The organism is Bacillus sp. JKS001846, from assembly GCF_900176455.1.
In the GTDB taxonomy this organism is placed as follows: Bacteria; Bacillota; Bacilli; order Bacillales; family Bacillaceae_G; genus Bacillus_A; species Bacillus_A cereus.
In genome coordinates, this window is record NZ_FWYG01000001.1 from 2039441 (window position 1) to 2097111 (window position 57671).

A 57671-nucleotide genomic window follows, 5' to 3' on the forward strand; every position below is an offset into this window, starting at 1 on the left:
GCGTTTAGTGAATCCGCAATTAAATGATTTACCACCATTTTTAAGTCCAGAACCAGGACTTCAGTCTGGTGCAATGATTATGCAATATGCTGCAGCGTCACTAGTTTCTGAAAATAAAACGTTGGCACATCCGGCGAGTGTAGATTCAATTCCGTCTTCTGCTAACCAAGAAGATCATGTAAGTATGGGAACAATTGCTTCACGCCATGCACATCAGATTATTCAAAATGCAAGACGTGTTCTTTCTATTGAGATGATTTGTGCGATGCAAGCAGCAGAATATCGCGGAATTGAAAACATGAGTACAGTGACGAAGAGCTTCTACCATCAAGGTCGTCAGCAGGTGCCATCTATTAAAAATGACCGTATATTCTCAACAGATATTGAAAATATTGCGCATTGGTTAAAAACGAATTATTCGATAAAAGAAAGATTAGATGTAAACGCAGCACTATAAAATGAGAAAAGGGAGAGATTGAAATGGAAAAAGTACAACAAACAATTCGCGCGCCAAGAGGTACAGAGTTACAAACGAAAGGGTGGGTGCAAGAAGCTGCACTTCGTATGTTAATGAACAATTTAGATCCTGAAGTTGCTGAAAAACCAGAAGAATTAGTTGTATATGGCGGAATTGGCCGTGCAGCTCGTAACTGGGAAAGTTATCAGGCGATTGTAGATTCATTAAAAACGTTAGAAAGCGATGAAACGTTACTTGTTCAATCAGGAAAGCCAGTTGCCATTTTTAAATCACATGAAGATGCACCTCGCGTTTTGTTAGCGAACTCAAACTTAGTACCGAAATGGGCAAACTGGGATCACTTCCGAGAACTAGAGAAAAAAGGTCTTATGATGTACGGACAAATGACAGCTGGTAGCTGGATTTACATTGGAACGCAAGGGATTCTACAAGGAACATATGAAACATTTGGTGAAGCAGCTCGTCAACATTTCGATGGTTCATTAAAAGGTACATTAACACTTACTGCTGGTTTAGGTGGTATGGGTGGTGCACAACCTCTTGCTGTAACGATGAACGGCGGTGTTGTCATTGCTATTGATGTTGATAAGCGCAGCATCGATCGTCGTATTGAAAAGAGATACTGTGATATGTATACAGAATCATTAGAAGAAGCGTTAACGGTTGCGAACGAGTATAAAGAGAAGAAAGAACCGATTTCTATTGGTTTATTAGGAAATGCGGCAGAAATTTTACCAGAACTAGTGAAGCGCAATATTACACCAGACTTAGTTACAGATCAAACATCTGCTCATGATCCATTAAACGGTTATATTCCAGTAGGCTACACGTTAGAAGAAGCAGCGAAACTTCGTGAAGAAGATCCAGAACGCTACGTACAATTATCAAAAGAAAGTATGACAAAACATGTGGAAGCAATGCTTGCTATGCAAGAAAAAGGCGCAATTACATTTGATTACGGAAATAACATTCGCCAAGTTGCTTTCGATGAAGGTTTGAAAAATGCATTCGATTTCCCAGGATTCGTTCCAGCATTTATCCGTCCATTATTCTGCGAAGGAAAAGGACCATTCCGCTGGGTAGCACTTTCTGGTGATCCAGAAGATATTTATAAAACAGACGAAGTAATTTTACGTGAGTTCGCTGATAATGAACATTTATGTAACTGGATTCGTATGGCACGTCAACAAGTTGAATTCCAAGGGCTTCCATCACGTATTTGTTGGCTTGGTTACGGTGAGCGAGCGAAATTTGGTCGCATCATTAATGAAATGGTTGCAAATGGTGAATTATCAGCACCAATCGTTATCGGTCGTGACCATTTAGATTGTGGATCAGTAGCATCTCCAAATCGTGAAACAGAAGCGATGAAAGATGGTAGTGATGCAGTAGCTGACTGGCCAATTTTAAATGCATTAATTAATAGTGTAAACGGTGCAAGCTGGGTATCTGTTCACCACGGTGGTGGCGTTGGTATGGGTTATTCACTTCATGCGGGAATGGTTATCGTTGCAGATGGAACAGAAGCAGCAGCAAAACGAATTGAGCGCGTATTAACTTCTGACCCTGGTATGGGTGTTGTTCGTCACGTGGATGCAGGGTATGACTTAGCTGTGGAAACTGCGAAAGAAAAAGGCGTTAACATTCCGATGATGAAATAAGGAGGAGAAAACATGCTGGACACTTTACTAATAAATATCGGTCAATTACTAACAATGGATCAAGAAGATGGCTTGTTAAGACGGGAAGCGATGAACACGCTTCCTGTTATCGAAAACGGTGCGGTTGGAATTGAAAATGGTGTAATTACTTTCGTTGGAACAGCGGAAGAAGCGAAAGGATTACAAGCGAGAGAAGTTATTGATTGCGGCGGGAAAATGGTTTCTCCTGGTCTCGTTGACCCGCATACTCATCTTGTATTTGGTGGATCTCGTGAAAATGAAATCGCACTAAAACTACAAGGAGTTCCGTACTTAGAAATTTTAGAACAAGGCGGAGGCATACTTTCAACTGTAAATGCAACGAAACAGGCGTCGAAAGAAGAACTTGTTCAAAAAGCGAAATTCCATTTAGACCGTATGCTATCTTTCGGAGTTACTACTGTAGAAGCGAAGAGTGGTTACGGATTAGATGATGAGACGGAATGGAAACAATTAGAGGCAACAGCACAATTACAAAAAGAGCATCCGATCGATTTAGTTTCAACATTTTTAGGTGCTCATGCAGTTCCGAAAGAGTATAAAGGTAGATCGAAAGAATTTTTACAATGGATGTTAGACCTACTACCAGAAATGAAAGAGAAGCAATTAGCGGAGTTCGTTGATATTTTCTGTGAAACAGGTGTGTTCTCTGTAGAAGAATCAAAAGAATTTTTATTAAAAGCGAAAGAGCTTGGCTTTGATGTGAAAATTCATGCAGATGAAATCGACCCTCTTGGTGGTGCGGAAGCAGCGGCAGAAATCGGTGCAGCATCAGCGGACCATTTAGTTGGTGCTTCTGATAAAGGAATTGAAATGCTTGCAAATTCTAATACAGTAGCAACTTTATTACCAGGAACAACTTTCTATTTAAATAAAGAAAGCTTTGCTCGTGGACGTAAAATGATTGATGAAGGTGTTGCAGTTGCGTTAGCTACAGACTTTAACCCAGGTAGCTGTCCAACTGAAAATATTCAGCTTATTATGAGCATTGCGATGCTAAAATTGAAAATGACACCAGAAGAAGTTTGGAATGCCGTAACGGTTAACTCATCATATGCCATTAACCGTGGTGATGTAGCTGGGAAAATTAGAGTTGGTCGTAAGGCAGATTTAGTTTTATGGGATGCTTACAATTATGCTTACGTACCGTATCATTACGGCGTAAGTCATGTGAATACAGTATGGAAGAATGGTAATATTGCATATACAAGAGGTGAACAATCGTGGAGCACGGCCACTATTTAAAGAAAAATGCAAAGTTTATTGATCGTGAAGTGACGAAATGGAGTGAGATGATTAAAGATTGGGAGGAAGGTGTGGAAATATTCGGTGCTGCCTTAATTGGAGCACCCCTTTCTAAACCGTCTATTAGTCATTCAGGAGCGAGTTTTGCGCCAAAAACAATTCGTGCGATGTTAGATGCATATAGCACATATGCAATTACAGAAGAACACGATATGAAGGAAAGTGTCTTATATGATTGCGGCGATATTACGATGCATGTGACGGATATAAAAGAAAGTCATAAACGAATTGCGAAAACAGTTGGGCATGTAACGAAAGTAAACCCGAACATGATACCAATCGTTCTTGGCGGTGACCACTCGATTAGTTTTCCGAGTATAACAGGTTTTGCAAACAGTAAAGGGAAGGTCGGAATTATTCAATTTGATGCTCATCATGATTTACGTAATTTAGATGATGGAGGCCCGTCAAATGGTACACCATTCCGTAGTTTACTAGAAAATGATGTCATTACTGGAAAACAACTTGTTCAAATTGGAATTCGTAATTTTTCTAATGCACGTGCGTACCATGAATATGCAATAGAGCATGGTGTAACAGTGTATACAATGAAAGACGTACGAGAGCGAGAAATAAAAGATATTATCACGGAAAGTATTGAAGTATTAAGAAATCAAGGTGTGACTTCTATTTATATTTCTCTTGATATGGATGTGCTAGACCAAGCGTTTGCACCAGGTTGTCCAGCAATTGGGCCTGGTGGGATGGATAGTACGACTTTACTAGATGCGATTGAATTCCTTGGTAAAGAATCGCTCGTTCAAGGGATGGATATAGTAGAGATTGATCCAACTCTTGATTTCAGAGATATGACGAGTAGAGTAGCAGCGCAAGTGATTATGAGTTTTCTTTTAGCGAGGGAAACAGTTAGCAAACAGGTTAGTATATAGACGGAAAAGTAGATATTTATTTATGCCTTATCAAAAACACATCACTACTTAAATGTAGTGATGTGTTTTTGTGTTAAAGGAGAATGAATGTGTGTGGAACCGTTAATGGAATTGCGATTTTTATAGTGTATTGTGTAAATTTAATTTCTTGCTTCTGAAGTATTGACTCGTAAAATAATTTTATGATAAAATAAAAATTTTGCTAAAAAACTAAAAGTATGTTAAGCTTGAGAAGGTTACCATATATGGAGGTGGATTATTTGTTTCAAATTGGTGATAATATTGTTTATCCAATGCAGGGAGCAGGTATAATTAAAGCCATAGAAGAGAAGGAAATCTCAGGAGAAAAACAACAGTATTATGTTATAAAAATGTCGGCTAGTAATATGGAACTAATGATTCCAGCAGGGAGAATATTGAATTCGAATATACGACCAGTTACGGATATAACCGCATTAGCACACATAATGGATATTTTTCAACATGGGGAATCAGATAGATTACTTACGTGGAAACAAAGGTATAAATTGAACACTGATAAAATAAAGACGGGTAAAATGCAAGAAGGTGCTGAAGTTGTGCGTGATTTAATGCGTATACAGAAAGAAAAAGCACTTAATGCAAGCGAAAAGAAGATGTTAGATAACGCATATGAATTTTTGATTAGTGAACTGGGATTAATTGAAGGTATCACAGAAAATCAGATAAAAAGCTTTTGTTAAGGTTCATTACAAATAATGTATTATATCCCAAAAAAGATCTTGAATTTTTTGGGAACATAATTATAGAAAATTTATCATTTCAAAGACATTCAACTCTTTCAAACCACTTTTAGAGCATTACCTCTATTGTTATTACTACAATCAAATCCATTTTTATTTTTTAATTTCATTTATGAATGTTCGAAGTTTAATTGAATACTTCGATAAAATAGTTACTTGATTTTTGCAATCCTGATTCACACTGGCACGGACGAGGAGCCGTAAGGATGAAAGAGAGGTAGGGCTTTCATTGTTTTAGGTATATAAGTTATTATTTTTAGAAGAATACTGAACCATTTTCACTTCTATTGATAAGGTGTTTTTTATTAAAGAGATAAACGAATTGACAGCCATATATGGTCAACAAAAAAGGTTTCCTCCTAAGGAAACCTTTTTAATATTATTTATAGCATTTTATTTTTTGGATATTCGAATTTTTTATTGTAAAGTCGTAAAAATTGACGTTACTATCTAAAAGTAAGTATGATGCGATTATAGTAAGATTTTTTAGGGGGAAGAAAAATGACAAGTTCAAGTAATAAAGCAGCGAGTATTTATGAAGGAACAAATGTAAATGCTGGGGGATTTTTTGAAAACGTTGAAGAAACAAAGTTGTTTGATCCAATTCAAGTTGGAACTTGGTCTCTTCGTAATCGTATAGCGATGGCACCGATGACAAGATGCTTTGCAGATAATGAGACTGGAGCAGTTGGTGCTGATGTAGTGGAGTACTACAGAAAACGTGCTGCGGATGGAATAGGACTAATTATTACAGAAGGAATTGTCATTAGTCCGAGAGCAAAAGGAAACCCAGGAGTACCAGGTATTTATACACAAGAACAAATCGATTCTTGGAAACCTGTTACAGAGGCAGTACATAAAGAAGGCGGGACGATTATTGCTCAAATATGGCATGTTGGGCGTATGAGTCATCATGAAATAATTGGTGGTCAAATGCCACAAGCACCATCGGCTATCGCTGCAGAGGGAAATGTTCCACGCTTTCGTAAACCGTTTGATACGCCAGAAGCAATGACGTTAGAAGAAATACAAGAAGTGATCGGTCAATACGCACAAGCTGCGAAAAATGCGATCGAAGCTGGATTTGATGGAGTAGAAATTCACGGTGCACACGGATATTTAATCGATCAATTTACGTATGAGTTTGCGAATAAGCGAACAGATAAATATGGCGGTGATTTAAAACAAAGGTTAACGTTTATGAAAGAAGTAACGGCGGCTGTAATAGAAGCTGTTGGAGCTAATAAAACACTTCTTCGTTTCTCTGCTTTCAAAGGTGATAATCCTACTTATATGTGGGAAAACCCTGAGTTTGCAATTGAAACGTTCATAAATATGTTTAAAGAGGTTGGGTTAACGATGATCCATCCTTCAACGATGAATTATACGCAAGAGATTGCTGATGGAAAGAATTTTCATCAACTAGTAAGAAAATATTGGGATGGTACGATTGTTGGGGTTGGTAATTTAAATCCGAAAGAGGCTGAAGAAGCGTTGCAAGAAGGAACGATTGATGTAGCGGCATTCGGAAGACCGTTAATTGCTAATCCAGACTTTGTTCATCGAATTAAACACGCTGAAAGTTTAGTTGAATATGACGCGAAAGAGCATCTTGCTACGTTAGTATGAATAAAGATAAAAGGAGAGCACATCGAGTGTTCTCCTTTTATTATGGAATTTCATAGGGGGAAGCGGGATGAGTGAAACGCTACTCGTTATTATTAGTATATTACTATTTTTAATGTTGCTTTTAATCGTCTTTTTTATCATTACATTTTTTATAAAAAAACGAACACACCATTCTATTTTAAAATTACATCCGTACTTAGGAAGAATGCGCTACTTACTGGAAAAGATAGGGCCTGAATTTCGACAATATTGGTTTGATCATGATACGGATGGAAAGCCTTTCTCACGTTATGATTTTCAAAGTGTTATGTTTTTAGCGAAATATCGCTCTGAAATACTTGGTTTTGGATCAAAACGAGATTTTGAAGCTTCTGGATATTATATTGCTAATACATTATTTCCGATATTAACTGAGGAATTAAGTGTGAATCTCACGCAAGAGCGGGAAGGTAAAAAGTACGTGATTCATAAAGAAGGGTTATTTTCAAGAAGAGAAAAATTGACAGCGGATACAACGAATCTTTGGCTGTACGAAGAAGATGATGCAATTATAGTCGGTGAGAACCGTAAATATCCGTGGAAGCTACATGGCATGTTTGGTGCATCTGCGACTTCTTACGGTGCGATTGGAGAAAATTATATTTTAGCGAGTGGTTTTGGAGCAAAAATGGCAGGCGGATCGTGGATTAATACGGGTGAAGGTGGCGTTATTCCAGAACATTTACATACAGGAGCGAATATCGTTGCGCAAATTGGTCCAGGGTTATTTGGATACCGTGATGAAGACGGTAATTTTTCAATGGGAAAATTCATGGAGAAAGCGAAAGAAAGTAATATTAGAGCATTCGAATTGAAATTTGGGCAAGGTGCTAAAATACGTGGTGGTCATTTAGAGGGACAAAAAGTAAATGAGAAAATTGCTTTTGTTCGCAACGTCCGAAAGGGAGAGACGATTAATTCACCGAATCGATTTTCATTTTTAAAGAATGCAGCGGATACACTTTGTTTTATTCAACAGTTGCAAGAAAACAGCGGTAAACCAGTTGGAATGAAAATTGTAATTGGTCAGCAGGAGCCTTTGGAAGATTTAATAAAAACAATGAAAGAACTAAACATTTACCCAGATTTTATTACAATCGACGGTTCAGAAGGCGGGTCAGGGGCAACGTATAAATCGATGGCAGATTGTATGGGACTGCCGCTTATTCCAGCATTACTTACATTTATTGATACAGCAAACCATTATGGTGTCCGTAACAAGTTTAAAGTATTTGCATCGGGTAAATTAATCACACCAGATAAAGTGGCGATTGCTTTAGCGATTGGGGCGGATGCTGTAAGTTCAGCCCGTGGGTTTATGATGGCAAGTGGCTGTATTATGGCCCTTCAATGTAATTCTGGTCAATGTCCATCTGGTGTAGCCACGACGAATCCGCATTATCAAAAAGCGTTAGATCCGTATGAGAAGAAGTGGCGAGTCATGAATTATATTATTAGTATGAGATATAGTTTATTTTCATTAGCGGCAGCGGCGGGAGTGAAGAGCCCGCGCCATTTAACTAGAGAGCATATTGTGTTTAAAGACGAGGTGGGGAGAGTAGTTCCTCTTTCGGAATTGTTTCCTATAGTAAATCAAACCTAAAAGTATATTTGATGTGTAAGATTTTTTAGAGGAATAATTATATTTTTGGAAAAATTAGGAGTATAATAGGGGAGTATTTTTGAAAATGACTATTTTTAGGGAGAGATTCACTTGCAGCAAGGTTCGTACAGTATTACAATTTTTTTACTCGTCATAGGGCTCGTTATATTTAGACGCATGCGCTCTATGAATCGACCAATTAATAATAAAGGAAGACGACTACTATTGCCATTATTCTTCTTATTACCAGGTTTTTCTTTATACGCAGCACCGATACAACTTGCTGGTTGGCAAATTGGTATAGCTGCTGGGATCGGACTGTTATTGTCAATTCCACTTATTATTTTAAGTGGGTATGAAGTCAGAGAAGATGGTCAAATTTATGCAAAAAAAAGTATCGCTTTTATTGCTACATTTTTAGTTATCGTTCTTTTACGTGCTTATTTTAGAAGACATTTACAAGGTCTAGATCCAAAGTCAATCGGCATTCTTTTCTACACTCTTGCGGTTTGTTATATAGTACCTTGGCGTATTGGATGCTATATGAAATTTCGTAAAGTATATGTAGAGAAAGCAAAATTTGAGACGTCAATAAGCTAAAAGTCATACATTTGTATGGCTTTTAGTTTTTAAAATTTATCGGGTAAAGGAATGAAAATAAGGTGTGAAAAAACACTCTTTAATTTTCTGAATATTATTACTTTAATCCCTTGAAAAATCATTGTAATCCACTGGGATAAAGGCGTTTATAAAGGTTTTCACATGTAATGAAAAGTGCTCGTTCACTTGAAAGAACAAAAAATGTTTGTTAAGGTAGGGAACCATAAGTGAAAACAAGAAAAATGAAAGTAAGGACTTATTGACAATAAAAAATAAGTAACTTATAATAAATCTTGAGTTCGAGATAAATAATGTTCATAATGAAAATTTATTATGGTTATAAATCGAACAAATATTTTTTGTGAATTATCTTGAATTCGAGATAATTCAATAGGTTAGACGCCGATACGTAATTTTTTGATTAATATCTCGAATTCGAGATAAAATTATAATGACGGATTTTACTTTGTAGCATGGACAAAATGAATAATGAATTTAAATGTAAAAGAATTTTTATAATGAAATAAAAAAGGAGTGGAAGAAATGGAAAAGAAAACAATGGGAATCCATCATATTACAGCGATTGTAGGGCATCCACAAGAAAATGTAGACTTTTATGCTGGTGTATTGGGGTTACGTTTAGTGAAACAAACAGTGAATTTTGATGATCCAGGTACGTACCATCTTTATTTTGGAAATGAAGGAGGAAAGCCTGGAACAATTATTACGTTTTTCCCATGGGCAGGTGCTCGTCAAGGTATTATTGGAGATGGTCAAGTAGGAATTACGTCTTACGTTGTACCAAAAGGTGCAATGGAGTTTTGGGAAAATAGATTAGAAAAATTCGATGTTTCGTATACAAAAATGACTCGTTTTGGAGAGCAGTATTTAGAATTTGATGATCCGCATGGTTTGCATATAGAATTAGTTGAAAGAGAAAAAGGCGAATTAAATAATTGGAGTTTTGGAGAAGTTACACCAGAAGTAGCAATTAAAGGGTTTGGAGGTGCTGTTCTTTTATCTACACAGCCTCAAAAAACAGCTGAATTGTTAGAACATATTATGGGTCTTGAGAAAATTGGAGAAGAGGGTGAATTTGTTCGATTCCGTTCTTCTGCTGACATTGGAAATATTATTGATTTGAAATTATCAACAATCGGTCGTGGCCAAATGGGCGTTGGCACAGTTCATCATATTGCCTGGAGAGCGAGTGACGATGCTGATCAGCTAGACTGGAAAGAGCATGTGTCGCGTTTTGGATATCACGTAACTCCTGTACAAGATCGAAATTATTTTAACGCGATTTATTTTAGAGAACATGGTGAAATCTTATTTGAAATTGCAACAGATCCTCCTGGTTTCGCTCATGATGAATCGTTAGAGACGATGGGTGAGGAATTAAAGTTACCGGAACAATATGAACAACATAGAAAACAGATTGAACAAACGCTTTTACCATTTGAAGTGAGAAATTTAGATTAAAGTGATTGAAGGGGGAAAAGGATTATGATGAAACATGTTTTTCAAAAAGGAAAAGATACGTCGAAACCAGTGTTGTTATTACTTCATGGCACAGGTGGTAATGAATTAGATTTACTACCACTTGCAGAAATAGTTGATCCGGAAGCGTCGGTATTAAGCGTTAGGGGAAATGTGTTAGAGAATGAGATGCCGCGTTTCTTCCGCCGATTAGCAGAGGGCATTTTTGATGAAGAGGATTTAATTTTCCGTACGAAGGAATTAAATGAATTTTTAGATGAAGCGGCTAAAGAATATAAATTCGATAGAAATAACATTGTAGCTATCGGTTATTCGAATGGGGCAAATATCGCAGCAAGCTTATTATTCCATTACGAAAATGCATTGAAAGGTGCTGTGCTTCATCACCCAATGGTACCAAGAAGAGGAATGCAATTAGCAAATTTAGCAGGGAAATCTGTGTTTATTGCTGCTGGGACAAATGACCCAATTTGTTCATCAGCAGAGTCAGAGGAATTGAAGATACTATTAGAAAATGCAAACGCGAATGTAACAATGCATTGGGAAAATCGAGGGCATCAATTAACGATGGGTGAAGTAGAAAAAGCAAAAGAGTGGTATGACAAAGTATTTTAAAAAAGAAGCATCTGCTAACCATTAGCAGATGCTTCTTTTTTATTTAAGACTGGATTGCAAGATGAGATGAAGAAAGTGGTAGCTCAATATCAACAATTGTACCTTTATTTAATTCGCTTGAAATGTGTAATTTACCATGATGTTCTTCAATTATTTTGTAACACATCATTAATCCTAGTCCTGTGCCTTTTTCTTTTAAACTATAAAAAGGTTCGCCTAGACGGGAGATACGATCTTCTGGAATGCCACAACCTTCATCGATAATTCGTATTAAGATGAAATTATCCTCTAATGGTTTTGTTTGGATGAAAATATTTCCGCCATTTGGCATCGCTTCTATCGCATTTTTTAATATGTTTATAAAAACTTGTTTTAATTGGTTACCGTCACATTGAATATCATATACGTAATCAAAATGATCCATGATGATATGAACGCTATGCATAATTGCAGTCGGTAAAATAAATGTAACTACCTCTTCAATTAAAGTTTGTATGTTACAAGTTTGGATAGATAATACTTGTGGCTTAGACATCGCCATAAATTGACTCGTGATGGATTCCATTTGTGAAATCTCACTTAACATAACATCGATATACCATTTTTGCTCCTCATTTATTTCAGGGAGGAGCAATGTTAGAAAACCCTTTAGGGAAGTGAGTGGATTTCGAATTTCATGGGCAATTCCAGCTGTCAGTTGTCCGACTACTGCGAGCTTCTCAGATTTGCGTAGTAACTTTTCAGTTTCTTTTAGCTCAGTAACATCTCTCCCCATCACGATAAGACCTTTGCGAGAACCATCAGGATGATAAAGCGGAACTTTTGATATACTTAAGATTAAATCGAAATCATCTCTATGTATAATAAATTCCTCGCCATGAAGAATTTGTCTTTGTTGCCATGCTAGTTCATCGACTTCTTCACAATGTAAAAAAGCTTCTCGGTATGCTTCATTATATTGAATGAGTTCGCTATCTTTTTTCCCGTGGTAAGGTACATGATGGAAGTTGAAGCAAGAAAGTGCGTAGTCATTTGCCTCAAGCCAGCGCCCTTCATGATCTTTAAATATAACAAACGCAGGCATGGAGTTTACTAATGTACGTAATCTCTTCTCACTTTCTTTTAACATATTCTCAATTCTTTCTGATTTTTCAAGTGGCTTCATAATAGCGTATACGCCAGTAAGACGATTTTGAACAAAAATAGGAACTAGTTTTGTCACAACATCTAATAAGAATCCATTTTTATGATAAATAGATAAGATATACTCTTGTTGATTATCCGCTTCAGTATTCTTTATATTTTGTAATACTTGCTCAGAAATATGTGCTCCTAAAATAGAGGTAATATTTTTCTGTTCTAATTCTAAAGAAGTGTAACCTAATATTCTTTCGGCAGAAGGATTTATATGTAGAATAACTCCTTCTAAATTTAAGGAAATAATACTATCAGGATTATGTTCGAACAGAGATGCGTACATTTCTGTTAATGAACGATCTTGTATATGGTTTCGCAAACGTCTAGAAATGTTCGGATGACGTTTTTTTTGAGTTGGTGAATATTTTTTACGACTCATAATAGTTCCTCCGTACAAATAGCATCTAAAAAGATTTGTCTATTCATAACTATAATATAGATGTGATGTGTATTTCTATAAAAAATGGAAGTTATAGAATAAATTTTATTTTTTTATTTTTTTTGCAAAGTGAATGCAGGATGGTAATAAGGGGAGCTTATATTGTTTTATAACCCTTTTGTAAGTTACAGACGGCTGTTTTCCGTATAACATTAGGGTAGAGGAGGGGGAGAGAAAATGAAAAATTATATTCAAGGGATTGATCACGTGCAAGTAGCTGCACCTGTAGAGTGTGAAGAAGAGGCGCGTGATTTTTATGGGAATAAAATTGGTATGGTAGAAATTCCAAAGCCAGAAGAGTTGAAAAAACGAGGTGGATGTTGGTTTAAATGTGGAAATCAAGAAATCCATATTGGTGTCGAGCGGAACTTTACACCAGCTAAAAAGGCTCATCCAGCTTTTTATGTGAATGAAATTAATGAATTTAAGCAAACACTTATAGAGCAAGGTGTAAAAGTGATTGATGATTATGCACGGCCAGATGTAATTCGATTTTACGTATCAGACCCGTTTGGAAACAGAATTGAATTTATGCAAAATAAAGACTAGGTGTATTCCCACCTAGTCTTTAACTTCTTCTGAAAAGTCCTAACACTTCTACAGTTTCTGTAATATTAACGAATGCATTCGGGTCAATTTCAGAAATTGTAAGTTTCATACTTGCTAATTCTTCACGAGAAACGACCGTCATAAGTACACGCTTTTTCTCGCTTGAATAAGCGCCTTCGCCATCAAGTAACGTTATTCCACGTACAACAGTTGAAAGAAGCTGTTTTTTCATTTTTTCTGCTTCATTTGTTACAATCATAAGTGTAACTTTACGATGTTTTGTATGAACAGCATCAATTACTTTACCAGTTACATAAATTGAAAGTAAGCTTGTAAGTGCAACATCCCAGGTGAAGAAGAATCCTGCGATTATTACAACGACTGCATTTAAAATAATAAGGAATCCGCCAAGTTTAATGTCTCGCTTGCGGGATAAAAGCATACCGATAATATCAAATCCACCAGTGGATCCATTACAGTTAAAAACAAGACCAATACCAGCTCCGGCGATGACACCCCCGAAGATAGAAGATAACAATGGATCTGTTGCTACGACTTTTACTGGAACGTAGTATAATGCAACAGATAATACAACTACAGAGACAACTGTGTTAAAAATTACTTTTTTTCCAAGGCCTATGTACCCTAAAATAAGGATAGGTAAGTTTAATACAAAGTTAATAATGCCTGTGTTTACAGGGGTTACAATCCCTAAAATAATAGCAATTCCGCCAATTCCACTACTTAAAATTTTGTGGGGGATAAGGAAAAGATTAAAGGCAACCGCAATAATAATAGAACCGATAATAACACCAAGGAATCTGACCATTTCTTTCCCGTCCTTCACTGAAAAATTCATATTATTTCAAGATTATATATGATATTGAAAGTTTTGGGTAAAAACAGTTTATTTCGGTAAATTAGATTAATCGAAAGAATTTGAGTATTTTATCATTTGAAAGGGGATACAGTTGTGAAGATAAAAACATATCAACAGAAAAGCCCGTTGAAGCAAGAATGTGAGGATTCTTATTTTTGTAATAAAGATAAAAAGATTTATGGTGTATGTGACGGTGCAACACCACTTGTCCCGTTTTGTGATGAAAATGGACATAATGGAGCATACATCGCTTCGCATTTATTTGCAAATTATTTTACTGCATTACGAGAGAATCATAGTTTACAATTTGCAGTTGCCAAAGCAAATGAAGCATTACAAAGCAAAATGTTAGAATATGAAGTAGACACGAGAAAAAAAGAGCATTTGTGGTGCACATGTATCGCGGCAGTTCAAATAGTTGGTGAGAAAATTGAATATGCGCAGCTTGGGGACTGTATGATTGTCGCAACTTTTCAAAATGGAACGATGCAAGTATTAACGAAAGACACAGTTGAAGGAATTAGTAAACGAGCAAAAAGGAAGAGGGAAGAAGATCGTAAGAAAGGTTTATCTGTGCCGGAAGAACCTGTTTTTCAAGATGTTCGAGAACAATTAAAGTACAATCGTTATCTTGCAAATATGCCAAATGGTTACTCAGTTGCAAATGGAATGAAAGAAGCGATACATTATTTACAACATGGTGAATTACATATAGATGAAGTGAGTGGAATTTTTATTTGTTCAGACGGGTTATTCCACCCAGATTGGTCATTAGAACAAACTGTTGCATATATAAGAAAGAATAGTATAAACGAATATGTAGCAATCATTGAAAAGCTGGAAGGGGAAAAGAGAATAAAACCAGATGATAAAACGATTATTATGATTGATTTTTAAGAGGAGGCAGTTCAAATGGAAATTAAATATGTCAATCTAACATTTCAAGATGAATTAGTTCCTTTAGGAAAAGTAAATCAACTGATTATCCACCATACAGCTGAAGATGGATGGGACGTGTATAAAACACATGAATTTCATCAAACTGTAAGAGGGTGGAGCGGGATTGGTTACAACTATTTTATCGAAAAGGACGGAACTGTAGTGGAAGGGCGAGGTTTACATATTGGAGCGCACGCGAAAGACCATAACCGTCATACAATTGGAATATGTATGACGGGAAATTTCGATAAATACGATCCAACTTCTGCGCAAGTGAATGCATTATATTCTTTATGTAAAATGTTTATGAAGCAATTTGCTATAAAGAAAGAAAATATACTAGGTCATAGAGAGTTAGAAGGAGTTACAAAAAGCTGTCCTGGTAATCGTTTTTCTATGGTAGAGTTAAGGAAGATATTATCTTAAATATAGAGGAGTAACAACGATGATGAATATAAAAATACCAAATGATAAAAAAGAAGAGCTTGTAGCGCAAATTCAGCAATTTTTCGTTGAAGAAGATTTAGATGAAATTGGACGTTTCCAAGCAGAGCGTTTAATAGAAGAAATGGTTAAATTAGTTGGACCATTTGCATACAATCAAGCAATTGGAGATGCAAGAAAGCTTGTAAGTGAGAAATTAACGAATATCGAAGAAGATTTATACGTGTTAGAGAAGAATGAAGGAAAATAAAAAAAGAGCCCATCGGCTCTTTTTTTATTTGATTGATAGCAAAAAAAACATAGGGAAAACACGGAAAAGACATTGAAAATACACCTTTTATTTTTAGAATATTCTTAGTTTTAAAATACTTCAGAAAGGAAGATTGTAATGAGATTAACGCCAAGAGAAATTGATAAACTGCTAGTAGTTGTTGCGGCTGATTTAGCTTATCGACGAAAGGAGAGGGGGCTTAAGTTAAACTATCCAGAAAGTATCGCTATTATTACGTATGAAATTTTGGAAGGAGCAAGAGATGGTAAAAATGTAGCGGAATTAATGGAACTTGGAAAAAACATTTTAAGTGCTGAAGATGTTATGGATGGTATTGCAGACATGATATCAGATATTCAAGTTGAGGCAACTTTTCCTGATGGAACAAAATTAGTAACTATTCATCAGCCAATTCATTAAAGGAAGTGAATGTTATGATTCCAGGGCAATATATCCTTGCGAAAGAAGACATAGTATGTAATGGAAATAAAAAAGCAATGAAAGTCAAAGTGATAAATCAGGGAGATAGACCCATTCAAATTGGATCTCATTACCACTTTTATGAAGTGAATGAGGCGTTAAAATTCAATCGCAGTGTAGCAATTGGACAACATTTAAATATTCCAGCAGGTACAGCGGTAAGATTTGAGCCTGGAGATGAAAAAACGATTGAACTAGTTCCATATTCAGGGGAACAAGAAGTATATGGATTTAAAAATAAAGTGGATGGCGATATTCAATCTTACACAAAAAGAGGGAGATAGCATGAGTTTTAAGATGTCACGTAAACAATATGCTGATTTATATGGTCCAACTACAGGAGATTCTATTCGTTTAGCGGATACACAATTATTCGCACATGTTGATCGAAATGCCACTGTATATGGTGATGAAGCTGTCTTTGGTGGAGGAAAATCAATTAGGGATGGTATGGGACAAAATTCACAACTTACAAGAGAACAGGGGGTTGTGGATGTTGTTATTACGAATGCAATTATTATTGATTATACGGGAGTATATAAAGCGGATATTGGTATAAAAGATGGGAAGATTTCAGCAATTGGTAAGAGTGGTAATCCTTCAGTTATGGATAATATTGATATCATCATTGGAACATCAACGGAAGTAATTTCTGGTGAGCGGAAAATCGTTACAGCTGGAGGTATTGATACACATGTGCATTTCATATCCCCACAACAAATTGATACGGCATTGGCTTCAGGTATAACAACTTTAATTGGTGGGGGAACAGGACCGGCAGAAGGGACTAAGGCAACTACAATAACACCTGGATCTTGGAATTTAAGAAAAATGCTAGAAGCAGCAGAAGCTTTTCCTATAAATCTTGGATTTTTAGGGAAAGGAAATAGTTCAAGTTTACCTGCCCTGGAAGAACAAATATTTGCAGGGGCTATCGGATTGAAAATCCATGAAGATTGGGGAGCAACTTCGTCAGCAATTAATCACTCGTTACAGATTGCTGATAAATATGATATTCAAGTCGCTATTCATACGGATACGTTAAACGAATGTGGTTTTGTGGAAGAAACGATAAAAGCTATTGATAATCGTGTTATTCATACGTACCACACTGAAGGAGCTGGAGGTGGGCATGCACCAGATATTATAAAGATTGCTGCGCTGAATAATATTTTACCATCATCAACGAACCCGACCTTGCCATATACAGTGAATACGCTGGATGAACATTTAGATATGCTCATGGTATGTCATCATTTAAAAGCGAATATTCCAGAAGATGTAATGTTTGCAGATTCAAGGATTCGAAAAGAAACAATCGCGGCAGAGGATATTTTGCAAGATTTAGGGGTTTTCAGCATGATTAGCTCTGACTCACAGGCGATGGGAAGGGTTGGAGAGGTTATTATTCGCAATTGGCAAACCGCCGATAAAATGAAAAAGCAGATTGGTAGTTTAGAGGGAGATAAAGAATATAACGATAATAATAGAATTCAACGTTATATAGCTAAGTATACAATTAATCCAGCTATTACACATGGGATTTCAGAATACGTGGGCTCTATTGAAATAGGAAAGTATGCAGACCTTGTAATATGGGATCCACAATTTTTCGGTGTTAAGCCAGATATGGTTTTGAAAAACGGAATGGTAGTGATGGCATTAATGGGAGACGAGAATGCTTCAATTCCTACCCCACAACCATATTATGAAAAAAAGATGTTTGGTGCATATGGAAAAGCAGTACAGTCAAGTTCGATTACATTTGTATCGAAAGTAGCTTATGAGAATAATATTAAAGAAAAATTGGGTTTAAATAAAGTTGTATTACCTGTTAAAAATACGAGAGAGATTTCGAAGCAAGATATGAAGTTAAATAATGCAACACCAGAAATTGAAGTAGATCCGCAGACATATGAAGTTAAAGTTGATGGACAAGTAATCACGTGTGAAGCAGTAGATGTACTACCTATGGCTCAAAGATATTTTTTATTTTGATATAACGGGGGAGATAAAATGATTATTGAAAAAATTAATAACAACGTATGCAATATGAATGATTTCTCAAACACAAAAAAGCATCTTGATAAGATATTAATTTCTAGTGAGCTTTTACTGAAGAGAGTTCAGAAATTATATTCAGAATCTGGTTTTGAAATTGGGGTGTCTTTAGATAGTGGAGAAACATTAAAGAACGGTGATATTTTATATGAAGATGAAAATCGAATTGTGTATATTGAAGTATTACCAGAAGAGGTAATTGTAATTACTCCAAAATCAATAAAAGAAATGGGGATTATTGCTCATAACTTAGGGAATAGACATTTACCAGCACAATTCGATGAAGGGTGCATGATTTTGGCGAACGACTACTTAGTAGAAGATTTACTTAAAAAGGAAGGTGTTCCTTATCAAAAAGAAAATAGAGTATTACCAAAACCGTTCAAGCATGCTTCGCACAAACATATTTAACCTACTTAACCTACTCCAAATTAGTGATTCGAACTTCCCAACAGGAAGTTTTAGTCACTCTTTTGGATTAGAAACATTTATTCAAGAGGGACAAGTTACAAATAAAGACGGGTTTTTCAAATGGGTTAATCGATATGTAAAAGTCCAATTAACATACACGGACGGCTTAATTTGCAAATATACTTACGAAGCCATTAAGAATAATGAGGGAGAACAAATTACATTTTTAGATGATTTAATAACAGCACAAACATTGCCTTTTGAATGTAGAAAAGCAAATAGAATGATTAGTAAAAGTACTTCTAAATTATTGTGTGAATTGTTCTCGTTTGTAAATTTAAATATATATAAAGAAAATATTATGGGTAATAAATTACAAGGTCATCCGAGTATTGTATACGGAATATTAGGGGCGGAATTGAAAATGACAATAGAAGAAACGCTCTTAGTTTTCTTATACTCAAGTGTTGGAAGTATAATTCAAAACGGTGTGAGAGCCATTCCTCTTGGACAAACAGATGGTCAAAAACTATTACAAGAATGCCATGAATTAATCTGCGAATCTATTGATAGAATTCAAATACTTTCATTAGAAGATTTTGGATTGAATGATCCTGAATTCGAAATAAATCAAATGCAACATGAAGATGTAAATGTAAGGGTCTTCATGTCATAGGGAGGAAGAATAAAATGATAAAGCCTATTAAAATTGGTATCGGTGGTCCGGTAGGTGCTGGGAAAACCATGTTAGTTGAAAAGTTAACAAAACATCTAAATACAGATTATGAAATTGCAGCAATTACAAACGATATTTATACGAAAGAAGATGCAAAGATTTTATTGAAAACAGGTGTTTTATCAGAAGATAGAATTATTGGTGTAGAGACAGGGGGGTGCCCGCATACAGCAATTCGAGAGGACGCTTCTATGAATTTTGAAGCAATTGAAGAACTCATGATTAGACATAATAATTTAGATATTATTTTTATTGAAAGCGGGGGTGATAATTTAGCTGCCACATTTAGTCCGGAGCTAGTGGATTTTTCAATTTATATTATTGATGTGGCACAGGGAGAAAAGATTCCGCGTAAAGGTGGACAAGGAATGATCAAATCTGATGTATTTGTAATTAATAAAACGGATTTGGCACCTTATGTAGGAGCTAATCTTGGAGTTATGGAGCAGGATACGAAAAATTACCGACATAATAAACCATACTTTTTTACAAATTTGAAGGATGAGGAAGGTTTACAAGAATTAATAAATTGGATGAGACAGAACATTATGTTAGAAGGACTGAAAAAATGAAATCCCCTACAGGTGTCTTAAACATTGATATGATGGAAAAGAGACATAAAACCGTACCTATTAAGGTTTATCATAAAGATGCCTTAAAAGTAACGCAGCCAATATATTTGGATGAGTATGGTAGAGCATATTACTATATTATGAATTCTGGTGGAGGCTATTTAAAAGGAGATTTCTATTCTATAAATATAAATGTTGGTAAAGATGCGAAAACATATATAACAAGCCAATCAGCAACGAAAGTTTACAAGACTCCAAATAGTTATGCTTTGCAAGAATTGAATTTTTATATTGGTGAGAATGCTGTTATGGAGTATTTACCAGACCCGTTAATTATGTACAAGGATGCAGCATATAAGCAAAAAACAAATATATATATGCAAAATAATTCTACATTGATTTTATGCGATTCAGTTACGCCTGGTTGGTCGCCAAATATGGAGAAGTTCACATACCAATATTTTGATTCGTTAACAAAAATATATATGGAAAATAAACTTGTAGTATACGATCATTTATTGCTAAACCCTTTCAAAGAGTCGTTAGATCAAATGGGAATATTAAATCAATATTCCCATTATGGTACTTTCATAGTTATTAATGAGAACATTACAAATGATTTAATTGCAACATTGAAAACATCACTTTCTAACACTAACAATATGAAAATTGGAATATCTTCTACACCATGTAAAGGCTTTGTCATTCGCATACTTAGTCATAATACTGAGGATATGGAGTCTATATTTTTTCAGTGTCATCGTTTTGTTAGAGAGAATTGTCTACATGAAGAATTAACATCCTATCGAAAATATTAAGTAGGAGAAGGGGATACTATGACTAATGTGGGATTATTGTTTGTCGGTGCAGTTCTATTTATGAATTCACTAGCAGCTTTTAAACTTATTGATAGCAAAAGTGTAGGATACTTTAATTTATTTGTAGGGGCATTACAAACTTTGACACCATTATATTTATTATTTACAGGAAGTCAATCCGATGAGTGGACTATCCTATCTAATGGAACTATTTTTTTATTTGGTTTTACTTATTTATATGTTGGTCTTACGAATATATTAAAACTTGATTCTTCAGGTGTAGGTTACTATTCTCTTTGGGTTGCTATCATTGCAACGGTTATGGGAATTGTGAATCAATTACATGAGAGTGGTAGTTTGCAAAGTACAATAATTTGGTTCTTTTGGGCATTCCTTTGGTTTTTATTTTTCCTACAAGATGGATTGAAAAAGAAGATTCATATTTATGTAGGTATTGTTTGCTTCATTGAATCTTGGATTACTGCAACAGTACCAGCTCTGTTAACACTTACAAATCATACCGACGTGTTAAATAATTTTGTAATTATTTTAGCGACTATTATAACGATTTTAGTTTTTATTATGGCACTTTTCTTTTTCAAGAGTATTCAATTTAAAGTAGAAAGGGTTAGTAACTATGTGGAAAAGTGAACTGAAAAAGGCAACCAACTTTTTTGTTATTATTATATTTCTTCATGTGCTTGGAATTTTATTATTATTACCGGCGCTATATAAAGGTAATAGCATAATCGGAATGGCTATTATTGCATATTCTTTAGGGTTGCGTCATGCGTTTGATAGTGATCATATTGTCGCAATTGATAATACTGTTCGGAAATTAATTGAAAAAGGTAAAAACTCACAGGGGGTGGGATTTTACTTCTCATTAGGACACTCTACGGTAGTATTTGCGATGATTGTATTAATTGCTTTAATTGGAAAAACGGCAAAACATGGAATGGAGAGCTTTTCAACTATAGGCGGTATTATCGGTACAATCGTTTCTAGTACATTCCTTATCATTATTGGTCTTACCAATCTGTTGTACCTTATTAAAGTGTTGAGAAGCCACGAGGACAAACAGCCAGAAAATTTAGGGTTTATATATCGTTTCACACAGCGCTTATTTACGTTTATTGATAGTCAGAAGCAATTGTATATAATCGGTTTTTTATTTGGACTTGGTTTTGATACAGCGAGTGAAATTGGATTAATTGCTCTTTCTACAGTAACTGCAACAAGTCAATCTATTCCACTTGTAAGTATATTTGCTTTCCCCGTTTTGTTTGCTGCCGGAATGTCATTGATGGATACATTAGATAGTACATTCATGAATACGAATTATAAGTGGGCAATGGAAAATAGTCGAATAAGAAATTCATATAATGTATTAATTACCTCAATATCTGTTATTACGGCTTTTTTAATAGGGGGATATCAACTATTATCTTTGCTTATTGAAAGCTATAATTTACAGGGCCCGTTTTGGAATCTCATACAAGTAGTTAATTTTGATTATCTGGGTATATGTCTTGTTGCATTCTTTATTATTTCTCTTATTGTTTTTGTTGTATGGAATAGAAATGCCTTTAAAGAACCGCTTACAAAGAGCATAGAGAAATAAAAATATATCATATGTCATTTGGTTCATTATGTATATAAAGTAAAATAAAAAACACGTTAGATGAAAATTCATCCAACGTGTTTTTTATTATTTATGTTCCTTATATTCATGTACTTTTTCTTTCACATTACCAACTGTATCTTTAGCAGTGCCTTTCACCTTATCCCATTTTCCTTCAGCTTGTAATTTCTTATTGTCAGTTACTTTCCCAACAGCTTCTTTTACTTCGCCTTTTACCTTATCAATGGCACCTTCTACTTTTTCTTTTAAACCGTGTTCATGCTTAGTCATACATTTCTCCTCCTTGTAGTTTGATTAGAATTCTCTTTTCATAGTGCAAGTTGAATGATGTACCTAGTAATAGCGTAACAAATCTAGTTGGAATATTCAAATGATTAATAGGATAGAAAAGGAATTGTCATAAAATGTTTAAAAATGTAACGGAAGGAGAAATAAAGTAAATTATAATATGTCTCTTGCGGTCCATATTGATTTTGTATAAGCAATTTTCATGTGGGCACGTTCCATGTTATTTTGACTGCCGCTACCGAACCTTGCTTGTCCAACTATTAAAGTACAATTGGATTCAATAGCTGTCTTAATTCGTTTTTGAATTAATGCAGTATGACAGCCTTTACGCTGAAATTCTGGCAAAGTAGCAGAAGCAGCTAATGATGCGACACCCTTATTTATATACAGGACACCAATACCAGCAGGGATATTTTGAACTTCAGCTATGAAAAAATGCCATCCTGGTTCATTGTAAAGAATTTCATTATTTTGGCGCACGCTATCTTTTGTAAAGGATGGCATATTAAATCCACATACATAAATGTCTGCAAAAATATCAAACTCATTTTCTTTTAGTTTTCGTATTGTAATATTAGAAGGAAGAAGTGATGAACCCTCTCTCGGTATACTATACAAAGCGGTATGGAAGCTAGATTGATAAAACCCTTTTTGAGATAAGTATTGAAATAATTCAGTTGTACCTTGTGCTGGGGTAATTTCAAAACGACAAGGGATTTGTAGTGATTCATAATAAGAAATGATTGCATCAATCGCATCTGCATTTGTAATACCTTTTACCGTATTAAAAGCAGGACCAGCAATTATTTTTGATGAAAAGGCAGTGGCGCTACCGAATTTTTTCATTTGCACTTGCATGGGGTTTCCGCTTATTGTTTGTAGTCTCTCTAATCTAGAAGAGAGCATATCAATTTCTGCATTTTCAATTTCTGTTGCCATATCGAGTGTCATAACAGTAGTCATAAAATTCCTCCGTTAATAAATATATTTCATAGTACATATACGATTTTTGTTTTGAGATTCCTGTTGAAATGTGAGAGAATAAGAGGTTTTTTGGAAGGGAAATGGAAGTGAACTGTCGAAGGGAGTAGAAACAGATTAAAGGTGGTGCTCTCATGAAACAAAAAGCCGTGCAGACATGCTCTAATTGTGGTTCTCAAAATATAGGAGAAGGTGAGTTTGTCGGATATGCACAAATACGGAAAAAGGAAACGATGTTCACATCTTCGCCGGTGGATGCTTATATTTGTACAGATTGTGGGAATATCCTTTTACTAAAGGTAAGGAATTATGAAAGGTTTAAACAGAAACCGTTATGATTATTGAGAAGTGGTCATATCCAACTTTGTATACGAAACGACTTATGTTAAGGAAAATGAATATGAGTGATAGTTTACATATATATGAGTATGCTACAGATAAAGAGATGACAACTTTTACTGTATGGGATGCTCATCGATTGTTATGTGACACATATAACTATATAGAAGAAATTGTGGGTCAGTACAATGGAGGGCAAGTAGCACCTCTTGGAATTGTATTAAAAGAGGAGAAGAAACTTATAGGCACGTGTGGATTTATTAAATATGATTTGGTCACACATACAGCAGAAATTGCATACGCCTTATCTCGAAAATATTGGGGAAGAGGATTAGCTACGGAGGCTGCATTAGCTTTTTTCTACTATGGTTTTCATGAGTTGCATCTTAATAGTATTGAAGCGGGATGTGATTCAGAAAATGAAGCATCTGAAAAATTAATGAAACGTTTGAATATGGAGTACGAGTGCACGATTCAAAAGGATATGTTCATTAAAGGTAAGTATCGTGACACGAAAAGATATTGTATATCTCGAGAAAGATATATGGATAAATGAAATATTTCATATAAAAAACTCCTTTAAATGAATAAAGGAGTTTTTTTATTTTTTATAACAATAATTACCTTTAATTGTTATAATTGGTTGTTAAGGGGTCTTGGTTTATTAACGCCATAATCATAGAAGGAAAATAGCTAAATCGTCTATAAAACCACTAAATAACACAATCGCAACCGTAAGTTGACAAAGTGCAACCCCGGGAAGATAGAGATAAGGGCAATGTCTACATACAATTTAGGTAAGAAAACAAAGGGGGGCACACATATGGGATTTGGTGAAAAGCTTTTTAAATTAAGAAAGGAAAAGGGCCTTTCTCAAGAAGCATTAGCTGAAAAATTAAACACAACAAGGCAAGCGGTTAGTAAATGGGAAAACGGTCAAGGTTTTCCTGAAACTGAAAAGTTAATAATGATTGGAAATGTTTTTGAGGTATCACTCGACTATTTATTAAAAGAAACTGCAGAGCAAAGTAATGAAAATGTGGATGGCTATTACGTAAGTCAGGAAATGGCAGAAGGGTATATAGTGTACGGACAAAAGATTTCAAAATATATAGCGTTAGGGTTTAGTTTGCTTATTTTGTCTACAATACCGTATCTATTATTTAAAGAAAATGCAACAATGTCGACATTTCTTGTCATTATCATTGCTGTTCTTGGAATTGGAGCAATGATGGCACCTGTAACGATAGAAGAGAGTCGATACAATGTATTGAAAAAGGAAGAACTACTATTTGATCAAAACTTTCTAAAAGAATTGACAAAAAGATATGTGATTATTAAGAAGAAGTATGCTGCGGTAATGATCGTTGGATTTTGTTTTATAGCAGCAGGCGCGATCCCGTTTTTGTTTGAGAAAAAGCATATCACTTCAGGGGAATTAGTTCAGTATTATCCGTACTGTGTTGTACTTATTGCTATCGGAGTTTATCTTTTTGTTCGTGTGTTAGGAGTATGGGAGATATATCGAATTTTAGTAGAAAATAAGGAATACAGTAATCGTTTTATTTTTAAACTGAAAAAGAAAGTAAGAAAAAAGGTAGATAGTTTATAAAAGATAAAAAACATGTTTCGAATCAATGTATTCAAAACATGTTTTTTCTGAATTATTTCCAAAGAAATAATTCAGAAAAAACAGAAAAATGTCGTAACCATTTGCGGAATTCTGTTATAATAAACGAAAAATGAAAACGCTTTAAAGGGGGATATAACCAATATGATGATGAATGTACCGCTAACAATTAGTTCTATGATGGAAAGAGCAGAGAAACTGTTTTCGAAGAAAGAAATTGTTTCACGGACACATGATACAGTTACAACGTTAACGTATAAGCAGTTAGGGGAAAGGACGAGAAGACTTTCCAGTGCGTTGAAAAAGCTTGGAATTAAAGAAGGTGAACGTGTAGGAACGTTAGCGTGGAACCATCATCGACATGTAGAAGCGTATTTTGCTATTCCAGGTATTGCTTCTGTTTTGCACACGATTAATATTCGTTTATCTCCTCAACATATTTCATACATTATTCAGCACGCAGAAGACCGAATTCTACTTATAGATGAAGATCTCATACCGCTCGTTGAAAATATTCAATCACAATTATCAACTGTACAGGCTTACATTATTATGACTGATAAAGATGAACTTCCAAATACTATGCTGGAGCCTGTATATCATTATGAAAAGCTATTAGAAGAAGGCGATCCCAATTTCCAATTTGTAAAAGATATTGATGAAAATACACCTGCTGGTATGTGTTATACGTCAGCGACTACAGGAAACCCAAAAGGTGTTGTATATACGCATCGTAGTACTGTATTGCATTGTATGGCACTCGGTTTAGCTGATACAGCTGCTTTATCGGAAAGTGACGCAGCAATGGCAATCGTCCCGATGTTTCATGTGAACGCTTGGGGACTTCCTTTTGCCGCTACTTGGTTTGGATCAAAACAAGTTCTTCCTGGACCGATGTTTACCCCAAAAATTTTATTAGAGATGATTCAATCAGAAAAAGTGACGTTAGCTGCGGGTGTGCCGACAATTTGGCTCGGCGTATTACAAGAGTTAGAAAATAATAGTTACGATTTATCTAGTATGACGAGAATACTATGCGGAGGTGCAGCTGCGCCGAAAAGCGTTATTAAAGCATTTGAACAGAAACATAATGTTCCATTCATACATGCATATGGTATGACTGAAACGAGCCCACTCGTAACACTTGCACGTTTAAAAAGTTATGAAACAGAATTATCGTATGAAGAGCAATTAGAAATTAGATCAAAACAAGGGTATCTTGTCCCTGGTGTAGAGATGAAAGTAGTCGGTACAAATGGTGAAGTGAAGTGGGATGGTACGGAGATGGGAGAACTATGTTTACGAGCGCCATGGATCGCTGAAAGCTATTATAACGATAATCGTACTGTCGAAGGTTTTCGTGATGGTTGGTTATATACAGGAGATGTCGTTACGGTTGATGAGGAAGGCTGCGTGAAAATTGTTGACCGTACGAAGGATGTTATTAAAAGCGGGGGAGAATGGATTTCTTCGGTCGATCTTGAAAATGCTTTAATGGCACATGATGCTATATTTGAAGCGGCCGTCGTTGCGATTCCTCACCCTCAGTGGCAAGAACGACCAATTGCCTGCGTCGTTCAAAAGAAAAATAGTACGGTTACAAAAGAAGAAATATATGAGTTTTTAAAACCACAGTTTGCGAAGTGGTGGTTACCAGATGATATTGTATTTATGGAAGAAATACCGAAAACATCTGTTGGGAAGTTTTTGAAACAGGCGCTTCGGAAAGAACTGGAGCATTTGCATAGAGAGAAATAAGTAAATTCTTATTTGTAAACTTAAATGAAATAAAAGTTGACAAAAGAAGGGTGGAAAGATAATATAATTTTCGTGATATGTTACCTAAAAACACTTTTAAGTTTACAAACAGGAGAAGAAAATATGCATACAAAAAAATTAGTTTTCGTCGCTTTATTTAGTTCTATTATGGGAGTGTTAGGGTTAATACCTCCGATTGCTCTTTCTATTACACCAGTTCCGATTACATTGCAATCACTCGGTGTTATGCTTGCGGGTGGATTGTTAGGGTCACGCCTTGGTGCATTAAGTCAGCTTATTTTCTTACTTATTGTAGGAGTTGGAGCACCATTACTTGCTGGTGGACGCGGTGGCCTTGGTGTATTTGTTGGGCCAAGTGCAGGATATTTACTTGGTTACATCATTGGAGCGTTTGTTATTGGTTATTTAATTGAGCGTTTACGTGAAGTTTCTATTATAAAAGTATTATGTATTAATATAATTGGTGGTATTTTCGTAGTTTATGTATTTGGTATTACTGTACAAGCGTTTTTAATGGATGTTTCTGTATGGGAGACAATGAAAGTGAGTGCTGTGTTTTTACCAGGGGATTGTATAAAAGCAATTATCGCGGCGATTCTCGTAACAAAATTACATCGTTCATTGAAACATATTATTACGCCCGCTTTAAAGAATGGAAAATATACAAATGCGGGATGATAAAGGGAAGAAACACGTTAATTCCGTGTTTCTTTTTATTATTTTTGTAAAGAAAGGACATCTCATATGGGTATTACAAAAGAATACAAAAAGCATGCCTCTTTACAACCAAATAAAATAGCGATAAAGGAAAATGATAGAGTTTTAACATATAAAGAGTGGTTCGAATCAGTTTGTAAAGTAGCAAACTGGTTGCACGCAACAGAATCAAAGAATAAAACAATAGCAATCCTATTAGAAAATCGTATAGAGTTTTTACAACTATTTGCTGGTGCCGCTATGGCCGGGTGGGTTTGTGTTCCGTTAGATATAAAGTGGAAACAAGATGAGCTCAGAGAAAGAATTGAAATCAGTAATCCGGATATGATTGTGACAGAAAGATATAAGGTAAATGATTTATCGCATGAAGAAGGAAGAGTAATTGAAATTGATGAGTGGAAAAGAATGATAGAGAAATATCTTCCTACACATTCCACTGTAGAAAGTTTACGAAATGCTCCCTTTTATATGGGATTTACATCAGGATCAACTGGAAAAGCAAAAGCATTTTTACGTGCACAGCAATCGTGGATTCATAGTTTTGATTGTAATGTACATGACTTTCATATGAAAACGGAGGATTCAATTTTAATAGCTGGGACGCTCGTTCATTCTCTTTTCTTATACGGGGCAATAAGTGCATTATATGTAGGACAAACGGTGCACATTATGAGAAAGTTCATTCCGAATCAAGTATTAGATAAGTTAGAAACTGAAAATATATCGGTTATGTATACAGTTCCGACAATGCTTGAATCTTTATATAAAGAAAATAGATTAATAGAAAATAAAATGAAAATTATTTCATCAGGAGCGAAATGGGAAGCTGAAGCGAAAGAAAAAATAAAGAATATATTTCCTTATGCGAAAAGATATGAATTTTATGGTGCATCAGAGTTAAGTTTTGTAACAGCACTAGTCGATGCAGAAAGCGAAAGAAGGCCAAATTCAGTAGGAAAACCTTGTCACAATGTGCAAGTTCGAATATGTAATGAAGCAGGCGAAGAAGTACAAAAAGGCGAGATAGGAACTGTTTATGTGAAAAGTGATCAGTTTTTTATGGGATACATAATAGATGGGGGTTTAACACGGGAGTTGAATGCAGATGGCTGGATGACAGTGCGAGATGTAGGCTATGAAGATGAAGAAGGCTTTATATATATTGTTGGTAGAGAGAAGAATATGATTTTATTTGGAGGAATCAATATTTATCCAGAAGAAATAGAAAGTGTATTACATGAACACCCAGCTGTTGATGAAATAGTTGTAATTGGTGTGAAAGATAGTTACTGGGGTGAAAAGCCCGTCGCGATCGTAAAAGGAAGTGCTACGAAACAACAATTAAAGAGTTTTTGCTTACAACGATTATCCTCGTTTAAAATACCGAAAGAATGGCATTTTGTAGATGGAATACCTTATACAAATAGTGGGAAAATCGCTCGTATGGAAGCAAAAAGTATGATTGAAAACCGGGAGAAAACATATGAATAAGGCAGTTATTGTAGAGGCGAAAAGAACACCTATCGGTAAGAAGGATGGGATATTAAAAGAGTATGAAGTTCAGCAATTAGCAACGCCGCTTCTTACGTTTTTAAGTAAAGGAATTAAGAGAGAGATAGACGATGTTATATTAGGAAATGTTGTTGGGCCAGGAGGGAATGTTGCAAGATTATCTGCTTTAGAGGCAGGACTTGGCTATCATATTCCTGGTGTAACGATTGATCGGCAATGTGGTGCTGGTTTAGAAGCAATTCGAACTGCGTGTCATCTCATTCAAGGCGGGGCAGGTAATTGCTATATCGCCGGAGGAGTAGAGAGTACAAGTACGTCACCTTTTCAAAAAAGAGCAAGATTTTCACCTGAAACAATTGGTGATCCTGACATGGGAGTAGCTGCTGAATATGTTGCGGAGCGTTATAACATAACGAGAGAAATGCAAGACGAGTACGCTTGTCTTAGTTATAAGCGGACACTGCAAGCGTTAGAAAAAGGATATATACATGATGAAATATTTTCTTTTAATGGATTATTAGATGAATCTATAAAGCCAGAAATGAATTATGAACGAATCATTAAAAGAACAAAGCCCGCATTTTTACAAAATGGAACAGTGACGGCAGGTAATTCATGTGGTGTAAATGATGGGGCATGTGCTGTTCTTGTAATGGAAGAGGGACAAGCCCTAAAGTTCGGTTATAAACCTGTCCTTCGTTTCGTTCGTAGTACTGTAGTGGGAGTGGATCCCAATCTTCCAGGGACTGGTCCGATATTTGCGGTGAACAGATTATTAAACGAAATGAATGTAAAAGTAGAGGACATCGATTATTTTGAAATAAATGAAGCATTCGCCTCAAAAGTTGTTGCTTGCGCAAAAGAGTTACAAATTCCGTATGAAAAATTAAATGTAAATGGTGGGGCAATTGCGCTCGGTCATCCGTACGGTGCATCTGGGGCTATGCTTGTAACACGTTTGTTTTATCAGGCTCAAAGAGAGTCTATGAAATATGGAATTGCTACATTAGGAATTGGAGGCGGGATAGGGATTGCGCTATTATTTGAGAAAGTAGAAGACTAGTGAGGTAACTAGTTTTCTACTTTTTGAGGAACATAAACATTGCTGCCAGGCTTCGCTTTCATTTCGTTCCAAGCAGCAATCGCATCAGCTTTTGCTTTTCCTTTATTATTTGGATCTTCGAAAAAGTCCCGAGTAAAGCGATTGTATTCAAATTGCGCGCTGATCGTTGTTTTATAAGTAGGATCTTTTTTCGTTCGTTTTCTTCATACCAAAATGTTATCGCGTCTTCATATGTTTTTCCAACATTCTCTTTAAAAAACTTTTGAAGAGCTACTGTAAAGCGGAAGTTTGTTCCGATTTTTTCTTTGAAAAAAGCACGAACATCTTCGCTACAGCGGTGATTTTTAGTAATAATCGTTTGAAGAGAAAGGTCTTTATAAGAGAGGGGAGCTTTGCTCACTTTTGGCACAGAGCTGTTTTTTAAGACTTTCCCCGTAGTTAAATAATGTGAGATACGCTCGGTTATTTCGGTCTTAGAGCCACTAGCTGGCAAACCATGCTCGCGACAAAATGTTTGCAGTTCTGCTTTTAACCAATAATAGTTTTGAAAATCTTCAAGTGATATAGATTTTGTTAAAGGTGGACGCATGAATATAACAACTTCTTTCTTCCATAATTTTCTTTAATTATAAAACGTATGTTCTCTTTGTGGAAGGATTAATTTGTAAATATAACAGGAAGAGGAGATTACATATGGAAAATGTAATGCAAGTTCGTGTTACGGGAATTTTAATTGAAGATGAAAAAGTATTGCTAGTAAAGCAAAAAGTGGCTAATCGCGATTGGTCTTTACCTGGAGGAAGGGTAGAGAATGGTGAAACGTTAGAAGAAGCGATGATTCGAGAAATGAGAGAAGAAACGGGATTAGAAGTTAAAATTAAGAAGCTACTCTATGTTTGTGATAAACCAGATGCTAGTCCATCTTTGTTACATATTACGTTTCTGCTTGAAAGGATTGAAGGTGAAATTACACTACCTTCTAACGAGTTCGATCATAATCCGATTCATGATGTGCAAATGGTACCGATTAACGAATTAAGTTATTATGGTTTTTCGGAAACTTTTATCAATCTTATAAGTGGCGGTTTTGCAAATGCAGGAAGTTATCAAGGGTTGAAACAACATATAGGCCTGTAAATATAGTTGAAGGATAGCCGTTAGCTATCCTTCATAAACATGTTTTACACTGCTGACTGTAAAGAAGAGACAAGCTGATTTAAAAACTCGTCCCCGTTCATCACCGCTTTTCCGCCGCCGCGTGCACTCTTTTTATTTCCGCCACCTTTTCCTTCAATTGCAGGAAGAGCATCTTTTAAAAGAGCATTCATATCGAGCGTTACTGTTTTTCCGCAAGCGAGAATACATTGTAGTTTGTCATCATTTTCGATGACGAAATACGTAATTGCATGCTCTTGTTGTTCTGTAATGATAGCTGATAGTTTTGCAATTTCTTGCATAGAACGATCTGTAAATGCTTTAGAAATAAGTAACCCAGCATGTATTTCGGTGGGCTGTTGCAGTAATTCATTTGCCTCTGCAAATAATAATTTTTCATTCATTGTTTGTATTGTTTTTTCGTTTTCCTTTTGAGAGGTAAGAAGCTGTGCTACTTTTGCTGGGATATCAGTTTCGCTACTGTTTAATTGTTTGGAAACATCTTTCATAATTTGTTGCTGTTGCCCCATTAATTTAAGTGTACGCCAACCAGCGATAAAGGTTAAGCGTATACCACCTTTATTGCGCTCCCATCCTAGTACTTGAATAGGACCAACTTCACCAGTGCATTTCGGATGGGTTCCACCACAGCCATTGTAGTCGTAATTTTCGATAATAACAACACGTATATTCTCTGTCATAGTTGGTTCTTTACGAAGAGGTAATGTTTTTGCTTCTTCTAAGTTCATCCACTCTATACGGATTGGGTGGTTTTCAAAAACGATTTTATTGGCAATTTGTACTGCCTTTTCAACCGTTTCTGCATGCAGATTTTCTGTTTCTAAATCAATTGTTATCGTTTCTTTTCCAAGATGGAATCCAATCGTAGGTATGTTGAAATAGTCCCAAAAAACAGCAGATAAAATGTGCTGAGCTGCATGTTGCTGCATATGATCAAACCGGCGCTCCCAATTGATTTTACCTTCTACGTCTTCTGTGTGTAATTGTTCTGCAATGAAGTGGCGGATTTCTTCGTCGACTTCTTCAACATCAAGTACAGCAATACCATTTAAAGTTCCAGTGTCATGTGGTTGTCCGCCACCAGTCGGATAAAATGCGGTTTCGTTTAAAACAACGTATAAGTTACCGTCTTTATCATAATCTTGCTTTATAATTTTAGTAGTAAATTCTTGCTTATAAGCGTCAGTGTAATATAATTTGTGCTCCAATTTTCTTTCTCCTCTCGCATTAACTAGTTTCATTGTAAAGCAATTGAAATTAGTTTCCTAATATTTCAGAAGAAAGAAACTATTTTTAGAATTTTCTTGCTATAATAAGAAGAAAATGCGGGGGTGGAATAAATATGTTATATGAAAATGGCGTAGATAAACTGCTTAGTTTAAGCAAAAATATTTCTGAATTGTATCGAGAATTAAATGAAATGACCCGGATTTTAACGGATTGTAATCGAGAAAGTGTGAAGTTTGATCGGTTATATGTAAAAGAGTTACTTTGGAAGAAAGAAGATGTAATAGAGAAATATGACCAGCTACTTGTACAACTTTGTATTAACGAATGCTTTGATCTAAAAAGTGTCATTACAGGCGAATATAAGTATACATATGAAGAAGTGGAGAACATCGTTTTACAATTTAATGAGAAGTATAATGTTGCAATATTAATTAAAGATGTTTGTAAAGAATTACAGTTTACATATGGCATAGATATGGATATAACGAGAACAGCGCGGGTATCAACAGCGCAAGTATAAAAAGGGAAAAGAAAGCAGATCCTTTGCTTTCTTTTTTTATGTAAGAACAGGGAGAGTAGGTTTTTAAGATGAAGGGGAAGTTGCAAAATATTCATCCGTTAGGAATGACAATTATAATAGGGACTTTATTTGCGAGGTTCGCCACGTCAATGAGTATTCCTTTTTTAGCGATTTATTTAACGACTGTGAAAGGTGTATCAGCTGGAATGACAGGTGCTATTATCGGAACGAGTGCACTTGTTGGAGTGTTTGCTAGTTTTATCGGAGGGAATTTATCAGATCGATTCGGTCGAAATATGATTATAATATGGTCCATGATCGTTTGGGTCTTTGTATTCATTGGTTTTTCACTTGCAGATCATGTTTTAAGTTTCTTTTTATTAAATGCTTTGAATGGATTATGTAGGTCATTTTTTGAGCCAACATCAAGAGCGTTATTATCAGATTTAACGAAACCTGAGTATCGTTTACTCGTATATAATTTGCGTTACGGTGCAATCAATGTTGGAGTAGCGATTGGCCCACTTGTCGGGTTACAGATTGGAAGCGCAAAATCAACAATTCCGTTTTTAGTAGCAGCTGGAGTATACATTTTATATACAGCTATATTAGCGTTCCAATTTAAGAAGTATCCGATTGAAAAAAAGAAAGTAAATACAGAAAAGCCTGTCACAATGTTAAAGGCAATTCGTATTGTGCGAAAGGATGTCGTATTTTTAGTTGCACTAGTTGGTATTATTTTGAGTAATTGTGGTTTTTCTCATTTAACGACAACAGTATCTCAATATTTTGCAAATGCACATATATTTCAGGATGGAGTGAAATTATTTTCATATATGCTAGCTTTAAATGCGATTGTTGTAGTCGTAATTCAATACCCTGTTATTCAAATTTGTAAAAAGTATACACCGTTAGTATCCATTATGGTGGGGGCTTTATTTGTGAGTGGGGGATTATTTGGCTTTGGAATAGTAGAATCCATGCTAGGTGCTGCCGTTTGTACAATTATTTTTACAATTGGAGAAGTCTTAATGTTTTCGATGACGGATGTATTTATTGATGATATTGCTGTTGCGTATCTAAAAGGAACATACTTCGGTGCGATGGGCTTTTCGGGAATTGGAGCAGTAATAGGTCCGTGGTTTGGAGGAGTACTTCTCGATTACTACGGGTACCAAAATGGGTTTGCAGTATTTTCAGCATTAGCTATATTCTCAACTGTGGCATTTCCTGTGCTTTTAGTTACAAAAGGTTTATTGAAAAAAAGATATGATAGAAATTCTAATATAGAAATACATGCGAAATAACATAAGCCCCAGTACCAACTGGGGCTTATGTTTGTATTATATTAACTCTTAATTTGAAAAAAGAACTTTCTTTTCATGTTTATCAGCAACTTCATTTTTGGAAATATGAATGGCCAAAAAACCATTCTCTAAGCAGGCTAGCATCTTCTTATAAATAACATTAGCGGGTAAAGGGATAGTTCGCTGCAAAGAAATGTTTTTATGAAGTATGCAAATGGTTAGGCCTGTCTCCATCTTTTTAATGACTACATTTTGTTCATTGGCATTTGGTACATCTGTTTCCAAAATGTATTCTTGTTCAGTTTCGCAAAGGTCAATATGAATTTGATTTGGGAAACTAAAGTTACTACAAGAGTCAGAACAAAACTGATCCATCCATTCTTCGAAACCATCAACATGAAAAAGACAATCCTTCTTTTTCTTGCCCATGTAAGACACCCTCCGTAAAATCTCAATTCATACTATGTTATGCATGAATGAATTAGGGGTGAAGAATAAATGGAAAAATATAAACATTGTATGTGGAAAAGATAGCTAGTGTGCACTTTTTGTTTTACATATCATGATGCGCATGATGTTTTTGGCGTGAATGGTTACGGTTTTTTACTTTATGAGATCCGCTTAATGGTTCAGGTTGTCCTTTTTTTTCTTTCGCTTCACGATTGTTTTTTCCCATTGTATGTGACACCTCCTCTTCCTTTTTAGAATGAGAGAAGTTTGCAAATTTATACGAGAATGTTTTTAGAAAAAAAGGTAAAGATAATTGGGACTAACTATTACAGAAAGGGGATTATATAATGCCATATCATAAAGATAAACAACAAGCGTTTCAAGCAGCGCAGCAAGGCGTTACACAAGCAGAAAATGCATTTAACAACATTGTGAAAAATGATCCAAACTACGGTCATGATTTAAAAGAATTACGCCAAGAGGTTCAGGAAGCATATGAACAAATTCAAAATGCACTAGAGGTAGCTTCAGAAACACAACGTCCACAACTTGAGCAATATGAAAATAATCTCCAAAATATAATGCGAAATGTAGATCAATTAGAAAAGTAAATTAGGTTGTTGTGTATTTGACAACCTCTTACTTTAATGAACATTATGCGAAAACAGAAAATTTTTCTATTCGTTTTTTCTTTATTATGCGCAGTACATATATTTCAAGTTGAAAAAGTGGAAGCGAAAATGTTGCTCAGAAAAGAGCTAGAACCAACTGGCTATGTAACGTGGGAAGTACCTAATAATGAAAAAATTATTGCCATTACATTTGATGATGGACCAGATCCAACGTATACACCACAAGTTTTACATTTATTACGTCAATATAAGGCTGAAGCGACATTTTTTATGATTGGATTTCGAGTTCAGCGCAATCCATATTTAGTGAAACAAGTGTTAAAAGAGGGACATGAGATTGGAAATCATACGATGAATCATTTATATGCAAATAGTTCATCAGATGAAAAATTAAAAAAAGATATTTTGGATGGAAAGAAATTTTTCGAAAAATGGGTGAAAGAACCGTTGCTATTCCGTCCTCCTGGTGGATATATTAACGATGCTGTATTTAAAACAGCAAAAGAAGCAGGTTATCAAACCGTTCTATGGTCGTGGCATCAAGACCCACGTGATTGGGCAAATCCAGGGGTGGAATCTATCGTAAATCATGTAGTGAAAAATGCTAAAAGTGGCGATATTGTATTGTTACATGATGGAGGAAATGATCGTAGTCAAACGGTAGCAGCACTAGCAAAAATTTTACCTGAGCTAAAAAAACAAGGCTATCGATTTGTAACGGTTTCAGAATTGTTACGTTATAAACATTAGAAAAAATCCCAAAAGGTGAATGTTCCTTTTGGGATTTTTCGTTACTGGTTCTTTTTGCGTTTCTTATTATTTTGTCTTTCTGCAGGAGTTAAGTTTTCATTTGCAAACTCTTCGTTATAACCAGTACCTTGTCCTTGTGCGGACGCTGCATTCATTCCTGAAATAGTATGATTTGCTTTTCTTTTACCCATTTTATTTCACCTCTATAACATTTTTTTGTATGTTGAATGATGAGCAGTTCATAGTGTGTATGAACTATAAGTAAAGCGCTAATAGAGCACTTTACTTTATGGTAATAGTATTCATAAGGAGCATGAACACTATTCAAATTTAGAAACATAAAGAAAACTTATGATAATCTATAAGTTTCTTATTATTTACTTATTTAGAAAGTTGTAATAAGATATTATCGTAAGGTATTGAAAAGTTTGTCTACATTTTATATTCAGACAACTTAGTCACGTTTAACAGGGGGGAAACATAATGGTCAAACATAATCCATTTCAATCACGTGCAACTTTTGAAGTAGATGGAAAAACGTATCATTATTATGATTTGAAAGCGCTTGAAAATGCAGGGGTTGGCAACGTATCTCAATTACCATATTCCGTGAAAGTTTTACTTGAATCAGTACTTCGTCAAGTAGACGGACGTGTAATTACAGAAGAGCATGTTACAAATTTAGCGAAATGGGGAACGAAAGATGTGCAAGATATCGATGTTCCATTTAAACCATCTCGTGTAATTTTACAAGATTTCACTGGTGTACCAGCTGTTGTTGATTTGGCTTCGCTTCGTAAAGCAATGGCAGACATGGGTGGAGATCCTGATAAAATCAATCCAGAAATTACTGTAGACCTTGTAATTGATCACTCTGTACAGGTTGATAGAGCGGGTACGGCAGACGCGCTTGCATTCAACATGGACTTAGAGTTTAAACGTAATGAAGAACGTTATAAATTTTTAAGCTGGGCACAAAAATCATTTGATAACTATCGTGCAGTTCCACCAGCTACAGGTATTGTACACCAAGTAAACCTTGAATATTTAGCACCAGTTGTTCATGCTGTGAAAAATGCTGAAGGTGACTTAGTTGCATACCCAGATTCATTAGTTGGAACAGACTCACATACAACAATGATTAATGGTATCGGCGTTCTTGGATGGGGTGTTGGTGGTATTGAAGCAGAAGCAGGAATGCTTGGACAGCCTTCATACTTCCCAGTACCTGAAGTAATCGGTGTGAAATTAACAGGTACACTTCCAAGTGGTACTACAGCAACTGACGTTGCCTTAAAAGTAACGCAAGTATTACGTCAAAAAGGTGTAGTTGGTAAATTCGTTGAGTTCTTCGGTAATGGACTAAAGAGCATGCCTTTAGCTGACCGTGCAACAATTTCAAATATGGCACCAGAATACGGCGCAACTTGTGGATTCTTCCCAATCGATGATATTTCATTAGAATACTTACGTTTAACAGGTAGAGATGAAGAACAAATTCGCGTTGTTGAAGAATACTGTAAAGCGAACGGTTTATTCTATACAGCAGACAGTAAAGATCCAATCTACACTGATCTTGTAGAAATTGATTTAAATACAATCGAATCTAACCTTTCTGGACCGAAACGCCCACAAGATTTAATTCCACTTTCAGATATGAAAGATGCGTTCCACAAAGCTGTTTTAGCACCAGTTGGAACACAAGGACTTGGATTTAATGAGCAAGAGTTCGATAAAGAAGTGAAGGTTACATTAGAAGATAAAGAAGTAACGATGAAAACAGGTGCAATTGCAATCGCTGCAATTACAAGCTGTACAAATACATCAAACCCATACGTATTAATTGGAGCAGGTCTAGTTGCGAAGAAAGCAATTGAAAAAGGACTTGTAGTACCTGAGTATGTAAAAACATCATTAGCACCAGGATCTAAAGTTGTTACTGAGTACTTAGATAAGTCTGGTTTAACAACATATTTAGATCAATTAGGTTTCCAAACAGTTGGTTACGGTTGTACGACTTGTATCGGTAACTCTGGTCCATTAGCGCCAGAATTAGAAGAAGCAATCGCAGCAAACGACTTACTAGTAACATCTGTTTTATCTGGTAACCGTAACTTTGAAGGGCGTATCCACCCACTTGTAAAAGCAAACTACTTAGCATCACCACCACTAGTTGTGGCATATGCACTTGCAGGTACTGTTGATATTGACCTGAAAAATGATGAAATCGGTAAAGATGCAAATGGCAATGCTGTTTACTTCAACGATATTTGGCCATCAGCTAAAGAAATTGAAGATGTAGTTCAAAGTGTTGTTACATCTGAACTGTTCAAGAAAGAATATGCACAAGTATTTAACAGCAATGAGCGTTGGAATGAAATCCAAACTTCAAATGAAGCGTTATATACTTGGGATAATGATTCAACATACATTCAAAACCCACCATTCTTTGAAGGATTATCTAAAGAGCCAGGTGAAGTTGAAACATTATCAGGCCTACGCGTAGTTGGTAAATTTGGTGACTCTGTAACGACAGACCACATTTCACCAGCAGGTTCAATCGGTAAGCATACACCAGCTGGACGCTACTTATTAGAAAACGGCGTACAACCAGTTGACTTCAATTCTTACGGTTCTCGTCGTGGTAACCATGAAGTTATGATGCGTGGTACATTCGCGAACATCCGTATTAAAAACCAAATCGCACCAGGAACAGAAGGCGGATATACAACATATTGGCCAACAGGTGAAGTAACGTCTATCTATGATGCTGCTATGAAATATAAAGAAGATGGCACAGGCCTTCTAGTTGTTGCTGGTAAAGATTACGGTATGGGAAGTTCTCGTGACTGGGCTGCGAAAGGAACAAACTTACTAGGTATTAAAGCAGTAATTGCAGAAAGCTTTGAGCGTATTCACCGCAGTAACTTAGTGTTAATGGGTGTACTACCACTTCAATTTAAAGATGGCGAAAGTGCTGAAACGTTAGGTCTTGTTGGTAACGAGTCATTTGAAATTCAAATCGACAAAACAGTTAGACCACGCGATCTTGTGAAAGTAGTTGCAACTGATGCAGATGGCAATGAAAAACAATTTGAAGTAGTAGCTCGTTTCGATAGTGAAGTAGAAATTGACTACTACCGTCACGGTGGTATTCTGCAAATGGTTCTTCGTGAGAAAATTGAAGAGTCTAAAGTGTCGAACTAAATAATTGAAATGAATAATAAGGAAGCTAACAATAGTTAGCTTCCTTATTTTATGGAAAGGGATGAAACCATATGGTTTCATCCCTTTCTTTTTTACTACGAAAAATGGAGGAAACGTCATGAAAGAATATAAAAGAATTTTGTTACCGTTACAGAAAGAAAAAATATTAGTAATAGCAGCTGTATGTAGTGGGATAATTGCTGCCATTTTAAATTTATCTCGCCCAATTTTCATGGGATTAATTGTAGACAATCTTATTCAAAGGGAGCTAAAAGGTGCGTATGTATATATAGCTTTGTTTGCGGGTAGTCACTTTTTAATGTGGGCGAACAATCTTTTATTTGATTATATAAGTTCAAAAGCGAGTCAACGTATATTACAAACGAAACGTATAGAATTATTGAGTCACTATTTCTCATTACCGTTTGAAGAGAGTGAGAAGATTAAGCAAGGAGAGTTAGAAACTTTGGTCGTGTCTGATATTCCGAACTGGGTCAGATTATATGGCTCTATATTAATAGACTATATACACGCTATTGCCCAATTTATTGGAGCTTTCATAGCACTACAACATATAGATATACAGTTTATATTGTGGGTAACTCCGTTTTTATTTTTAAGTACAATTGTTCCAATACTGATGGGAGAAAAGGTAAGAGATATTGCAAGCGTTTCTCAAAAAAATCACTCAAGTGTTGTAGAGATGGTGTCACAGTTTGTAAAGGGGATACAAGATTTGCGGAGTTTACAAAAAGAAAAATGGGCAATTCGCTTATTTAAAGAAGTAACGGCACAATCGTATAAATCAGAAGTAAAGAAGACGATGATGCAACATTGCATTGGAGTAGTTGGAACGGTGATTGAAACAGGAGCATATATTGTTGTTCTCATTATAGGTGCACAAAAAATAATGAGGGGAGAAATAGAAGTTGGTTCACTCATTGCAGTGTTAGCGACAATTGAGATGCTCTTTTTCCCTGTCCGTTATGTGGGCGATTTATTAATAATGACACAAGTTGCAGTCGCTTCGGCAAATAGAGCTTTTTGCTTTTTAAATAAACGAGCAGCAGATAGCAATGTAGAAAGAGCGATGGGGATCAGGATAACAAATGTTTCATTTCAGGAGAATGACGAAGAGAAATGCAGAATTCATAATATTGATTTGCAAATTCGTCCTGGTGAACTCGTTATGATTGTGGGAGAAAGCGGTGCAGGAAAAACAACGCTTTTAAAGTTAATAACGGGCTTGTATAAACCATCTAACGGTAGCATTGCTTATTATGGTAATGAAGCTCGTATGACTACAGTGTGGCAAGAACCACGTTTTTTCCGAACGACGGTAACAGAGAATATGTATTTCGGGGAAGAGGGTTTAGAAAATCAGTTAGAAAAAAATAGTGAACTTATAAATGCAACGCCGATTATTAGAGGGTTACCTGAAGGGAGTCAAACTGTGCTACATAAAAGCGGTGAAGAGTTTTCGGGAGGCGAAAGAAAACGTCTTGCATTATTGCGCGCGATTGTATCAAATCCAACTCTTATTATTTTAGATGAACCGACGGCTGGGTTAGATCCGGGCAATCAAGAACTGGTTTGGAATATGATTGAAGGGATAGGGAGAGATGTAACGAGAATTGTGGCAACACATGATGTAGAGAGAGCGATGATAGCAGATTGTGTTGTTGTCATAAAGAATGGGACTATTGTGGAATGTGGGAATCCTAGAGAATTATTAAATTGCAACTCATTGTACAAAGAGTTGCAAACAAAAAGATAAGAGATATGTAATGCTCTTATCTTTATTCCGCTATTTGCCGGGCAGCCCGATTGGTGAGGGCTGATTAAAGTTTCACTTTATTCGGTCTCATTAAGTTGATAAGTATAAGAATTCGAATCACTAGAATTAACTTCTTTGACGAGAGTAAGTTGATTTGTATCTGGATTATATTTGAAAATCTTAATTGTATGTTCGCTACTTAGTAATGGATTATATTCTTGAATAGCGAATGTATTTTCCGCGATTTGTGTCATATTACTGGTGGGAACATTTTCTATGGAATCATGATTTGTAGAAATTTCAACGACTTTTTCACTGTTGAAAAATAAAAGAACGATTACTAAAATAACTAAGCATATTCGTATATAGCGTAGCTCTTTGGTGATAGGGTGTTCTCCCAAAACAATCATCCTTTCTATAGCTATTCTATAGTAGTAATGGTAGTCATCGTGAAAAAAGTAATAATGCCGAGGTCTGCCAAAAGGATAAATGAGATTAATGCGATATAGAGACAAATATGTCCAACTTGTTTTTTTTTCAGGATCTTTACTAAATAGTGAGATAATCCATGTGATAATTCCGATTGGGGAAAATATAAAACTAAGAATATATAGAAGTATTTTTTTAAATAAATTCATGAGAGCTCCTTTCATTGTAAAATGTTCTATGTATTTCTAATTATATGATTAAAAGGTAAATATTTCATCTTAGTTATAAAAATTCTGATTATTTAGAATGTGAATATTTCCAAGCTTGTCCGTATAAGCTAAAATAAGGTATATAGTATTTTGATGAATGTGTTAAAAGAAGATAATACGTTAGGGTGATATAAAATGTGGCGGAAGCTTACGATTATTGTAGTGTTACTTTGTTTAGCGGGATATGCAGCTTATGAACAGTTTGGTCATAAAGAGCAGGCGGTAAAAGTGAAGCAAGAAAAAAGTGAAGCTGCGATGAAAGAGATTATCGCAAGGAATGGTATTGAGATAGGGAAGAGTGCACCGGACTTTACATTAACGAAGTTAGATGGGACAAATGTAAAGTTATCGGATTTAAAAGGAAAGAAAGTAATTTTAAACTTTTGGGCTACGTGGTGTGGACCATGTCAGCAAGAAATGCCTGATATGGAGGCTTTCTATAAAGAACATAAAGAGAACGTAGAAATTTTAGCGGTCAATTATACGCCTTCAGAAAAAGGTGGGGGGAAGAGAAGGTAAGCAATTTTGCTAAAGAAAAAGGAATTACTTTTCCTATTTTATTGGACAAGAACATTGATGTGACAACAGCTTATAAAGTAATTACGATTCCAACTTCGTATTTTATAGATACAAAAGGTGTCATTCAAGATAAGTTTATTGGGCCGATGACACAAAAAGAGATGGAGAAAAGAGTTGCTAAATTAAAATAATGGTGAAAAGGTAGAGATGGAGAGTTCCCATTTCTGCCTTTTCTTTTTCAAGTAGTAATCACTTCATGATATGATGTAAGAAATATAACCGTTTAGAGATAAAGGAGTGTATGGAGTGGGGAATGTATCCTTACCGTTAGATTATGTTGTAATTGATTTTGAAACAACAGGATTTAACCCTTATAATGATAAAATTATTCAAGTTGCAGCAGTGAAATATCGTAATCATGAATTAGTAGATCAATTTGTTTCATACGTGAATCCAGAGCGGCCAATTCCGGACCGAATAACGAGTTTAACAGGTATTACTAATTATCGCGTTTCAGATGCACCGACGATTGAAGAAGTGTTACCTTTATTTTTAGCATTTTTACATACAAATGTTATTGTGGCCCATAATGCTTCTTTTGATATGCGCTTTTTGAAAAGTAATGTAAATATGCTTGGGTTGCCTGAACCTAAAAATAAAGTAATTGATACTGTATTTTTAGCAAAGAAATACATGAAGCATGCGCCTAATCATAAACTTGAAACGTTAAAACGAATGCTTGGAATTCGTTTAAGCTCTCATAATGCATTTGACGATTGCATTACGTGTGCTGCTGTTTATCAAAAGTGTGCAGCTATTGAAGAAGAAGGGAAACGAAAAGTAAATAAGGCTATGCTTGATGAAACTGCGGTATATGAAGCGGTGAAAGAAATACTTGCATGTAATAAACGTAATGTAGAATGGCTACGTTGTATGAACGTAGGAAGTTATTTAGATATAAAAGCTTTTTATCCAGTTATGAGATTAAAGGTAAAAGGGCGAAAGAAATATGTATTAACAGAGATATTAGAAGAAGATGTGAAAGAAATATGTACAAGTTTAAAATGTGAACCGGCGTTAAAAAGTGAAGTTGGTAATACGAGAATTATGCTTAATAGCTTAGAGGATGTTATGAAATTAGAAAGTTATATTTTAGAGCAGTATGATTTTGTATTACAGGCGCTTCATGATTATAAAGAAAATGAAATGAATGCAGATGAAAAGTTGAAAGAGTATTTAAATATTATGGTATAAAAAACTCCGTGTGCAATATATTGTACACGGAGTTTTTTTAGGAGTACTAAAACATAAAATTTTCTTATAAATCTGATTAAAGAGTTTTTTGTTTGCTCATACTATGTAATAAGAAAGCGAAGGAGAGAGGGTGAACAACATGAGAAGAAGTCGCCGTAAATCGTTTGAAGAACTTGTAAATGAAAATAAACAACAATTATTAAGCGATCGTGAGGCAATTGATCGCATTGAAGAGCGCATTGAAAAACGTTATGAAATGAAACTTTTTAAGCAAGCTGAATAATTCTTAACACTAGTACGATACTAGTGTTAAGGAGGCGATAGTAATGGGTAATCCGAAAAAAAATTCAAAAGACTTTGCACCGAATCATATTGGAACACAATCAAAAAAAGCTGGTGGAAATAAAGGAAAGCAAATGCAAGATCAAACAGGTAAACAACCGATTGTTGATAATGGTTAAAGACAAGGAGAATATTACATTCTCCTTTTTTATGTATAAATTTGAGGGAAGATAGGTAATTTAAGATGGTGTGTATATACAATATTAGGAGGGAAGTACATGCCAAATCCAGATAATCGAAGTGACAACGCTGAAAAGTTACAAGAAATGGTGCAAAATACAGTTGATAACTTTAATGAAGCAAAAGAAACAGCGGAACTTTCTAATGAAAAAGATCGTGCTGCTATTGAAGCAAAAAATCAAAGACGTTTAGAAAGTATTGACTCATTAAAAAGTGAAATCAAAGATGAATCTTAACAAAATGTACAAAAAGGGCTGACTTTTGTCAGCCCTTTTTCGTAATCGTAAAGTTTTCAACAAGTAAACGCCAATTTTGTGGAAATGGCAAGCCAATCTTCCAATAACTAATACCGCCAATGCCCTGCTCTTTCATTAAATTGAATTTACTTTGAATAGACCTCGCATCTTCAAACCAAACTTCATGTTGTACGCCATTTTCGTCAAAGTAATTAAAATGTGGAGCTTGAGCTGTGAAATCATAGCGGATAGGAACATTATATTTACGAGCAAGTGCAACAGCTGCGACAGAGCTAACTGCTTTTGCTGGTGGATTCCCTTGTTTGAACGGAAGTTTCCAATCGAATCCGTATAAGTTTTGCCCCATCATAATTTTTTGGGGAGGCATTTGAGATTTTGCGTATTGAAGTACTTCTTTTACAGGACCGATAGGAGAGATTGCCATTGGTGGCCCGCCCTGCCAACCCCAGTCATATGTCATAATGACGACGAAATCAACAATTTGCCCTTGCGCTTTATAATCATGGGCTTCGAAAAATTTTCCCTTTTGATTTGAACTTGTTTTCGGTACGAGAGTTGTGCTTAATGTGTACCCGCTAGGTAAGCGTGTTTTTACATTTCGTAAAAAGCGATTATACGCCTCGCGGTCTTCGGGTGCTACACTCTCGAAATCGAAATGAATGTCTCGCATGCCATATTTTTCAGCTGTTTGCAAAATGTTAGTAATAAATTTGTTTTGAATCGTTGCGTCGCGTAAAATAACCGATGTTAGATCGGCACTGAAATTACCATTTTCAATATTTGTAATAACGAGCATAGGGATTGTTTGCCCTTGCGTTGCAATATTAGCAATTTTAGCTGTTTCAGTAGGTTCTTTTAATGTGCCATCTCTTTTTGCCTCAAAACTAAAATAAGCTAAATATGTTAAAAATGGATTGATGGCACGTGTAGCATTAACTAAACTCTCTTTAATCGGTATAGTGGAAGGTTGTAAATAAGCGATGGATTCTACAGCTCGTTTTGTGCCTTTTGGTACATATAATTGTTGTCCGACATGGAGAATAGATTTTAAAGATAAATTATTAACTTTAGCTAAACTAGCGAGGGGGACATTATATGTTTGAGAAATCCGATAGAGGCTGTCACCAGGCTGTACATAATAATTATTTCCTTTCGTATTAACGATAAGTGCCTGACCAACAACGAGCGTTTCAGCGGGATTTAGTCCATTGTCTTTTACTATTTCGTCAGGTGTTGATCCATATTTTGATGCCAAGCTATATACGCTATCACCGCTACGAACCGTTACAATTTGAATCATATGCTTGCTCCTTTCGGGAAAAGATTCACTATTTTTATTTTATTTTTGATGTCACTGTATTATGATTAAATGTATGCAAGGTAGCAGAAGTGAAAGAAGGGAAGAAACAGTTAGTGTATATCTACAAAAATATATAATTAGTGATAAAATATTTGTAGATGAAAAATTGTCGCCGGAGTAAAGTAGTTTCATGGGATGAAAAATATGAAAGTATATTCAATTGGTGATTTTGCAAAAAAAGGCAGGTAGGATAGAACAAACTAGTTGCCATCTTCAAGGGAAAATAAGCTAAGAAGATGGTTAAGGGGTTGCTGGAAAATGATGCTTGCGAAGAAAGTGAGAATCAAGCCGAATAAAGAACAAGAATTGCAACTTTGGAAATCTGTTGGTACGGCAAGATGGGCTTATAATTGGACACTGGCGAAGCAAGAAGAGAATTACAAGAATGGCGGAAAGTTCATATCAGACGTTTTTTTACGGAAAGAATTAACTGTATTAAAGCAGTCTGAAGAATATGCTTGGTTGTACGATGTTTCAAATAATATAGCCAAACAAGCGATTAAAGATGCTTGTGAAGCATATAAGCGATTTTTCAAGGGACTGGCTGATAAACCACGATTCAAAAGCAGAAGGAAAGCAAAACTCTCTTTTTACAATGATAATGTCAAGTTAAAAGTAAAAGAAAAACAAGTTTTGATTGAGAAAGTTGGTTGGGTAAAAACATCCGAAAAGTTACCTGTAGGGGTTAAGTACTCTAATCCACGCGTTAGCTTTGACGGTAAGTATTGGTATTTGTCTGTCGGTATTGAACAGGAGTTTACAAAAGAGAAATTAACGGCTGTTTCGTTAGGAATAGATATTGGAATCAAAGAATTAGCATATTGTTCTGATGGGCAGAGGAAGAACAATATCAACAAAACAAAAATGGTAAGACAGGTAGAGAAACGCCTTCGTAGGTTGCAACGTCAAGTTTCTCGTAAATATGAAATGAATAAGGAGGGAAACCGTTTTGTCAAAACAAGCAACATTATAAAAATCGAGAAAGAGATACGACAACTACATAGAAGGTTATCAAATATCAGAAAGAATCATCTTCATCAATCCACGAGCGAAATTGTGAAAACCAAGCCATTTCGCATTGTGATGGAGACGTTGCATATGAAAGGTCTGATGAAGAAAAGATACCTAGCTAAAGCGATTGCGAAGCAGTGTTTATATGAGTTCAAAAGACAAATTCAATACAAGTGTGAAAAATATGGTATTGAATTTGTAGAAGCTGATACATGGTATCCTTCTTCAAAAATGTGTTCCAGTTGTGGAAGCATTAACAAAGAACTAAAACTTTCTGACCGTGTATACAAATGCACTTGTGGTCACGAAATGGATAGGGATTTAAATGCGGCTATCAATTTGTCACGGTATGAATTAGCCAGTTAACATCTAAAAAAGTTACGGCTAATATGTAGGATTCGTTGTATCCGAATTTACGCCCTCGGAGTGTTACATCAAACGAAAGTAGCTTCTGTGAAATCGGACACGTAGAACAGGGAAATAAACAAAAATTATAGATTTTTATAAGTTTATGGCAACGGCGAATATACATATGTTTGTAGCAGAACATGAAGTTGAAATCCGTTATGCGGAAACAGATCAAATGGGTGTTGTTTACCATTCAAACTACTTAGTGTGGCTTGAGTTAGGTCGCACGAAACTTATACAAGATTTAGGTTTTTCATATGTTGAAATGGAGAAAGAAGGAATTATTTCTCCTGTGTTAGATTTACAAATTTCATACCGTAAAGCGATGCGTTACGGAGAAAAAGCAATCGTAAAAACATGGGTAGATACTGTGAGCCCACTTCGCGTTGTATATGGATATGAAATATATAATGGTGATGGTGAACTTTGTATTACTGCAAGTACGACGAATATTTGTGCGAAAAAAGAAGGGTTCCGCCCTGTATCATTTAAAAAGTTATATCCTGAGTGGTATGCGAAATATGAGGAAATTAAGAAAAAATAAAAAAGCGTGGCAGAAGCCACGTTTTTTTATTTTTCATAATTAAATTGTGGGAAGTCGTCACCTTCGTTAAGTGTAACAGATAAATTATGTCCATCGAAGAACCATTCATCATCGCCTTCAATAAAGAAGTTAATACCTTCTTCTTGAATTTGAACAGCAGGATGTGCAGGATCATCTTTACGAATCCCTAAAGAAAGTCCTTTTTGCACAGTACTGCAACCACCGTATTGTACGAAAAAGCGTAGTGTTTCATTTGATTGTAAGTTTAATTCATTTTTATACCATTGTGCTGCTTCTTTTGTTACGGAAAGATTCATGTATAGTTCCTCCAAATTATGTTGCTTTTTCTTTAGTATAAAAAATAACGCAAAAAGACGCTATTAATATGCTTCACGTTTTCTTTTTGCGTTATGTGGGTTACGATCTTATTTTTGCTTTTTTGAAAAGTTTGCTTTTGGTTCAGTTTTATTTATAATTCGTCCGATATTTGCACGGTGTTTATAAATAACCATACCTGCTAATAAACACATCGCAATAATGAAGATTTTATCCCCGCTAACAATGGATGCAATAACAGCAACAACTGCTGTTACCATAGAAGAAAGTGATACGTATCTTGTTGTAAATAAAAGGGTGAAAAATACAACAGCCAATATTGCAAAAACAACTGGTGAATAGCATAATAGCACCCCAGCAGAAGTTGCAACTGCTTTACCACCGCGGAATTTCGCGAAGATTGGATAGACATGTCCAAGAACAGCCGCTAACCCGAACCATAGTGGATGAATATCTAATCCGAAAATCATTGGTAGACTTGTTGCTAATGTCCCTTTTAAAATGTCAGCAATTGTAACGGTAAAACCTGCTTTTTTCCCTAATGTGCGGAATGTGTTTGTTCCGCCTAGATTACCGCTCCCGTGCTCACGAATATCGATTCCGTAGCCGATTTTTCCAACAACTAGTGCAAATGGAATCGAGCCAAGTAAGTAGGCAACGATAAATAAAAGATATGTAGTAACCATAAGTTCAGTCTCCTTTATTCAAATGTGTTGATAAAGGGTAAAAAGAGTTTTTCCCGTATATTGTACCATACATTTGTAAAGAGCACATTTCTTTTTTGTAAATGAAAAATTCATTATTTCGTGAAAAAAATTTCACAGTAATGTTACATTTCTCACAGAAACAGTAAGACTATATGTAGTAACATTTTAATCAAAAGATAACAACATATTGGTGGAGGGTTATAAATGTTACAAAATAATACACGTGGAGAAGAAGAATTAATGAAAGTGTTCGAGACAATAGTCCACGGCAATGAACAAGATTTAATGCAAGAAAATGCAAATGTAGACGGCCGCTCTCCAATGGGCGTAATGGGAACGTTCGCATCTGAGAGTGCAAAATATTATGCTGTTGAGAATTTATTGTCAGATCAAGTGAAAAAAGCGATAAATGAAAATATATTATATCCACATGATTTAGATTTTTATGCGACAGGAACGACGACTTGTTCACAAATTCCGTTAGCGCAAATGCTTGCTAACGGTTTTCATACTGGACATGGACATATGAGACAACCGCAAGACATTAAAAGTGCATTGGCTCTTTCGTCTATTATTTTTCAAGCGAATCAAAATATGCAGCATGGTGGTCAATCGTTTGCACTCTTTGATATTGATTTAGCACTTTATGTACGAAAAACAATTGAGAGACATAAAAAACGATTACAATCATATCCGCTTACGAAAGAACAAATAGAGGAATTTGCATGGAAAGAAACGGAAAATGATACGTATCAAGCGTGTGAGGCTTTCGTTCATAATTCGAATAGTATGCATAGTAGGGGCGGAGGACAAGTACCATTTATTTCTATTAATTATGGAACAGATACATCAAAAGAAGGAAGAATGTTAATTAAACAACTTTTAAAAGCGACACAAGCTGGACTTGGTAAAGGAGAGACACCGATTTTTCCGATTCAAATTTTCAAGATGAAAAAAGGTGTAAATTTTGAAGAAAGTGATCCGAACTACGATTTATTTGAATTAGCATTAGAGACAACGGCTGAACGATTGTTCCCTAACTTTTCATTTTTAGATGCTCCGTTTAATGCAGTACATTATGATGGAAGACCGGAAAGTGAAGTATGTTACATGGGATGTCGTACCCGTGTTATGTCTAATATGCATGGAGAAGAAACAGCGATTGGTAGAGGGAATTTATCATTTACGTCTATTAATTTAGTGAAATTAGCGTTAATTAGTGGTTCAAAAGAAGCGTTTTTTGAAGCGCTAAACTATTATTTAGATTTAGGAATTAAGCAGCTATTAGAAAGATATGCGTATCAATGTACGAAGCGAGCAAGAGATTTTCAGTTTTTATATTCACAAGGTGTATGGCGTGGTGGAGAAATGTTGCACCCTGAAGACTCCGTAGCCTCGATTTTAAAACAAGGGACGTTAAGTATTGGTTTTATCGGTCTTGCGGAATGTTTAGTAGCTTTAACAGGAAAGCATCATGGGGAAGATGGAGAATCATGGAAACTTGGATATGAAATTATTTCCTTTATGAGAGATAGAATGGATAAAGCGACAGAAGAACATCAACTGAATTTCTCAGTAATTGCAACTCCAGCAGAAGGATTATCAGGGAAGTTTGTGAAAAAAGATAGAGAAGAATTTGGTGAAATTAACGGTATAACGAACCATAATTACTATACGAATTCATTCCATATTCCAGTTTATTATAACATTCAAGCTATAAATAAAATCCGTTTAGAAGGCCCGTTCCATGCTCTCTGTAATGGAGGACACATTACTTATATTGAACTAGACGGAGCAGCAATGCATAACAAAAAGGCATTAAAACAAATTGTACAAGCCATGGCAGAACATGGCGTTGGATACGGTTCAATTAATCATCCTGTTGACCGTTGTAAGTGCTGTAGTTATCACGGGGTTATTGGGAATGAATGTCCAAGTTGCGGGAATGAAGATGAGGCTAATATAGAAAGAATTCGCCGTATAACAGGCTATCTTGTAGGAGATATGTCGAAGTGGAATAGTGCGAAACGTAGTGAAGAGATAGATCGGGTGAAACATAAATGAAAGTGATAAATATTATTCATGATAGTGTAGTAGATGGAGAAGGATTGCGGACAGTCGTGTTTTTTGCGGGCTGTCCGCATCGTTGCGTTGGTTGCCATAATCCTAAATCGTGGAATATTTGCAATGGAACAGAAATGACAGTAGAAGAAATTGTGAAAGAGATTGCAAGTAATCCATTAACTGATGTAACATTTTCAGGTGGAGATCCATTTTTTCAAGCTGCTGAAGTGAAAAAGGTAGCAAAAATCGTGAAAGATTTGAAAAAAAACCTATGGATGTATACAGGTTATACGTTAGAAGAGATACAGAGTTCTCAAAATAATGATATGATAGAGTTGTTACATTATGGGGATGTTTTAGTCGATGGAAGGTTTGAAATTGAGAAAAAAGATTTAACACTTCCATTTCGCGGAAGCTCCAATCAACGTATTATTCGATTGAAAGAGTAAAAAGGCGGGATAGATTATATGAATAAAACAGTATTGCTTGTTGAAGATGAAAGAAGATTACGTGAAATTGTTAGTGATTATTTTCGTAATGAAGGTTTTGAAGTAATCGAAGCAGAAGATGGAAAAAAAGCGTTAGAGTTATTTGCAGAGCATGAAATTGATTTAATTATGTTAGATATTATGTTACCGGAAATAGATGGATGGTCTGTTTGTAGAAGAATTAGAAAAGAATCAGCAGTACCAATTATTATGTTGACAGCACGTTCGGATGAGGATGATACATTGCTAGGTTTTGAATTAGGTGCAGATGAGTATGTAACGAAACCATTTAGCCCGAAAGTATTAGTAGCTCGTGCAAAGACGTTATTGAAACGTGCGGATGGTGCGGTAGGAGTAGCGGAAGAAAATGCTATGTCTTTAGCTGGAATAGAAGTGAATCGTCTATCTAGAACTGTTTTAGTAGATGGAGAAGAAATTATATTGACACATAAAGAATTTGAACTTCTCGTTTATTTAATGGAGAACAAAGGAATTGTGTTATCACGTCAACATTTATTAGACCAGTTATGGGGATATGACTATTACGGTGATGACAGAACGGTTGATACCCATATTAAAAAACTTCGAAATAAGCTAGGAGATAAAGCGAAGCATATCGGTACTGTTATTCGAGTTGGTTATAAATTTGAAGAATAATCTAGAACGATTTGTGTAATTTAGCCTAGGGAAATGGCGATTTTATACTCTCTTTTGAAGGTAGAATGTACAAAAAATACTTTTTTTGTCTACAATGTTAGATAGGAGTATTTTTTTAATTAGATTTCACGATGAGTTCACAAGAAGGACACAAAACGTGACTATACTGAAAATACGAATTCACCAGAGAGGGGAAATAAAACATGGGATATTACGACGGACCAAATTTAAATGAAGAGCATAGTGAGACGAGAGAAGTGAGAAAATCAGGTAGTAAAAAAGGCTATTTCTTCACAGGTTTAGTGGGGGCTGTAGTCGGAGCGGTTTCGATTAGTTTTGCAGCACCATATATGCCATGGGCTCAAAATAATGGAGCGCCAGTATCATCATTTAGTTCGGATTCAAAAGTAGAAGGTACTGTAGTTCCAGTTGTAAATAAAGCGAAAAATGAAACTGATTTACCTGGTATGATTGAAGGGGCGAAAGATGTTGTTGTAGGTGTTATTAATATGCAACAAAGTGTAGATCCATTTGCAATGCAACCGACAGGTCAAGAGCAAACAGCTGGTACAGGATCAGGTGTTATTTATAAAAAAGCAGGAAATAAAGCATATATTGTAACAAACAACCATGTAGTAGATGGTGCGAATAAACTTGCTGTTAAACTAAGCAATGAAAAGCAAGTTGATGCGAAATTAGTGGGGAAGGACCCTTGGTTAGACTTAGCTGTTGTAGAAATTGATGGGGCTAATGTGAATAAAGTTGCAAGTTTAGGCGACTCAAGTAAAATCCGTGCTGGTGAGAAAGCAATTGCCATCGGTAACCCGTTAGGATTTGATGGAAGTGTAACGGAAGGTATTATTAGTAGTAAAGAACGTGAAATTCCAGTTGATATTGATGGGGATAAACGACCAGATTGGCAAGCACAAGTTATTCAAACAGATGCAGCGATTAACCCAGGTAACAGTGGTGGTGCATTATTTAACCAAAACGGTGAGGTAATTGGTATCAATTCAAGTAAAATAGCTCAGCAATCAGTAGAGGGAATTGGTTTTGCAATCCCAATTAATATTGCGAAACCAGTCATTGAATCACTTGAAAAAGATGGTGTAGTGAAACGTCCAGCACTTGGCGTAGGTGTTGTTTCATTAGAAGATGTGCAAGCTTATGCAGTAAATCAATTGAAAGTACCGAAAGAGGTAACAAATGGCGTTGTATTAGGTAAAATTTACCCAATATCACCGGCTGAAAAAGCTGGTTTAGAGCAATATGATATTGTAGTAGCATTAGATGGCCAAAAAGTAGAAAATTCACTTCAATTCCGCAAATATTTATATGAAAAGAAAAAAGTAGGCGAGAAAGTAGAAGTTACATTCTATCGCAACGGCCAAAAAATGACGAAAACAGCTACATTAGCAGATAATTCAACTACTAAGAATCAATAAGTTTAAACCTTAATTAGTAAGGTTATCCGCAAATAGTGGATAAAAGAAAGTCTCTTTCATATTGAAAGAGACTTTCTTTATCGGCTATACTAAAGGAATAGGAGGGATTAATTATGACAATTGAAAACCCAACTCGTACGGAAATTGGTGAAGTGTTAAAGAAAAGCAAAACAATTGCGGTTGTTGGATTATCAGATAAGCCAGAACGTACATCGTATATGGTTTCAAAAGCAATGCAAGATGCTGGATACCGCATTATTCCAGTTAATCCAACAGTAGATGAGGTGCTTGGAGAAAAGGCAGTTTCTTCACTAAAGGATATTAAGGAACACGTTGACATAGTAAATGTATTTCGTCGCTCAGAGTTTTTAATGGATGTTGCAAAAGAATTTGTAGAGATTGATGCAGATGTTTTTTGGGCACAATTAGGAGTACAAGATGAGGATACATACAAATTTTTAAAAGAAAAAGACTATACTGTAATAATGGATCGTTGTATTAAAGTAGAACATGCGATGACAAAATAGTATAGATTTAAAGGTAGAAAGATTGATTCAGCCCTCATTATAGATAAGTAGGGCCGATGAACGAGGTGTTCATCATGAGATTTTTTAAAGGCTGTTTTTGGGGGTTGTTATTTGTAATCCCATTTTGGATCTTGATCATTTGGATCATAATAAAGGTTTGGAATGTGTAATCTTGGAATACATATCCATTTCTCGTTGACAAACGATTATTTTTCTGAAATAGTAGCCTAGAGGAATCCTTGTGAGAAAACAAGGATTTTTCTATTGAAAATGGTATATAAAAGAGATAAGATAACTTGCCAAAACTATAGTCGAGGCGTTATTCTATAATAGAAACATATGTTCTGATTTTGGATTAGGAAAGGGGCAAGGAGTTTGGCGAAGCATCAGTTCCAATATAATGAAGATGCGATTCAAGTGTTAGAAGGACTTGAAGCCGTTCGAAAACGCCCGGGTATGTATATCGGGAGCACGGACAGCCGTGGATTGCATCATTTAGTATATGAAATAGTAGATAACTCCGTTGACGAAGCGTTAGCGGGATTTGGCGACGAAATTTCAGTCGTAATACATAAAGATAATAGTATTAGCGTTATAGATAAAGGGCGAGGAATGCCTACGGGAATGCATAAACTTGGGAAACCTACACCTGAAGTTATTTTAACTGTACTTCATGCCGGTGGTAAGTTTGGTCAAGGTGGTTACAAAACGAGTGGTGGTTTGCACGGGGTTGGGGCATCGGTTGTAAATGCCTTATCAGAATGGTTAGTCGTAACGATTAAGCGTGACGGAAATATTTACGAACAACGCTTTGAAAATGGCGGTGTTCCTGTAACGACGCTTGAGAAAATCGGGAAGACGAAAGAGTCTGGTACTACGATGCATTTCAAACCAGATACAACGATTTTCAGCACAACAAATTATAATTATGAAACATTATGTGAGAGATTACGTGAATCTGCATTCTTATTAAAAGGAATGAAAATATCAATAAAAGATGAACGAAATGATTTAGAGGATGTATTTCATTATGAAACGGGAATTGAAGCTTTCGTTTCATATTTAAACGAAGAAAAAGATTCCATTCATCCAGTTGTATATTTCACTGGTGAACAAAATGGAATTGAAGCAGAACTAGCATTTCAATTTAACGATGGCTACTCAGAAAACATTTTATCGTTTGTAAATAACGTACGTACAAAAGATGGTGGAACACACGAAGCTGGATTTAAAACAGCGATGACGCGTGTGTTTAACGAGTATGCTCGTAAAGTAGCACTATTAAAAGAAAAAGATAAAAACTTAGAAGGCACAGATATTCGTGAAGGTGTAGCGGCTATCGTTTCGGTACGTGTACCAGAAGAAGTGCTTCAGTTTGAAGGGCAAACGAAAGGGAAACTAGGTACAAGTGAAGCGCGTTCTTCAATTGATGCCATTGTATCTGAGCATTTAGCATACTTTTTAGAAGAAAATCCTGATGTAGCTACACTTCTTGTGAGAAAAGCAATTAAAGCAGCACAAGCCCGTGAAGCAGCCCGTAAAGCAAGAGAAGAAGCGCGTAGTGGTAAGAAAAAGAAAAAATCAGAAGGTACGTTAAGCGGGAAATTAACACCTGCACAATCACGTAACCCGCAAAAAAATGAACTGTACCTAGTAGAGGGTGACTCTGCCGGTGGTTCTGCGAAACAAGGACGAGACCGACGTTTCCAGGCCGTATTACCGTTACGTGGTAAAGTAATTAATACAGAAAAAGCAAAGCTTGCTGATATCTTTAAAAATGAAGAGATTAATACAATCATTTATGCGATTGGCGGCGGTGTAGGAAATGAATTTGATGTTGAAGATATTAACTACGATAAAGTTGTAATTATGACCGATGCCGATACGGATGGGGCTCATATTCAAGTATTGTTATTAACGTTCTTCTACAGATATATGAAGCCACTTATCGAAGCTGGTAAAGTGTTTATCGCACTTCCTCCTTTATACAAAGTAAGTAAAGGAAAAGGTAAGAGTGAGGTAATTGAATACGCTTGGTCAGACGAGGAATTAGACGGTGTAACGAAAAAAGTTGGAAAAGGCTATATGTTACAACGTTATAAAGGACTTGGTGAAATGAATGCGGATCAATTATGGGAAACAACAATGAATCCTGAAACGCGTACATTAATTCGCGTGAAAATTGATGATGCAGCAAGAGCAGAGCGTCGCGTTACAACATTAATGGGCGATAAAGTAGAACCGCGCCGTAAATGGATTGAACGTAATGTACAGTTTGGTATGCAAGAAGAAGGAAATATTTTAGAAAATGAAATGATTATGGAGACGGAGGTGGAATAACATGCAAGCAGAGAAGTTTCATGACCTCCCGCTTGAAGACGTGTTAGGTGATCGCTTTGCACGTTATAGTAAATATATTATTCAAGATCGTGCACTTCCAGATGCACGTGATGGCTTAAAGCCAGTACAAAGACGTATTTTATATTCTATGTATGTAGAAGGTAATGTACATGATAAAGCGTTTCGTAAATCAGCTAAAACAGTAGGTAATGTTATCGGTAATTATCATCCACATGGAGATTCCTCTGTATATGAAGCAATGGTACGCTTAAGCCAAACTTGGAAAGTACGTAATGTTTTAGTTGAAATGCATGGTAATAACGGTAGTGTTGATGGGGATCCAGCGGCAGCGATGCGTTATACGGAAGCTCGTTTATCACCAATCGCATCTGAATTATTACGTGATCTTGATAAAGAAACAGTTGAATTCGTGTCAAACTTTGATGATACGAGTGAAGAACCGGTTGTATTACCAGCAGCGTTCCCGAATTTATTAGTGAACGGATCTACAGGGATTTCCGCTGGTTATGCAACAGAAATTCCTCCGCATCATCTTGGAGAAGTTATTGATGCTACAATGATGCGTATTGATA

The 57671-nt window shown here is 35.7% G+C and carries 62 protein-coding genes and 3 pseudogenes (2 of these 65 running past the window's edge); 51 read left to right on the forward strand and 14 right to left on the reverse strand.

Going from position 1 to position 57671, the window contains the following annotated elements; translation table 11 throughout:
* From hutH to B9A45_RS11170, 10 genes are all read left to right on the forward strand, one after another.
* On the forward strand, positions 1-457 hold the end of the coding sequence (hutH, locus tag B9A45_RS11125) for a histidine ammonia-lyase (RefSeq protein WP_000631875.1). It extends 1061 nt beyond the left edge of the window; 457 of the gene's 1518 nt are visible here — the last part of the coding sequence; the start codon falls outside the window, past its left edge; its stop codon occupies positions 455-457.
* A gap of 23 nt (positions 458-480) precedes the next feature.
* A complete protein-coding gene (hutU, locus tag B9A45_RS11130; RefSeq protein ID WP_000416946.1) occupies positions 481-2139 on the forward strand; it encodes a urocanate hydratase in 1659 nt (552 codons plus the stop codon).
* 12 nt (positions 2140-2151) lie between these two features.
* The gene (hutI, locus tag B9A45_RS11135) at positions 2152-3423 is read left to right on the forward strand and encodes an imidazolonepropionase (protein ID WP_000887540.1); all 1272 of its coding nucleotides are present in this window, start codon (positions 2152-2154) and stop codon (positions 3421-3423) included.
* Complete coding sequence (gene hutG / locus B9A45_RS11140; RefSeq protein WP_000399828.1) at positions 3402-4373, forward strand: formimidoylglutamase; 972 nt, start codon at positions 3402-3404, stop codon at positions 4371-4373. The genes hutI and hutG overlap by 22 nt, the downstream gene beginning before the upstream one ends.
* A gap of 260 nt (positions 4374-4633) precedes the next feature.
* Positions 4634-5095, forward strand: coding sequence for a CarD family transcriptional regulator (locus tag B9A45_RS11145; RefSeq protein ID WP_170317877.1), 462 nt, complete (start codon positions 4634-4636; stop codon positions 5093-5095).
* 561 nt (positions 5096-5656) lie between these two features.
* Positions 5657-6784 carry an alkene reductase gene (locus tag B9A45_RS11150; protein ID WP_000204590.1) on the forward strand — a complete coding sequence of 376 codons (1128 nt, stop codon included), beginning with the start codon at positions 5657-5659 and terminating at the stop codon, positions 6782-6784.
* A 67-nt stretch (positions 6785-6851) separates the two neighbouring features.
* Positions 6852-8426: an FMN-binding glutamate synthase family protein gene (locus B9A45_RS11155; RefSeq protein ID WP_000005161.1), complete on the forward strand. Its 1575-nt coding sequence runs from the start codon at positions 6852-6854 to the stop codon at positions 8424-8426.
* A 111-nt stretch (positions 8427-8537) separates the two neighbouring features.
* On the forward strand, positions 8538-9026 hold the full coding sequence (locus B9A45_RS11160; RefSeq protein WP_001183922.1) for a cytochrome c biogenesis protein CcdC: 489 nt from the start codon (positions 8538-8540) through the stop codon (positions 9024-9026).
* Between the two features lie 543 nt (positions 9027-9569).
* A complete protein-coding gene (locus tag B9A45_RS11165; RefSeq protein ID WP_000412731.1) occupies positions 9570-10508 on the forward strand; it encodes a ring-cleaving dioxygenase in 939 nt (312 codons plus the stop codon).
* Between the two features lie 24 nt (positions 10509-10532).
* Positions 10533-11141 (forward strand): alpha/beta hydrolase, encoded by a 609-nt coding sequence (locus tag B9A45_RS11170; protein ID WP_058840278.1) that lies wholly within the window; start codon positions 10533-10535, stop codon positions 11139-11141.
* A 43-nt stretch (positions 11142-11184) separates the two neighbouring features.
* Here B9A45_RS11170 and B9A45_RS11175 read toward each other — a convergent pair whose 3' ends face one another.
* Positions 11185-12717 carry a BA3702 family sensor histidine kinase gene (locus tag B9A45_RS11175; protein WP_000087658.1) on the reverse strand — a complete coding sequence of 511 codons (1533 nt, stop codon included), beginning with the start codon at positions 12715-12717 and terminating at the stop codon, positions 11185-11187.
* Between the two features lie 237 nt (positions 12718-12954).
* On the opposite strand from B9A45_RS11175, the gene B9A45_RS11185 reads away from it, so the two are divergent.
* Positions 12955-13326 carry a VOC family protein gene (locus tag B9A45_RS11185; RefSeq protein WP_000800767.1) on the forward strand — a complete coding sequence of 124 codons (372 nt, stop codon included), beginning with the start codon at positions 12955-12957 and terminating at the stop codon, positions 13324-13326.
* A 19-nt stretch (positions 13327-13345) separates the two neighbouring features.
* Here B9A45_RS11185 and B9A45_RS11190 read toward each other — a convergent pair whose 3' ends face one another.
* Positions 13346-14155: a YitT family protein gene (locus B9A45_RS11190; protein ID WP_000251344.1), complete on the reverse strand. Its 810-nt coding sequence runs from the start codon at positions 14153-14155 to the stop codon at positions 13346-13348.
* 126 nt (positions 14156-14281) lie between these two features.
* On the opposite strand from B9A45_RS11190, the gene B9A45_RS11195 reads away from it, so the two are divergent.
* The 12 genes from B9A45_RS11195 to B9A45_RS11250 all read left to right on the forward strand — a co-directional run bounded on the left by B9A45_RS11195 (position 14282) and on the right by B9A45_RS11250 (position 22562).
* Positions 14282-15103: a protein phosphatase 2C domain-containing protein gene (locus B9A45_RS11195; RefSeq protein ID WP_002196794.1), complete on the forward strand. Its 822-nt coding sequence runs from the start codon at positions 14282-14284 to the stop codon at positions 15101-15103.
* A gap of 15 nt (positions 15104-15118) precedes the next feature.
* Positions 15119-15571, forward strand: coding sequence for a peptidoglycan recognition protein family protein (locus B9A45_RS11200; RefSeq protein ID WP_058840372.1), 453 nt, complete (start codon positions 15119-15121; stop codon positions 15569-15571).
* Between the two features lie 19 nt (positions 15572-15590).
* Positions 15591-15839 (forward strand): DUF2164 domain-containing protein, encoded by a 249-nt coding sequence (locus B9A45_RS11205; protein ID WP_000981075.1) that lies wholly within the window; start codon positions 15591-15593, stop codon positions 15837-15839.
* 138 nt (positions 15840-15977) lie between these two features.
* Positions 15978-16280, forward strand: a complete 303-nt coding sequence (locus B9A45_RS11210; protein ID WP_001241327.1) for an urease subunit gamma — start codon at positions 15978-15980, stop codon at positions 16278-16280.
* A gap of 14 nt (positions 16281-16294) precedes the next feature.
* Complete coding sequence (locus B9A45_RS11215; RefSeq protein WP_000612160.1) at positions 16295-16624, forward strand: urease subunit beta; 330 nt, start codon at positions 16295-16297, stop codon at positions 16622-16624.
* 1 nt (position 16625) lies between these two features.
* On the forward strand, positions 16626-18338 hold the full coding sequence (gene ureC, locus B9A45_RS11220) for an urease subunit alpha (protein ID WP_000008664.1): 1713 nt from the start codon (positions 16626-16628) through the stop codon (positions 18336-18338).
* An 18-nt stretch (positions 18339-18356) separates the two neighbouring features.
* Entirely contained in the window at positions 18357-18812 is a 456-nt protein-coding gene (locus B9A45_RS11225; RefSeq protein ID WP_000582805.1) for an urease accessory protein UreE, read from the forward strand.
* Positions 18790-19488 carry an urease accessory protein UreF gene (locus B9A45_RS11230; RefSeq protein ID WP_000946573.1) on the forward strand — a complete coding sequence of 233 codons (699 nt, stop codon included), beginning with the start codon at positions 18790-18792 and terminating at the stop codon, positions 19486-19488. The genes B9A45_RS11225 and B9A45_RS11230 overlap by 23 nt, the downstream gene beginning before the upstream one ends.
* Positions 19489-19502: 14 nt before the next feature.
* A complete protein-coding gene (gene ureG, locus B9A45_RS11235) occupies positions 19503-20120 on the forward strand; it encodes an urease accessory protein UreG (RefSeq protein WP_000594928.1) in 618 nt (205 codons plus the stop codon).
* Positions 20117-20938: an urease accessory protein UreD gene (locus B9A45_RS11240; RefSeq protein ID WP_000841915.1), complete on the forward strand. Its 822-nt coding sequence runs from the start codon at positions 20117-20119 to the stop codon at positions 20936-20938. The genes ureG and B9A45_RS11240 overlap by 4 nt, the downstream gene beginning before the upstream one ends.
* Before the next feature lie 18 nt (positions 20939-20956).
* Positions 20957-21589, forward strand: a complete 633-nt coding sequence (locus B9A45_RS11245) for an AmiS/UreI family transporter (protein WP_000185993.1) — start codon at positions 20957-20959, stop codon at positions 21587-21589.
* On the forward strand, positions 21576-22562 hold the full coding sequence (locus B9A45_RS11250) for a HoxN/HupN/NixA family nickel/cobalt transporter (protein WP_000265977.1): 987 nt from the start codon (positions 21576-21578) through the stop codon (positions 22560-22562). Before B9A45_RS11245 ends, B9A45_RS11250 begins: the two co-directional genes overlap by 14 nt.
* Positions 22563-22649: 87 nt before the next feature.
* Here B9A45_RS11250 and B9A45_RS11255 read toward each other — a convergent pair whose 3' ends face one another.
* Both B9A45_RS11255 and B9A45_RS11260 read right to left on the reverse strand, forming a co-directional pair.
* Positions 22650-22853 (reverse strand): CsbD family protein, encoded by a 204-nt coding sequence (locus B9A45_RS11255; protein WP_000160423.1) that lies wholly within the window; start codon positions 22851-22853, stop codon positions 22650-22652.
* Positions 22854-23024: 171 nt separating this feature from the next.
* Positions 23025-23834, reverse strand: coding sequence for a GNAT family N-acetyltransferase (locus tag B9A45_RS11260; protein ID WP_084064035.1), 810 nt, complete (start codon positions 23832-23834; stop codon positions 23025-23027).
* Positions 23835-23986: 152 nt separating this feature from the next.
* Here B9A45_RS11260 and B9A45_RS11265 point away from each other — a divergent pair, with 152 nt between their 5' ends.
* From B9A45_RS11265 to B9A45_RS11300, 7 genes are all read left to right on the forward strand, one after another.
* Positions 23987-24190, forward strand: coding sequence for a hypothetical protein (locus B9A45_RS11265; RefSeq protein ID WP_000810193.1), 204 nt, complete (start codon positions 23987-23989; stop codon positions 24188-24190).
* On the forward strand, positions 24187-24747 hold the full coding sequence (locus B9A45_RS11270; protein ID WP_065703456.1) for a GNAT family N-acetyltransferase: 561 nt from the start codon (positions 24187-24189) through the stop codon (positions 24745-24747). The genes B9A45_RS11265 and B9A45_RS11270 overlap by 4 nt, the downstream gene beginning before the upstream one ends.
* A 267-nt stretch (positions 24748-25014) precedes the next feature.
* On the forward strand, positions 25015-25803 hold the full coding sequence (locus tag B9A45_RS11280; RefSeq protein WP_000505614.1) for a helix-turn-helix domain-containing protein: 789 nt from the start codon (positions 25015-25017) through the stop codon (positions 25801-25803).
* 162 nt (positions 25804-25965) lie between these two features.
* A complete protein-coding gene (locus tag B9A45_RS11285; RefSeq protein WP_084064036.1) occupies positions 25966-27579 on the forward strand; it encodes a long-chain fatty acid--CoA ligase in 1614 nt (537 codons plus the stop codon).
* 123 nt (positions 27580-27702) lie between these two features.
* Positions 27703-28278 (forward strand): biotin transporter BioY, encoded by a 576-nt coding sequence (locus B9A45_RS11290; protein WP_000556954.1) that lies wholly within the window; start codon positions 27703-27705, stop codon positions 28276-28278.
* A gap of 66 nt (positions 28279-28344) precedes the next feature.
* The gene (locus B9A45_RS11295) at positions 28345-29808 is read left to right on the forward strand and encodes an acyl-CoA synthetase (protein WP_084064037.1); all 1464 of its coding nucleotides are present in this window, start codon (positions 28345-28347) and stop codon (positions 29806-29808) included.
* Positions 29801-30892, forward strand: a complete 1092-nt coding sequence (locus B9A45_RS11300) for an acetyl-CoA C-acyltransferase (protein ID WP_058839937.1) — start codon at positions 29801-29803, stop codon at positions 30890-30892. Before B9A45_RS11295 ends, B9A45_RS11300 begins: the two co-directional genes overlap by 8 nt.
* Before the next feature lie 8 nt (positions 30893-30900).
* On the opposite strand, the pseudogene B9A45_RS11305 reads toward B9A45_RS11300, so the two are convergent.
* Positions 30901-31481 (reverse strand): annotated as a pseudogene (locus B9A45_RS11305) (DUF6434 domain-containing protein).
* A gap of 104 nt (positions 31482-31585) precedes the next feature.
* Here B9A45_RS11305 and B9A45_RS11310 point away from each other — a divergent pair.
* Positions 31586-32029: an NUDIX hydrolase gene (locus B9A45_RS11310; protein ID WP_000432562.1), complete on the forward strand. Its 444-nt coding sequence runs from the start codon at positions 31586-31588 to the stop codon at positions 32027-32029.
* Positions 32030-32073: 44 nt separating this feature from the next.
* On the opposite strand, the gene B9A45_RS11315 is transcribed toward B9A45_RS11310, so the two are convergent.
* The gene (locus tag B9A45_RS11315) at positions 32074-33276 is read right to left on the reverse strand and encodes a serine-tRNA(Ala) deacylase AlaX (RefSeq protein WP_000400390.1); all 1203 of its coding nucleotides are present in this window, start codon (positions 33274-33276) and stop codon (positions 32074-32076) included.
* Positions 33277-33410: 134 nt separating this feature from the next.
* Here B9A45_RS11315 and B9A45_RS11320 point away from each other — a divergent pair, with 134 nt between their 5' ends.
* Together B9A45_RS11320 and B9A45_RS11325 are read left to right on the forward strand one after the other, a co-directional pair.
* Complete coding sequence (locus B9A45_RS11320; protein WP_000965133.1) at positions 33411-33818, forward strand: hypothetical protein; 408 nt, start codon at positions 33411-33413, stop codon at positions 33816-33818.
* Between the two features lie 68 nt (positions 33819-33886).
* Complete coding sequence (locus B9A45_RS11325) at positions 33887-35125, forward strand: MDR family MFS transporter (protein WP_084064038.1); 1239 nt, start codon at positions 33887-33889, stop codon at positions 35123-35125.
* A 48-nt stretch (positions 35126-35173) separates the two neighbouring features.
* Here the strand turns inward: B9A45_RS11325 and B9A45_RS11330 are convergent, their stop codons facing one another.
* On the reverse strand, positions 35174-35554 hold the full coding sequence (locus B9A45_RS11330) for an Hsp20/alpha crystallin family protein (RefSeq protein ID WP_000516731.1): 381 nt from the start codon (positions 35552-35554) through the stop codon (positions 35174-35176).
* Positions 35555-35678: 124 nt separating this feature from the next.
* Positions 35679-35801, reverse strand: a complete 123-nt coding sequence (locus B9A45_RS11335) for a small acid-soluble spore protein P (protein ID WP_000517649.1) — start codon at positions 35799-35801, stop codon at positions 35679-35681.
* A 121-nt stretch (positions 35802-35922) separates the two neighbouring features.
* Here B9A45_RS11335 and B9A45_RS11340 point away from each other — a divergent pair, with 121 nt between their 5' ends.
* Both B9A45_RS11340 and pdaB read left to right on the forward strand, forming a co-directional pair.
* Positions 35923-36186, forward strand: a complete 264-nt coding sequence (locus B9A45_RS11340) for a hypothetical protein (protein ID WP_001146295.1) — start codon at positions 35923-35925, stop codon at positions 36184-36186.
* 45 nt (positions 36187-36231) lie between these two features.
* Positions 36232-36957 carry a polysaccharide deacetylase family sporulation protein PdaB gene (gene pdaB, locus B9A45_RS11345; RefSeq protein ID WP_003284976.1) on the forward strand — a complete coding sequence of 242 codons (726 nt, stop codon included), beginning with the start codon at positions 36232-36234 and terminating at the stop codon, positions 36955-36957.
* 41 nt (positions 36958-36998) lie between these two features.
* On the opposite strand, the gene sspO is transcribed toward pdaB, so the two are convergent.
* Complete coding sequence (gene sspO / locus B9A45_RS11350) at positions 36999-37148, reverse strand: acid-soluble spore protein SspO (protein WP_000518055.1); 150 nt, start codon at positions 37146-37148, stop codon at positions 36999-37001.
* Between the two features lie 292 nt (positions 37149-37440).
* On the opposite strand from sspO, the gene acnA reads away from it, so the two are divergent.
* Together acnA and B9A45_RS11360 are read left to right on the forward strand one after the other, a co-directional pair.
* A complete protein-coding gene (gene acnA / locus B9A45_RS11355; protein WP_000238558.1) occupies positions 37441-40164 on the forward strand; it encodes an aconitate hydratase AcnA in 2724 nt (907 codons plus the stop codon).
* A 118-nt stretch (positions 40165-40282) separates the two neighbouring features.
* Positions 40283-41941 (forward strand): ABC transporter ATP-binding protein, encoded by a 1659-nt coding sequence (locus B9A45_RS11360; protein WP_084064039.1) that lies wholly within the window; start codon positions 40283-40285, stop codon positions 41939-41941.
* Between the two features lie 77 nt (positions 41942-42018).
* Here B9A45_RS11360 and B9A45_RS33195 read toward each other — a convergent pair whose 3' ends face one another.
* Both B9A45_RS33195 and B9A45_RS11370 read right to left on the reverse strand, forming a co-directional pair.
* Entirely contained in the window at positions 42019-42351 is a 333-nt protein-coding gene (locus B9A45_RS33195; protein WP_074595727.1) for a YmzC family protein, read from the reverse strand.
* 11 nt (positions 42352-42362) lie between these two features.
* Positions 42363-42579, reverse strand: a pseudogene (locus B9A45_RS11370) (hypothetical protein).
* A 195-nt stretch (positions 42580-42774) separates the two neighbouring features.
* Between B9A45_RS11370 and B9A45_RS11375 the strand changes: the two are divergent.
* The 5 genes and pseudogenes from B9A45_RS11375 (at position 42775) to tlp (ending at position 45170) form a co-directional block, all read left to right on the forward strand.
* Positions 42775-43349 (forward strand): annotated as a pseudogene (locus B9A45_RS11375) (redoxin domain-containing protein).
* Positions 43350-43464: 115 nt separating this feature from the next.
* The gene (locus tag B9A45_RS11380) at positions 43465-44412 is read left to right on the forward strand and encodes a 3'-5' exonuclease (protein WP_000528755.1); all 948 of its coding nucleotides are present in this window, start codon (positions 43465-43467) and stop codon (positions 44410-44412) included.
* Between the two features lie 139 nt (positions 44413-44551).
* Positions 44552-44695 carry an FbpB family small basic protein gene (locus B9A45_RS11385; RefSeq protein WP_001254703.1) on the forward strand — a complete coding sequence of 48 codons (144 nt, stop codon included), beginning with the start codon at positions 44552-44554 and terminating at the stop codon, positions 44693-44695.
* A gap of 43 nt (positions 44696-44738) precedes the next feature.
* A complete protein-coding gene (gene sspN, locus B9A45_RS11390) occupies positions 44739-44873 on the forward strand; it encodes an acid-soluble spore protein SspN (protein ID WP_000527987.1) in 135 nt (44 codons plus the stop codon).
* 99 nt (positions 44874-44972) lie between these two features.
* Positions 44973-45170, forward strand: a complete 198-nt coding sequence (tlp, locus tag B9A45_RS11395; protein WP_001133511.1) for a small acid-soluble spore protein Tlp — start codon at positions 44973-44975, stop codon at positions 45168-45170.
* Between the two features lie 28 nt (positions 45171-45198).
* Here tlp and B9A45_RS11400 read toward each other — a convergent pair whose 3' ends face one another.
* Complete coding sequence (locus B9A45_RS11400) at positions 45199-46491, reverse strand: glycosyl hydrolase family 18 protein (RefSeq protein WP_000614862.1); 1293 nt, start codon at positions 46489-46491, stop codon at positions 45199-45201.
* 318 nt (positions 46492-46809) lie between these two features.
* Here B9A45_RS11400 and B9A45_RS11405 point away from each other — a divergent pair, with 318 nt between their 5' ends.
* A complete protein-coding gene (locus tag B9A45_RS11405; RefSeq protein ID WP_084064040.1) occupies positions 46810-47928 on the forward strand; it encodes an RNA-guided endonuclease InsQ/TnpB family protein in 1119 nt (372 codons plus the stop codon).
* Positions 47929-48094: 166 nt separating this feature from the next.
* Positions 48095-48514, forward strand: coding sequence for an acyl-CoA thioesterase (locus B9A45_RS11410; protein ID WP_000495812.1), 420 nt, complete (start codon positions 48095-48097; stop codon positions 48512-48514).
* 26 nt (positions 48515-48540) lie between these two features.
* On the opposite strand, the gene B9A45_RS11415 is transcribed toward B9A45_RS11410, so the two are convergent.
* Both B9A45_RS11415 and plsY read right to left on the reverse strand, forming a co-directional pair.
* The gene (locus B9A45_RS11415; RefSeq protein WP_001054453.1) at positions 48541-48831 is read right to left on the reverse strand and encodes a HesB/YadR/YfhF family protein; all 291 of its coding nucleotides are present in this window, start codon (positions 48829-48831) and stop codon (positions 48541-48543) included.
* Positions 48832-48939: 108 nt separating this feature from the next.
* Complete coding sequence (plsY, locus tag B9A45_RS11420) at positions 48940-49536, reverse strand: glycerol-3-phosphate 1-O-acyltransferase PlsY (protein WP_000258974.1); 597 nt, start codon at positions 49534-49536, stop codon at positions 48940-48942.
* A gap of 225 nt (positions 49537-49761) precedes the next feature.
* Here plsY and B9A45_RS11425 point away from each other — a divergent pair, with 225 nt between their 5' ends.
* The 7 genes from B9A45_RS11425 to parC all read left to right on the forward strand — a co-directional run.
* Positions 49762-51621 (forward strand): anaerobic ribonucleoside triphosphate reductase, encoded by a 1860-nt coding sequence (locus B9A45_RS11425; protein WP_084064041.1) that lies wholly within the window; start codon positions 49762-49764, stop codon positions 51619-51621.
* Positions 51618-52070 carry an anaerobic ribonucleoside-triphosphate reductase activating protein gene (gene nrdG, locus B9A45_RS11430; RefSeq protein WP_016111146.1) on the forward strand — a complete coding sequence of 151 codons (453 nt, stop codon included), beginning with the start codon at positions 51618-51620 and terminating at the stop codon, positions 52068-52070. Before B9A45_RS11425 ends, nrdG begins: the two co-directional genes overlap by 4 nt.
* An 18-nt stretch (positions 52071-52088) precedes the next feature.
* The gene (locus B9A45_RS11435; protein WP_001044679.1) at positions 52089-52766 is read left to right on the forward strand and encodes a response regulator transcription factor; all 678 of its coding nucleotides are present in this window, start codon (positions 52089-52091) and stop codon (positions 52764-52766) included.
* A 203-nt stretch (positions 52767-52969) separates the two neighbouring features.
* Entirely contained in the window at positions 52970-54211 is a 1242-nt protein-coding gene (locus B9A45_RS11440) for a S1C family serine protease (RefSeq protein ID WP_000542647.1), read from the forward strand.
* A 113-nt stretch (positions 54212-54324) separates the two neighbouring features.
* A complete protein-coding gene (locus tag B9A45_RS11445) occupies positions 54325-54738 on the forward strand; it encodes a CoA-binding protein (protein WP_000151387.1) in 414 nt (137 codons plus the stop codon).
* Between the two features lie 375 nt (positions 54739-55113).
* Positions 55114-57078, forward strand: coding sequence for a DNA topoisomerase IV subunit B (gene parE / locus B9A45_RS11455; protein WP_001062202.1), 1965 nt, complete (start codon positions 55114-55116; stop codon positions 57076-57078).
* A 1-nt stretch (position 57079) separates the two neighbouring features.
* On the forward strand, positions 57080-57671 hold the beginning of the coding sequence (gene parC / locus B9A45_RS11460) for a DNA topoisomerase IV subunit A (protein ID WP_001147465.1). Its footprint extends 1832 nt past the window's final position; the window shows 592 of its 2424 coding nt (coding positions 1-592); its start codon is at positions 57080-57082; the stop codon falls past the right edge of the window.

Bases quoted from the DNA above. Each gene is read 5' to 3' on its own strand.
- hutU (WP_000416946.1), top strand. From the start codon at position 481: ATGGAAAAAGTACAACAAACAATTCGCGCGCCAAGAGGTACAGAGTTA.
- hutI (WP_000887540.1), top strand. From the start codon at position 2,152: ATGCTGGACACTTTACTAATAAATATCGGTCAATTACTAACAATGGAT.
- B9A45_RS11150 (WP_000204590.1), top strand. From the start codon at position 5,657: ATGACAAGTTCAAGTAATAAAGCAGCGAGTATTTATGAAGGAACAAAT.
- B9A45_RS11155 (WP_000005161.1), top strand. From the start codon at position 6,852: ATGAGTGAAACGCTACTCGTTATTATTAGTATATTACTATTTTTAATG.
- B9A45_RS11165 (WP_000412731.1), top strand. From the start codon at position 9,570: ATGGAAAAGAAAACAATGGGAATCCATCATATTACAGCGATTGTAGGG.
- B9A45_RS11170 (WP_058840278.1), top strand. From the start codon at position 10,533: ATGATGAAACATGTTTTTCAAAAAGGAAAAGATACGTCGAAACCAGTG.
- B9A45_RS11175 (WP_000087658.1), bottom strand. From the start codon at position 12,717: ATGAGTCGTAAAAAATATTCACCAACTCAAAAAAAACGTCATCCGAAC.
- B9A45_RS11185 (WP_000800767.1), top strand. From the start codon at position 12,955: ATGAAAAATTATATTCAAGGGATTGATCACGTGCAAGTAGCTGCACCT.
- B9A45_RS11190 (WP_000251344.1), bottom strand. From the start codon at position 14,155: ATGGTCAGATTCCTTGGTGTTATTATCGGTTCTATTATTATTGCGGTT.
- B9A45_RS11200 (WP_058840372.1), top strand. From the start codon at position 15,119: ATGGAAATTAAATATGTCAATCTAACATTTCAAGATGAATTAGTTCCT.
- B9A45_RS11205 (WP_000981075.1), top strand. From the start codon at position 15,591: ATGATGAATATAAAAATACCAAATGATAAAAAAGAAGAGCTTGTAGCG.
- B9A45_RS11210 (WP_001241327.1), top strand. From the start codon at position 15,978: ATGAGATTAACGCCAAGAGAAATTGATAAACTGCTAGTAGTTGTTGCG.
- B9A45_RS11215 (WP_000612160.1), top strand. From the start codon at position 16,295: ATGATTCCAGGGCAATATATCCTTGCGAAAGAAGACATAGTATGTAAT.
- ureC (WP_000008664.1), top strand. From the start codon at position 16,626: ATGAGTTTTAAGATGTCACGTAAACAATATGCTGATTTATATGGTCCA.
- B9A45_RS11225 (WP_000582805.1), top strand. From the start codon at position 18,357: ATGATTATTGAAAAAATTAATAACAACGTATGCAATATGAATGATTTC.
- B9A45_RS11230 (WP_000946573.1), top strand. From the start codon at position 18,790: ATGCTTCGCACAAACATATTTAACCTACTTAACCTACTCCAAATTAGT.
- ureG (WP_000594928.1), top strand. From the start codon at position 19,503: ATGATAAAGCCTATTAAAATTGGTATCGGTGGTCCGGTAGGTGCTGGG.
- B9A45_RS11240 (WP_000841915.1), top strand. From the start codon at position 20,117: ATGAAATCCCCTACAGGTGTCTTAAACATTGATATGATGGAAAAGAGA.
- B9A45_RS11245 (WP_000185993.1), top strand. From the start codon at position 20,957: ATGACTAATGTGGGATTATTGTTTGTCGGTGCAGTTCTATTTATGAAT.
- B9A45_RS11250 (WP_000265977.1), top strand. From the start codon at position 21,576: ATGTGGAAAAGTGAACTGAAAAAGGCAACCAACTTTTTTGTTATTATT.
- B9A45_RS11255 (WP_000160423.1), bottom strand. From the start codon at position 22,853: ATGACTAAGCATGAACACGGTTTAAAAGAAAAAGTAGAAGGTGCCATT.
- B9A45_RS11260 (WP_084064035.1), bottom strand. From the start codon at position 23,834: ATGACTACTGTTATGACACTCGATATGGCAACAGAAATTGAAAATGCA.
- B9A45_RS11265 (WP_000810193.1), top strand. From the start codon at position 23,987: ATGAAACAAAAAGCCGTGCAGACATGCTCTAATTGTGGTTCTCAAAAT.
- B9A45_RS11270 (WP_065703456.1), top strand. From the start codon at position 24,187: ATGATTATTGAGAAGTGGTCATATCCAACTTTGTATACGAAACGACTT.
- B9A45_RS11280 (WP_000505614.1), top strand. From the start codon at position 25,015: ATGGGATTTGGTGAAAAGCTTTTTAAATTAAGAAAGGAAAAGGGCCTT.
- B9A45_RS11285 (WP_084064036.1), top strand. From the start codon at position 25,966: ATGATGATGAATGTACCGCTAACAATTAGTTCTATGATGGAAAGAGCA.
- B9A45_RS11290 (WP_000556954.1), top strand. From the start codon at position 27,703: ATGCATACAAAAAAATTAGTTTTCGTCGCTTTATTTAGTTCTATTATG.
- B9A45_RS11295 (WP_084064037.1), top strand. From the start codon at position 28,345: ATGGGTATTACAAAAGAATACAAAAAGCATGCCTCTTTACAACCAAAT.
- B9A45_RS11300 (WP_058839937.1), top strand. From the start codon at position 29,801: ATGAATAAGGCAGTTATTGTAGAGGCGAAAAGAACACCTATCGGTAAG.
- B9A45_RS11310 (WP_000432562.1), top strand. From the start codon at position 31,586: ATGGAAAATGTAATGCAAGTTCGTGTTACGGGAATTTTAATTGAAGAT.
- B9A45_RS11320 (WP_000965133.1), top strand. From the start codon at position 33,411: ATGTTATATGAAAATGGCGTAGATAAACTGCTTAGTTTAAGCAAAAAT.
- B9A45_RS11325 (WP_084064038.1), top strand. From the start codon at position 33,887: ATGAAGGGGAAGTTGCAAAATATTCATCCGTTAGGAATGACAATTATA.
- B9A45_RS11330 (WP_000516731.1), bottom strand. From the start codon at position 35,554: ATGGGCAAGAAAAAGAAGGATTGTCTTTTTCATGTTGATGGTTTCGAA.
- B9A45_RS11335 (WP_000517649.1), bottom strand. From the start codon at position 35,801: ATGGGAAAAAACAATCGTGAAGCGAAAGAAAAAAAAGGACAACCTGAA.
- B9A45_RS11340 (WP_001146295.1), top strand. From the start codon at position 35,923: ATGCCATATCATAAAGATAAACAACAAGCGTTTCAAGCAGCGCAGCAA.
- pdaB (WP_003284976.1), top strand. From the start codon at position 36,232: ATGCGAAAACAGAAAATTTTTCTATTCGTTTTTTCTTTATTATGCGCA.
- sspO (WP_000518055.1), bottom strand. From the start codon at position 37,148: ATGGGTAAAAGAAAAGCAAATCATACTATTTCAGGAATGAATGCAGCG.
- acnA (WP_000238558.1), top strand. From the start codon at position 37,441: ATGGTCAAACATAATCCATTTCAATCACGTGCAACTTTTGAAGTAGAT.
- B9A45_RS11360 (WP_084064039.1), top strand. From the start codon at position 40,283: ATGAAAGAATATAAAAGAATTTTGTTACCGTTACAGAAAGAAAAAATA.
- B9A45_RS33195 (WP_074595727.1), bottom strand. From the start codon at position 42,351: ATGATTGTTTTGGGAGAACACCCTATCACCAAAGAGCTACGCTATATA.
- B9A45_RS11385 (WP_001254703.1), top strand. From the start codon at position 44,552: ATGAGAAGAAGTCGCCGTAAATCGTTTGAAGAACTTGTAAATGAAAAT.
- sspN (WP_000527987.1), top strand. From the start codon at position 44,739: ATGGGTAATCCGAAAAAAAATTCAAAAGACTTTGCACCGAATCATATT.
- tlp (WP_001133511.1), top strand. From the start codon at position 44,973: ATGCCAAATCCAGATAATCGAAGTGACAACGCTGAAAAGTTACAAGAA.
- B9A45_RS11400 (WP_000614862.1), bottom strand. From the start codon at position 46,491: ATGATTCAAATTGTAACGGTTCGTAGCGGTGATAGCGTATATAGCTTG.
- B9A45_RS11405 (WP_084064040.1), top strand. From the start codon at position 46,810: ATGATGCTTGCGAAGAAAGTGAGAATCAAGCCGAATAAAGAACAAGAA.
- B9A45_RS11410 (WP_000495812.1), top strand. From the start codon at position 48,095: ATGTTTGTAGCAGAACATGAAGTTGAAATCCGTTATGCGGAAACAGAT.
- B9A45_RS11415 (WP_001054453.1), bottom strand. From the start codon at position 48,831: ATGAATCTTTCCGTAACAAAAGAAGCAGCACAATGGTATAAAAATGAA.
- plsY (WP_000258974.1), bottom strand. From the start codon at position 49,536: ATGGTTACTACATATCTTTTATTTATCGTTGCCTACTTACTTGGCTCG.
- B9A45_RS11425 (WP_084064041.1), top strand. From the start codon at position 49,762: ATGTTACAAAATAATACACGTGGAGAAGAAGAATTAATGAAAGTGTTC.
- nrdG (WP_016111146.1), top strand. From the start codon at position 51,618: ATGAAAGTGATAAATATTATTCATGATAGTGTAGTAGATGGAGAAGGA.
- B9A45_RS11435 (WP_001044679.1), top strand. From the start codon at position 52,089: ATGAATAAAACAGTATTGCTTGTTGAAGATGAAAGAAGATTACGTGAA.
- B9A45_RS11440 (WP_000542647.1), top strand. From the start codon at position 52,970: ATGGGATATTACGACGGACCAAATTTAAATGAAGAGCATAGTGAGACG.
- B9A45_RS11445 (WP_000151387.1), top strand. From the start codon at position 54,325: ATGACAATTGAAAACCCAACTCGTACGGAAATTGGTGAAGTGTTAAAG.